The 57,671-nt window shown below is 44.3% G+C and carries 58 protein-coding genes, 1 other RNA gene and 1 pseudogene (2 of these 60 only partly in view); 8 read left to right on the forward strand and 52 right to left on the reverse strand.

The genetic code is table 11. From position 1 onward, the window contains the following. The 7 genes from CHL1_RS12535 to CHL1_RS12565 form a co-directional block, all read right to left on the reverse strand. A protein-coding gene (locus CHL1_RS12535) for a pyridoxal phosphate-dependent aminotransferase (RefSeq protein ID WP_250933217.1) crosses the window boundary here: on the reverse strand, positions 1 to 658 show its 5' portion. The gene continues 611 nt to the left of window position 1, outside the view; 658 of the gene's 1,269 nt are visible here — the first part of the coding sequence; it begins with the start codon at positions 656 to 658; the stop codon falls past the left edge of the window. Between the two features lie 11 nt (positions 659 to 669). Continuing rightward, complete coding sequence (locus CHL1_RS12540; RefSeq protein WP_250933218.1) at positions 670 to 1,233, reverse strand: Fe-S-containing hydro-lyase; 564 nt, start codon at positions 1,231 to 1,233, stop codon at positions 670 to 672. 1 nt (position 1,234) lies between these two features. Continuing rightward, positions 1,235 to 2,077, reverse strand: a complete 843-nt coding sequence (locus CHL1_RS12545) for a fumarate hydratase (protein WP_228882855.1) — start codon at positions 2,075 to 2,077, stop codon at positions 1,235 to 1,237. A 27-nt stretch (positions 2,078 to 2,104) separates the two neighbouring features. Next, positions 2,105 to 3,205, reverse strand: a complete 1,101-nt coding sequence (locus tag CHL1_RS12550; RefSeq protein WP_250933220.1) for a lysylphosphatidylglycerol synthase transmembrane domain-containing protein — start codon at positions 3,203 to 3,205, stop codon at positions 2,105 to 2,107. A 102-nt stretch (positions 3,206 to 3,307) separates the two neighbouring features. Beyond that, on the reverse strand, positions 3,308 to 3,772 hold the full coding sequence (gene trmL, locus CHL1_RS12555; protein ID WP_250933222.1) for a tRNA (uridine(34)/cytosine(34)/5-carboxymethylaminomethyluridine(34)-2'-O)-methyltransferase TrmL: 465 nt from the start codon (positions 3,770 to 3,772) through the stop codon (positions 3,308 to 3,310). Between the two features lie 155 nt (positions 3,773 to 3,927). After that, complete coding sequence (locus CHL1_RS12560; protein WP_250933224.1) at positions 3,928 to 5,223, reverse strand: sensor histidine kinase; 1,296 nt, start codon at positions 5,221 to 5,223, stop codon at positions 3,928 to 3,930. Between the two features lie 18 nt (positions 5,224 to 5,241). Next, positions 5,242 to 5,910 carry a response regulator transcription factor gene (locus CHL1_RS12565; protein WP_014355748.1) on the reverse strand — a complete coding sequence of 223 codons (669 nt, stop codon included), beginning with the start codon at positions 5,908 to 5,910 and terminating at the stop codon, positions 5,242 to 5,244. 225 nt (positions 5,911 to 6,135) lie between these two features. On the opposite strand from CHL1_RS12565, the gene CHL1_RS12570 reads away from it, so the two are divergent. Together CHL1_RS12570 and CHL1_RS12575 are read left to right on the forward strand one after the other, a co-directional pair. Next, positions 6,136 to 6,813, forward strand: coding sequence for a response regulator transcription factor (locus CHL1_RS12570; protein ID WP_250933226.1), 678 nt, complete (start codon positions 6,136 to 6,138; stop codon positions 6,811 to 6,813). After that, positions 6,800 to 8,278 (forward strand): sensor histidine kinase, encoded by a 1,479-nt coding sequence (locus tag CHL1_RS12575; RefSeq protein WP_250933227.1) that lies wholly within the window; start codon positions 6,800 to 6,802, stop codon positions 8,276 to 8,278. The genes CHL1_RS12570 and CHL1_RS12575 overlap by 14 nt, the downstream gene beginning before the upstream one ends. Positions 8,279 to 8,407: 129 nt before the next feature. Here the strand turns inward: CHL1_RS12575 and CHL1_RS12585 are convergent. From CHL1_RS12585 to argC, 4 genes and pseudogenes are all read right to left on the reverse strand, one after another. Next, positions 8,408 to 9,747: pseudogene (locus CHL1_RS12585) on the reverse strand (acetylornithine/succinylornithine family transaminase). Positions 9,748 to 9,757: 10 nt separating this feature from the next. After that, on the reverse strand, positions 9,758 to 10,627 hold the full coding sequence (gene argB / locus CHL1_RS12590; protein ID WP_070370525.1) for an acetylglutamate kinase: 870 nt from the start codon (positions 10,625 to 10,627) through the stop codon (positions 9,758 to 9,760). Between the two features lie 17 nt (positions 10,628 to 10,644). Continuing rightward, positions 10,645 to 11,868 carry a bifunctional glutamate N-acetyltransferase/amino-acid acetyltransferase ArgJ gene (gene argJ / locus CHL1_RS12595; protein ID WP_250933231.1) on the reverse strand — a complete coding sequence of 408 codons (1,224 nt, stop codon included), beginning with the start codon at positions 11,866 to 11,868 and terminating at the stop codon, positions 10,645 to 10,647. A gap of 145 nt (positions 11,869 to 12,013) precedes the next feature. After that, positions 12,014 to 13,054 (reverse strand): N-acetyl-gamma-glutamyl-phosphate reductase, encoded by a 1,041-nt coding sequence (gene argC, locus CHL1_RS12600; protein ID WP_250933233.1) that lies wholly within the window; start codon positions 13,052 to 13,054, stop codon positions 12,014 to 12,016. Between the two features lie 380 nt (positions 13,055 to 13,434). Between argC and CHL1_RS12605 the strand changes: the two genes are divergently transcribed. The 4 genes from CHL1_RS12605 to CHL1_RS12620 all read left to right on the forward strand — a co-directional run bounded on the left by CHL1_RS12605 (position 13,435) and on the right by CHL1_RS12620 (position 18,659). After that, complete coding sequence (locus tag CHL1_RS12605) at positions 13,435 to 14,637, forward strand: argininosuccinate synthase (RefSeq protein ID WP_250933235.1); 1,203 nt, start codon at positions 13,435 to 13,437, stop codon at positions 14,635 to 14,637. 22 nt (positions 14,638 to 14,659) lie between these two features. Further along, entirely contained in the window at positions 14,660 to 16,039 is a 1,380-nt protein-coding gene (gene argH / locus CHL1_RS12610) for an argininosuccinate lyase (RefSeq protein ID WP_250933237.1), read from the forward strand. Positions 16,040 to 16,189: 150 nt separating this feature from the next. After that, entirely contained in the window at positions 16,190 to 16,852 is a 663-nt protein-coding gene (locus tag CHL1_RS12615; RefSeq protein WP_250933239.1) for a TetR/AcrR family transcriptional regulator, read from the forward strand. Between the two features lie 628 nt (positions 16,853 to 17,480). Beyond that, positions 17,481 to 18,659 (forward strand): MFS transporter, encoded by a 1,179-nt coding sequence (locus CHL1_RS12620; protein ID WP_250933241.1) that lies wholly within the window; start codon positions 17,481 to 17,483, stop codon positions 18,657 to 18,659. A 71-nt stretch (positions 18,660 to 18,730) separates the two neighbouring features. On the opposite strand, the gene CHL1_RS12625 is transcribed toward CHL1_RS12620, so the two are convergent. Together CHL1_RS12625 and CHL1_RS12630 are read right to left on the reverse strand one after the other, a co-directional pair. After that, a complete protein-coding gene (locus CHL1_RS12625) occupies positions 18,731 to 18,922 on the reverse strand; it encodes a hypothetical protein (protein ID WP_250933243.1) in 192 nt (63 codons plus the stop codon). Then, the gene (locus CHL1_RS12630) at positions 18,913 to 19,578 is read right to left on the reverse strand and encodes a DMT family transporter (protein ID WP_250933245.1); all 666 of its coding nucleotides are present in this window, start codon (positions 19,576 to 19,578) and stop codon (positions 18,913 to 18,915) included. The genes CHL1_RS12625 and CHL1_RS12630 overlap by 10 nt, the downstream gene beginning before the upstream one ends. A gap of 122 nt (positions 19,579 to 19,700) precedes the next feature. Here CHL1_RS12630 and CHL1_RS12635 point away from each other — a divergent pair, with 122 nt between their 5' ends. Continuing rightward, entirely contained in the window at positions 19,701 to 21,227 is a 1,527-nt protein-coding gene (locus CHL1_RS12635; RefSeq protein ID WP_250933246.1) for a YifB family Mg chelatase-like AAA ATPase, read from the forward strand. 89 nt (positions 21,228 to 21,316) lie between these two features. Here the strand turns inward: CHL1_RS12635 and lgt are convergent, their stop codons facing one another. The 36 genes from lgt to CHL1_RS12810 all read right to left on the reverse strand — a co-directional run bounded on the left by lgt (position 21,317) and on the right by CHL1_RS12810 (position 54,540). Beyond that, on the reverse strand, positions 21,317 to 22,102 hold the full coding sequence (gene lgt, locus CHL1_RS12640) for a prolipoprotein diacylglyceryl transferase (protein WP_070370516.1): 786 nt from the start codon (positions 22,100 to 22,102) through the stop codon (positions 21,317 to 21,319). Positions 22,103 to 22,104: 2 nt separating this feature from the next. Further along, positions 22,105 to 22,674, reverse strand: coding sequence for a phosphate propanoyltransferase (pduL, locus tag CHL1_RS12645; RefSeq protein WP_070370515.1), 570 nt, complete (start codon positions 22,672 to 22,674; stop codon positions 22,105 to 22,107). Positions 22,675 to 22,738: 64 nt separating this feature from the next. Continuing rightward, a complete protein-coding gene (locus CHL1_RS12650; protein ID WP_250933248.1) occupies positions 22,739 to 24,112 on the reverse strand; it encodes a DNA repair protein RecN in 1,374 nt (457 codons plus the stop codon). Then, the gene (locus CHL1_RS12655) at positions 24,112 to 24,477 is read right to left on the reverse strand and encodes an AAA family ATPase (RefSeq protein WP_250933250.1); all 366 of its coding nucleotides are present in this window, start codon (positions 24,475 to 24,477) and stop codon (positions 24,112 to 24,114) included. The genes CHL1_RS12650 and CHL1_RS12655 overlap by 1 nt, the downstream gene beginning before the upstream one ends. Positions 24,478 to 24,487: 10 nt before the next feature. Beyond that, positions 24,488 to 24,937, reverse strand: coding sequence for an arginine repressor (locus tag CHL1_RS12660; protein WP_070370513.1), 450 nt, complete (start codon positions 24,935 to 24,937; stop codon positions 24,488 to 24,490). 77 nt (positions 24,938 to 25,014) lie between these two features. After that, complete coding sequence (locus CHL1_RS12665; RefSeq protein ID WP_084633528.1) at positions 25,015 to 25,887, reverse strand: NAD(+)/NADH kinase; 873 nt, start codon at positions 25,885 to 25,887, stop codon at positions 25,015 to 25,017. 6 nt (positions 25,888 to 25,893) lie between these two features. Further along, positions 25,894 to 26,727: a TlyA family RNA methyltransferase gene (locus tag CHL1_RS12670; protein ID WP_250933251.1), complete on the reverse strand. Its 834-nt coding sequence runs from the start codon at positions 26,725 to 26,727 to the stop codon at positions 25,894 to 25,896. A gap of 90 nt (positions 26,728 to 26,817) precedes the next feature. After that, on the reverse strand, positions 26,818 to 27,714 hold the full coding sequence (locus CHL1_RS12675) for a polyprenyl synthetase family protein (protein ID WP_070370511.1): 897 nt from the start codon (positions 27,712 to 27,714) through the stop codon (positions 26,818 to 26,820). Next, on the reverse strand, positions 27,711 to 27,929 hold the full coding sequence (gene xseB, locus CHL1_RS12680; protein WP_070370510.1) for an exodeoxyribonuclease VII small subunit: 219 nt from the start codon (positions 27,927 to 27,929) through the stop codon (positions 27,711 to 27,713). The genes CHL1_RS12675 and xseB overlap by 4 nt, the downstream gene beginning before the upstream one ends. After that, positions 27,929 to 29,137, reverse strand: coding sequence for an exodeoxyribonuclease VII large subunit (gene xseA / locus CHL1_RS12685; RefSeq protein WP_070370509.1), 1,209 nt, complete (start codon positions 29,135 to 29,137; stop codon positions 27,929 to 27,931). Before xseA ends, xseB begins: the two co-directional genes overlap by 1 nt. After that, a complete protein-coding gene (locus CHL1_RS12690) occupies positions 29,137 to 30,108 on the reverse strand; it encodes a Kae1-like domain-containing protein (RefSeq protein ID WP_070370508.1) in 972 nt (323 codons plus the stop codon). Before CHL1_RS12690 ends, xseA begins: the two co-directional genes overlap by 1 nt. After that, on the reverse strand, positions 30,095 to 30,511 hold the full coding sequence (nusB, locus tag CHL1_RS12695) for a transcription antitermination factor NusB (protein WP_148638732.1): 417 nt from the start codon (positions 30,509 to 30,511) through the stop codon (positions 30,095 to 30,097). Before nusB ends, CHL1_RS12690 begins: the two co-directional genes overlap by 14 nt. A 121-nt stretch (positions 30,512 to 30,632) precedes the next feature. Next, positions 30,633 to 30,902: an Asp23/Gls24 family envelope stress response protein gene (locus CHL1_RS12700; RefSeq protein ID WP_250933253.1), complete on the reverse strand. Its 270-nt coding sequence runs from the start codon at positions 30,900 to 30,902 to the stop codon at positions 30,633 to 30,635. A gap of 18 nt (positions 30,903 to 30,920) precedes the next feature. Beyond that, complete coding sequence (locus CHL1_RS12705) at positions 30,921 to 31,352, reverse strand: CD1247 N-terminal domain-containing protein (protein WP_070370506.1); 432 nt, start codon at positions 31,350 to 31,352, stop codon at positions 30,921 to 30,923. Position 31,353: 1 nt separating this feature from the next. Continuing rightward, on the reverse strand, positions 31,354 to 31,911 hold the full coding sequence (gene efp / locus CHL1_RS12710; protein WP_148638733.1) for an elongation factor P: 558 nt from the start codon (positions 31,909 to 31,911) through the stop codon (positions 31,354 to 31,356). 108 nt (positions 31,912 to 32,019) lie between these two features. After that, the gene (gene prmC / locus CHL1_RS12715) at positions 32,020 to 32,874 is read right to left on the reverse strand and encodes a peptide chain release factor N(5)-glutamine methyltransferase (RefSeq protein ID WP_070370504.1); all 855 of its coding nucleotides are present in this window, start codon (positions 32,872 to 32,874) and stop codon (positions 32,020 to 32,022) included. Positions 32,875 to 32,953: 79 nt separating this feature from the next. Continuing rightward, positions 32,954 to 33,169 carry a 50S ribosomal protein L31 gene (rpmE, locus tag CHL1_RS12720; RefSeq protein ID WP_070370503.1) on the reverse strand — a complete coding sequence of 72 codons (216 nt, stop codon included), beginning with the start codon at positions 33,167 to 33,169 and terminating at the stop codon, positions 32,954 to 32,956. 83 nt (positions 33,170 to 33,252) lie between these two features. Beyond that, a complete protein-coding gene (rho, locus tag CHL1_RS12725; protein ID WP_250933255.1) occupies positions 33,253 to 34,674 on the reverse strand; it encodes a transcription termination factor Rho in 1,422 nt (473 codons plus the stop codon). 237 nt (positions 34,675 to 34,911) lie between these two features. After that, positions 34,912 to 35,001 carry a Rho termination factor N-terminal domain-containing protein gene (locus CHL1_RS18440; RefSeq protein WP_338078231.1) on the reverse strand — a complete coding sequence of 30 codons (90 nt, stop codon included), beginning with the start codon at positions 34,999 to 35,001 and terminating at the stop codon, positions 34,912 to 34,914. A 361-nt stretch (positions 35,002 to 35,362) separates the two neighbouring features. Then, on the reverse strand, positions 35,363 to 36,712 hold the full coding sequence (gene scfB, locus CHL1_RS12730; protein WP_070370595.1) for a thioether cross-link-forming SCIFF peptide maturase: 1,350 nt from the start codon (positions 36,710 to 36,712) through the stop codon (positions 35,363 to 35,365). A 63-nt stretch (positions 36,713 to 36,775) separates the two neighbouring features. Beyond that, the gene (gene scfA, locus CHL1_RS12735; protein ID WP_083837856.1) at positions 36,776 to 36,922 is read right to left on the reverse strand and encodes a six-cysteine ranthipeptide SCIFF; all 147 of its coding nucleotides are present in this window, start codon (positions 36,920 to 36,922) and stop codon (positions 36,776 to 36,778) included. A gap of 88 nt (positions 36,923 to 37,010) precedes the next feature. Next, positions 37,011 to 37,391 carry a preprotein translocase subunit YajC gene (gene yajC, locus CHL1_RS12740; RefSeq protein WP_228882821.1) on the reverse strand — a complete coding sequence of 127 codons (381 nt, stop codon included), beginning with the start codon at positions 37,389 to 37,391 and terminating at the stop codon, positions 37,011 to 37,013. Positions 37,392 to 37,409: 18 nt separating this feature from the next. After that, entirely contained in the window at positions 37,410 to 38,531 is a 1,122-nt protein-coding gene (gene tgt, locus CHL1_RS12745; RefSeq protein ID WP_070370501.1) for a tRNA guanosine(34) transglycosylase Tgt, read from the reverse strand. A 289-nt stretch (positions 38,532 to 38,820) separates the two neighbouring features. Further along, positions 38,821 to 39,846, reverse strand: coding sequence for a tRNA preQ1(34) S-adenosylmethionine ribosyltransferase-isomerase QueA (gene queA, locus CHL1_RS12750; protein ID WP_070370500.1), 1,026 nt, complete (start codon positions 39,844 to 39,846; stop codon positions 38,821 to 38,823). Then, a complete protein-coding gene (ruvB, locus tag CHL1_RS12755) occupies positions 39,839 to 40,903 on the reverse strand; it encodes a Holliday junction branch migration DNA helicase RuvB (protein ID WP_070370499.1) in 1,065 nt (354 codons plus the stop codon). The genes queA and ruvB overlap by 8 nt, the downstream gene beginning before the upstream one ends. Before the next feature lie 3 nt (positions 40,904 to 40,906). Continuing rightward, positions 40,907 to 41,509, reverse strand: coding sequence for a Holliday junction branch migration protein RuvA (gene ruvA, locus CHL1_RS12760; protein ID WP_070370498.1), 603 nt, complete (start codon positions 41,507 to 41,509; stop codon positions 40,907 to 40,909). Positions 41,510 to 41,592: 83 nt separating this feature from the next. After that, a non-coding RNA gene (gene ssrS / locus CHL1_RS12765) (6S RNA) lies at positions 41,593 to 41,774 on the reverse strand. Between the two features lie 91 nt (positions 41,775 to 41,865). After that, positions 41,866 to 43,227 carry a DNA repair protein RadA gene (gene radA, locus CHL1_RS12770; protein ID WP_250933257.1) on the reverse strand — a complete coding sequence of 454 codons (1,362 nt, stop codon included), beginning with the start codon at positions 43,225 to 43,227 and terminating at the stop codon, positions 41,866 to 41,868. 16 nt (positions 43,228 to 43,243) lie between these two features. Then, entirely contained in the window at positions 43,244 to 43,732 is a 489-nt protein-coding gene (locus CHL1_RS12775) for a VanZ family protein (protein ID WP_070370496.1), read from the reverse strand. A 334-nt stretch (positions 43,733 to 44,066) separates the two neighbouring features. After that, a complete protein-coding gene (locus tag CHL1_RS12780) occupies positions 44,067 to 44,702 on the reverse strand; it encodes a YigZ family protein (protein ID WP_250933259.1) in 636 nt (211 codons plus the stop codon). A gap of 2 nt (positions 44,703 to 44,704) precedes the next feature. Further along, on the reverse strand, positions 44,705 to 46,519 hold the full coding sequence (gene hflX / locus CHL1_RS12785) for a GTPase HflX (RefSeq protein WP_148638739.1): 1,815 nt from the start codon (positions 46,517 to 46,519) through the stop codon (positions 44,705 to 44,707). An 83-nt stretch (positions 46,520 to 46,602) separates the two neighbouring features. After that, entirely contained in the window at positions 46,603 to 47,763 is a 1,161-nt protein-coding gene (gene thiI, locus CHL1_RS12790) for a tRNA uracil 4-sulfurtransferase ThiI (protein WP_070370068.1), read from the reverse strand. Between the two features lie 17 nt (positions 47,764 to 47,780). After that, complete coding sequence (locus tag CHL1_RS12795; RefSeq protein ID WP_228882794.1) at positions 47,781 to 48,947, reverse strand: cysteine desulfurase family protein; 1,167 nt, start codon at positions 48,945 to 48,947, stop codon at positions 47,781 to 47,783. 45 nt (positions 48,948 to 48,992) lie between these two features. Further along, a complete protein-coding gene (gene dcd, locus CHL1_RS12800) occupies positions 48,993 to 49,526 on the reverse strand; it encodes a dCTP deaminase (RefSeq protein ID WP_070370070.1) in 534 nt (177 codons plus the stop codon). Between the two features lie 138 nt (positions 49,527 to 49,664). Next, positions 49,665 to 52,034 (reverse strand): endonuclease MutS2, encoded by a 2,370-nt coding sequence (locus CHL1_RS12805; protein WP_250933261.1) that lies wholly within the window; start codon positions 52,032 to 52,034, stop codon positions 49,665 to 49,667. Positions 52,035 to 52,050: 16 nt separating this feature from the next. Next, the gene (locus CHL1_RS12810) at positions 52,051 to 54,540 is read right to left on the reverse strand and encodes a U32 family peptidase (RefSeq protein WP_250933263.1); all 2,490 of its coding nucleotides are present in this window, start codon (positions 54,538 to 54,540) and stop codon (positions 52,051 to 52,053) included. A 234-nt stretch (positions 54,541 to 54,774) separates the two neighbouring features. Here CHL1_RS12810 and CHL1_RS12815 point away from each other — a divergent pair, with 234 nt between their 5' ends. Continuing rightward, complete coding sequence (locus tag CHL1_RS12815) at positions 54,775 to 56,049, forward strand: glycosyltransferase (protein WP_250933265.1); 1,275 nt, start codon at positions 54,775 to 54,777, stop codon at positions 56,047 to 56,049. Between the two features lie 86 nt (positions 56,050 to 56,135). On the opposite strand, the gene CHL1_RS12820 is transcribed toward CHL1_RS12815, so the two are convergent. The 3 genes from CHL1_RS12820 to metK all read right to left on the reverse strand — a co-directional run. Continuing rightward, complete coding sequence (locus tag CHL1_RS12820) at positions 56,136 to 56,750, reverse strand: DUF308 domain-containing protein (protein ID WP_250933267.1); 615 nt, start codon at positions 56,748 to 56,750, stop codon at positions 56,136 to 56,138. A gap of 41 nt (positions 56,751 to 56,791) precedes the next feature. Next, entirely contained in the window at positions 56,792 to 57,226 is a 435-nt protein-coding gene (locus tag CHL1_RS12825; protein WP_148638751.1) for a C-GCAxxG-C-C family protein, read from the reverse strand. Positions 57,227 to 57,355: 129 nt separating this feature from the next. Further along, positions 57,356 to 57,671: the 3' end of a methionine adenosyltransferase gene (gene metK / locus CHL1_RS12830; protein WP_228882777.1), read on the reverse strand. The gene runs 863 nt beyond the window's last position; the window shows 316 of its 1,179 coding nt (coding positions 864-1,179); the start codon falls outside the window, past its right edge; it ends in the stop codon at positions 57,356 to 57,358.

Here is a 57,671-nt window from a genome sequence, read left to right on the forward strand (position 1 = left end):
TTTTAGACTCCGGCTGAGCGGTGGCGGTTTCGGTGACAAAGGTCTTGATCGCTTTCCATTCCTCCAGGGAAATGGTATAGCCAGTGGGATTATGGGCTGGGGTATTAAGAACCGTTAATACCCGCTGCTGTTTTTCCAGCAGCTCCAGGATGCTTTTTTTCCAGCCTTCTAAATTGAATCCACCCGCTTCATTATAAAGTGGGAAGGTTGTGACTTTGCGATGATTTTCATCGGCAATGGTCGCATAAGCGACCCAATACCAGTCTGTCAGTAAGATTGTATCTCCCAGTTCGGTATAATTACAGAACGAATGGCGGACTGCTCCGGTTCCCCCCGGGGTTGCCACCGCCCGAATATAACCTTCTGGTTTACAGTTTTTAAAACAGGCTTCCGTGATCTTTTCTAAAAAATCCGGTTGCCCGGCTAACCCAGAATAATCGGCAATCAGGTGATTCGGCAGGCCTTTTAAGGTGTCATACACTGATTTGAATGTTACCAATTCGCCATCATCGTCCATCAGTGCTCCGATGGTTGAATTAATAACGGCTTCCGGTCCCAATTCTTTGGTACGGTTTGCCGCTTCTCCGGCGATTCGAAAGATCGGATCAGTACCACCTGCTCTTAATGATGTTTCAATAACCATTTGTGCTTTTTTCATGTTTCCTCCCACTAAATCCATAGCTTATTTGCGAATTTTTTTCTTTCAGTTTCGTATAAATTGGTTCCTTTGATGTCAATCACGACAATCGCCGGAAAATCTTTAACTTCAATTTTTCGAATTGCTTCCGTTCCCAGATCCTCATAGGCAATGATTTCGACTGATTTGATGCAATCCTGCAATAAGGCCCCGGCACCGCCGACACAGGCAAAATAAACGGCATCATTACTTACCATACTATTGATGACCCGTTCACTTCGATTTCCTTTGCCGATCATACCAGCCAATCCACGATCCAGCAGTTCCGGGGTATACGTATCCATCCGACCACTGGTGGTTGGTCCGGCTGAGCCAATGATCTCTCCGGGTTTCGCAGGACAGGGCCCAACATAATATATAATTTCATCAGTAAAATCCATCGGCAAAGGCAAACCTTTTTCCAGCGCTTCAGTCATCCGCTTGTGAGCTGCATCCCGGGCTGTATATATGATCCCGGAAATCCGCACATGGTCACCGGCTTTTAGTTTTTTTCGATCCTTTTTAGTTAAAGGTGTTCTGATCTCTACAACAGCCATTTTATAATTCCCTTTCCACATGTCGATTAACGTAACAGGTGATATTAACCGCCACCGGCAGACCGGCGATATGGGTCGGAAAGACTTCCACGTTAACCCCAAGTACCGTGTTGATTCCCCCAAGTCCCATTGGGCCAATTCCCAAAGCGTTGCTGGCTTCAAGCAGATATTCTTCCAGCGCTTCGATATGTTCCAGCGGATTGTGTTCACCCAAGGGTCGGCTCAAGGCTTCTTTGGCCATGATCGCCGCTTTTTCCATGGTACCGCCAACGCCCACCCCAACCACAATTGGTGCACAGGCATTAGGACTGCCAGTCTCCACGGTCTGGAGCACAAATTCTTTAACCCCGGCCATCCCATCTGCCGGTTTAAGCATCTTCAGAGCACTGGTGTTTTCGCTGCCAAAGCCCTTGGGTAAAATCTTTATTTTTAAGCCATCACCAGGTACGACCTGATAATGGATCACCGCCGGGGTATTATTGCCGGTATTTGTTCGGATAAACGGGTCGGCAACCACGGATTTTCGCAGATAGCCTTCTTCATAACCTTTGGCGACGCCAGCCTGGAGGGCTTCTTCAAGACTGCCACCCTCGATGATCAGATCCTGACCGAACGTGACAAACATTACCACCATGCCAGTGTCCTGGCAAATGGGGATATTTTTATTTTTTGCAACTTCAAAATTACTGAGCATGGTTTCCAGAATCTCTCTGCCATTTTCAGATTCTTCTGATTGCCTAGCCCGACGCAGCCCCTCTATCATATCATCTGATAAAAATGTATTGGCTTCAATACACATTTCAGCTACATGATCGATAATCTGCAAAACTCCAATTTTTCTCACTGAAATCTCCTTGTTGTTTAATATTTTCTATAGATTATCAACTTGATCATCACACTCTTCTTCAATTTGCTTTGCCTTCTCTTTGCCAACTCTGATGGAATGAATCGAAAGATAGATCCCACCAAAGAGAATAACGAAATAAAAAGTAATCAGACGCCAGAGAATCATCGCGACTGCAGTATTGCCGGGTCCGTAAATGGGCCCAAACAATAATAAAAAACCTGCTTCTGCCCCGCCAGCGGCTCCTGGGGTCGGCACAAAGGCCACTGCCACATAAAGAATCGCTTGCAGGGAAATAATCGTCAGCGCATTGGTTTCATTCAAACCCAATGACCGATACACCCAATAGTTGACTGAATAGAATACCAAGATCTGCACGATTGAAACAACAAATAGTTTTAAGGTCTGCAGTTTATGGTTTTTTAAGGCATCAATGGCGATCTGGTATTCCTTAATAAAGTGATTGACTTTTTCAAAATATTTTTCGGCATTTTTTATGATGTGAAGCGTCAGTAAAAGACGCACACAGCCAAGCATAATCGCTTTGGCAGCATTGGCATTAAAGGCCAAAATAAAGATCAGTACCACTCCGGCGATGTTTACGATTAAGCCTATGGCAATCAGCCATTTGGCGGCATCCAGACTCTGGTGCAAGGCTGTAATGCTAAAAATGGTGGCGATAATGGCCAGAAAGGTAACCGTTACCTGATACAGTGCATATTTTTGCACCAGCACCGCTGTTCCGGAACCGATTCCATAATTTTTTTTCGACATTTCATAGAGCTGCAGGGGTTGACCCCCGGTGGCACTGGGGGTGATCAGATTATAATACTGACCAACCATGGTCACTGTCCAGGCAAAATGAAAGCTCTCATCGGGATTATCCCGCCGCATCAATTTTAGCAGCATATATGCTTCCAAGATCCAATAGATGAAAACACAACCAATCCCCAAAATGAGACAATAAACATTGGCTTGTTTAATTGTTCTTAAAAAGGTTTCGGGATCAACTTGTGTTAAGATTACAATTGCTGTTGCACTGATTAGAAAAACAAAGAACAAATAGTTCGAGTATTTTTTCCAAAACTTTGATTTCCAGAATTTTTCTTTACTTCCTGTTTGATCCATTGTGTACCATCCTGATCTCGATTAAATTAATTATAACATACTGTTATGGTAAAGTAATGTAATTTTCAGCTATTTTCATGAAATTTTCATGAAAATAGCATCCTAAATCAAACCCGCAAAATCATGCTGCCGCAGCGCTTCATATAAAACGATATTGACAGCATTTGACAGGTTCAATGATCGGGCCTTTTCATGATTTCTCATCGGGATACGAAAGCGATTATCGGGATGGGCTTCATGGATTTGGCTGGGAATCCCGGCGGTTTCCTTTCCGAACATCAAAAAAGCATTTTGATCATACTCAATTTGATGGTAAAACTTAGTGGCTTTAGTGGTCAGAATATACAGTTTGGCATCAGGATTCTTTTCCTGAAACTGATCAAAGGAGTCATAGACGCTGACATTGACAAGCTCCCAATAATCCAGGCCGGCCCGCTTTAAATGTTTTTCGTCCAATGAAAAACCCAGGGGTTTGATCAGATGCAGATTCGTCTCTGTCAATGCACACGTTCTGGCAATATTTCCGGTATTTTGGGGGATTTCTGGTTGATAAAGTAAAATATTCATGTTCTTCCTTTTCATTTTAAGTTATTGATACCTCTTATTATAATCGAAAAAAGCCCAATTTCTTTCTTTTTTTTAAGTTCATCCTGGAAGACCGGGATGATCCTAATGCCAACAAAGAAATTGAACTTTTGTTACTGGTCATTTTTATTCATTATTTATTGCAGGGTATCCCCTTTAATCGTGTTTTTCTTTGAATCCGGCTTTTGATTACTTTTTGGCAAAACAATTGAAAAGGTACTGCCTTTGTTGGGGATGGAGTCAATTTTTATTTTGCCATTATGCTTTTTGACAATATAATCAGCGATATTCAAGCCCAGCCCAACACCGCCGGTTTCCCGGTTTCGGGCATCGTCAACCCGATAAAAACGGCTGAAGACTTTAGCCTTCTCTTCGTCCGTAAGCCCAATTCCAGTATCCTTAACCTCAATCACCAGGTGGCGCTTTCCCTGAACCAGACATAATTGAACCTTTCCACCGACTGGTGTGTATTTAATGGCATTATCCACTAAAATCCGGACCGCCTGTTTGAGTCGTTCTTCATCGCCCCGGTATTGGATCCCAGGCGAAATATTCTCACTGAGTTCAATTTCCTTTTCGTTGGCCAGTTCGGTCATCAGCTCAACCATTTGCTGACACATCGAGGATATGTCAAATACTTCCTTGTCGATGGCCAGGCGCTGATTTTCAGCCTGGGCCAAGAGCAATAACTCCGAAATGAGTTTGGCCATCGTTTCCCCTTCACTGGCAATATTGTTCAACCACTTCATGTTATCCTTGATCTGTTCATCCTCTTTGAGCTTCAGCACCTCAACATTGGTTTGAATAACCGTCAGCGGGGTTCGCAGTTCATGAGACGCATTGGCAATAAATTTCTTCTGATCCTCAAAGGTGTCTTTAATCGGCTGCAGGGATTTGCCAGCTAAAAAATAGCTGATGGGAATCAACACCGCAATCGATCCTAAGCCAATTAAAAACAAAAATGAAATGACATAGGCTATAATCGATCGCTCCGTCGAAATTTGCTGAAAGACCTGGAGCACATAGTCGTTGGAATTATTGGAATAGGGTAAGGTATAAACCCGATACTCAACATTGTCTGAGATTAGCAGATTGAACTGCGGAGTGTCCTTTTTTTCAATCGCCAGCTCGTAGCCCATCATAATCAGATTGCGGTCTTCGACCTTCATCGATTTTACAACATGGCTGCTGTCCCACATAATAAATTGATAACCGAATTTATCATGAACCGAATCCCCGGAATTGATCGGTTGAGCGGTAGTTTGGCCGTTGTTTGAAATGATTTCCTTGGCCACCGTAGTCAAATACATTTCTCCGGAAAGCGTAAGACTCCAGTTTACTAAAAAACCCAGCAGAAAGATAAACATGAACATGAAGATAACCAGAATCAAGGTATTAAACATGGTGATCTTGCGTTTGATTTCTTTAAACATGGGCCTTAACTCTCCAACCTATTTTTTCCCAAGCGTGTATCCTACCCCTCGGATGGTATCAATTTTAACCTGGGTATCGACAATTTTTTTTCGCAGGTTATGAACATAAATTTCAATATTATTTTCATTGACTTCTTTATCGAAGCCCCACACCCGATCCAGGATTTGTTCCCGGGTAAACACCTGATTAGGGCGTTTTAACAGCATTTCCAGAATCTTCGCTTCCTTAACTGACAGCTTGAATTCTTTGCTTTCAGTTTGCAGAATATTCTTTTTGGTATTAAAACTGACATCTTCAAAAACAATCGTCTCGCCCTTGATCCCATGATCGGGACGACGACCCAGGGCCCGAATCCGGGCAAACAGCTCTTTAGCAGAAAATGGTTTGATCAGATAATCATCAGCGCCCAAATCCAGGCCTTTGACTTTGTCATCAATGGTCCCTTTGGCTGTCAGCATCAAAACCGGGGTGTTAATGCCCTGGTCGCGGATCTGCTGCAAAATTTCAATACCGCTTTTGATCGGCAACATAATATCTAAAACAATGACATCATAAATAGGGTTTAGAGCAAATAACAGACCTTCCTCCCCATCGTTGGCAATGTCACAATCGATGTTTTGTATTTTACATAATTCCTGGAGTGCATCGGTTATTTTTTTTTCGTCTTCTACAAATAATATACGCATAAAGCGACTCCTTCCACCTTTTGAATTTTGATTATAAGCTAACAGATTAATTATAGAGCCAAAATCTTAAAGCTATATAAAACAAAGAATCTATGATATTATTCTAGAATAATCGATACCAACCGTACCGACCTGGTATTTATCAATGATAACCCTGTCTAACTCCAGGGTCATTGTCGGTACTACTTTTATCTTTTTATTTATCGATTGGTTATGGAGGTTCCCATGAAAGAGATACTGATTATTGAAGATGATAAGAAAATATCCCGGATCATTGAACTGCAGCTTAAGCATGCCGGTTTTGAGACGGTTAAGGCGTTTACTGGCCGGGAAGGGATCGAAGCCTATCATCAACATCCCGGCTTTGATCTGGTTTTACTTGACATTATGCTACCGGAGGTCTCTGGTTATGATGTCCTTAAATATATCAAGAGCCAAAATCATCACCTGCCAATTATTTTGTTGACCGCCAAAGACGATACCAATGATGTGGTAACCGGTTTTGACCTTGGCGCCGATGATTATGTGACAAAACCCTTTAATTTTGACGAGCTGTTGGCCCGAATTAAAGCCAATATTCGAAAAAATGCTCCTGAATCCGCACCAAATAGCCATTTGATTTTTAAAGATATTGAGATCGATCTGGATGCTTTCAGCGTTAAGCGCCAATCCCAGGAAATCAGTTTATCCCGAACCGAATTTGACCTGTTTTATTATCTCGTCCTGAACCACGATCTGGTTCAGTCCCGGGAACAGATCCTCACCAAGGTCTGGGGCTTTGATTATGACGGTGGTGATAATATTGTTGATGTTTATATTAAATATCTGCGGGACAAAATCGACCGGGATTTTGATGAAAAACTGATCCATACCGTTCGGGGGCGGGGCTATGTGGTTCGATAAGCTAAATATTCCCGGTCGTAAAAAGCCGTTAAAAATATATCATCGCATTGTGTTCTTTTTTATTCTGGCTTTGACGGCTGTATTAACGCTTTCGTTTTTGATGGTTTTCTTTTTCTCCCAGCAACTTATTTTAAACGAAAGCAAAGCGACGATGATCCGCTTTAATAATTACGTCATCAATACCCTGGACGAGAACATGCCCGCCCTACTCAGCTTACCAGCTGACCAACGACTGGAATTCATTTCAGAAAAACTTTATCCCTATGTCAAGGATAATTCGCTCATTGCCTATCAACTCAAGGATAACCAAGGCAATATCTATCAATCATCCGAAATCCTGACTGATCTGCTGGTTGCTGAAAACCTCGATAAGTATAATTTTCATTTATTCGAGTTCAGCTTTAATGACGACAACGATCAAACCATTACCGTAAACTCGTTGCGCTACAACCAGATCGAATACTATTATCTGGGGTCCTACTATGTGCTGGAAGACGGCGATATTATCTATCTCCAGATTATCAAAAACCTCAATGATAGTTATGTATTCATGACTACCCTGTTTATTCTGATGATCGCCATCAGCATTCTCGGACTGATTGCCATAATTCTAATCGGCATTTATGGTACCAAGCAAACCCTGAAACCGCTGATTGAAATCTCCGAAACCGCTAAAAATATCACCGAAAACAATTTAAATGTGCGGATCGAAGAAACCGGCAACAAGGATGAGCTGGATCAGCTGATCATGTCTTTAAACCAGATGATCAAAAAACTGGAATCCGCTTTTAATAACCAGAAGCGTTTTGTTTCGGATGCCTCCCATGAACTGCGGATTCCTCTAACGGTGATTCAGGGCTATATTGATATTTTATCCGATTGGGGCAAAAATGATCCGCAACTCCGGGATGAATCAATTGAAGCGATTCGGGATGAAATTCAGGGGATGAATAAGATGGTCGAAGATTTATTATTGATTACGCGAATTGAAAACAATTATTTTGATGAAGATTTTATTATTCTGGATATTTCGACGCTTTTGGAAAAGATTTTTTATCAGTGTCAGATGATTGATCCCGATCACCAATACATCATGGAATCCTGTGACCACGCCTTTGTCCGGGGTAATGAAGGCCTGCTGATCCAGGCGATTCGCGGTCTGCTGGATAATAGCCGCAAGTACACTCCGACTGGTGGAACCATCACCCTGAGCTGTCGCGTCCATAGTAAAACCACTAATGAAATCATTGTCAGCGATACCGGTTGTGGAATCCCCGCCGCTGAGCTTGACAAAATCAAGGAACGTTTTTACCGCATCAGCAGTGACCGTTCCCGGGCCACTGGCGGTTCGGGCCTGGGATTATCGATCATTGACAGCATTGTCAGTATTCATCGGGGAAAACTGATCATAAACAGCGAAATCAATCAGGGCACTACGGCAACTATTATACTAAAAAAACAATAAAATAACGGGGCGGCCACCCCCGTTGAGTTTGTCGGTAAACGGCCATACCGACCAATTATTAATCGGTTGTTCGCTACGCCATGCGAAATCCGTTGCGCTTCTTTCGCATTGGTCGCAGGCAGTTGCTAGCTACAAGTAAGCATTTTCTTGGCGACTGCCTGCGCGAAGAATCGGACAGGCAATACCGTATCCGCTCCGATGGGTGGGGTCTGACCCCCAGGTCACAACATGAAGTAACGATTGTCTGTATCCGATTATCGTTTTTGACAGTCTAAACGGGACGACTTGTCCCATTTTTTTATAGACATTCAGAAAAAATCTGCACGGCCCGATCAATTTCTTTTTTGTGACCACCAGCGGTGGTACAAAACGAATGGCATTGCTACCAGCGGTAATCAAAAGTAAGCCTTTTTCCATCGCTTTGGCAACGATGGCCCCCAAATCGGCATCAATCTGAACCCCCACAATTAGTCCCATACCACGCACCTCTTTAATAGACGGATGCTCTTTTTTTAAGGCTTCCAGTTGGGCTTTAAGATAATCCCCTTTTTCCGTGACCGCTTCAAAAATCCCGGTGCGGTCATGGTTTCAATCACATATTTGGCGGTGGCCGTCACAAAAGGATTGCCACCAAAGGTGGATGCATGGGTTCCCGGGGTAAAGACTTCGGCCACATGGTCTTTGGCAATGATGCCACCAATGGGAACCCCGCCCCCTAAGCCTTTTGCCATCGTCACCACATCCGGTACAACACCATATTGCTGGTAAGCAAACAATTTCCCTGAACGACCAATCCCCGTTTGCACCTCGTCAAAAATCAGCACGATGTTTTGTTCATCACAGATCTTTCGAACCTCTTTTAAATAGTCCGGATCGGCGGGATAGATTCCCCCTTCGCCCTGAATCGGTTCTAAAATAATCCCACAGGTTTTGGGGCTGATCTGCGCCTTCAATGCCTCAATGTCGTTATAAGGCACATGATAAATTTCCGGCATCAGCGGTTCCAGATTTTCCTGGTATTTTTTTTGGCCTGTAGCAGTAATCGCCGCATAAGTTCGGCCATGGAAAGATTGATTCATGGCAATGATTTCCACTGCTTCCACGTCTTTTTTAAGCTTGCCATACACCCGGCACAGTTTTAAGGCTGCTTCACAGGCTTCTGCCCCGCTGTTACAAAAGAATACCTTATCCAGGCCACTGGCCTTGGTCAGCATTTCGGCCAGTTCAATGCCCGGTTTGGACCAGTAAAGATTGGAAATATGAACCAGTTTTTCCATTTGTGCCTGCATTGCTGCCAGCAGACCCGGATGGGAATGACCCAGGGCATCAACAGCAATCCCAGCCACAAAATCCAAATATTCTTTGCCATTATGATCAGTCAGAACACAGCCCTGACCCTTATCAAAGACCAGAGGAAAACGCTTATAGGTTTCCATGATCACATTACTTCCTCGTGTTATTAAATCCATATTGTCCTCCTTATATAATGGAACGACGAATCATCGTTCCGACCCCGGCAGCCGTGAACAATTCCAGTAGCATTGAATGTTCCACCTTGCCGTCTAAAATATGAACCGAATTGACTCCCTGATTCAGGGCATCGACACTGTTTTCCACCTTGGGAATCATCCCGCCGGAAATAATCCCCTCTTCAATCAGTTTGGGCACATTTTCAGCGAAAAGGCGCCGGATAATCGAATCCGGATTGTCCGGATCCATGTAGACCCCGTCGGTATCGGTTAGATAAATCAGCTTTTCAGCTTTAACTGCTTTGGCAATGGCATACGCTACATGATCAGCATTGATGTTGTAGCTCTGGCCGGTTTTATCCGTGCCAATCGGCGCAATCACTGGCAGATAATCGTCCTTTAACAGGGTATTCAAGAGCCGGTTATCGACCCGGATAATGTCCCCGACAAAACCGATGTCCAGATTATTAACAAACTTCTTCTTTACCTTGATCATCCCGCCGTCCTTGCCGGAAAGCCCGACGGCATTCATCTCACGGTTCTGAAGCAGCTGAACAATCTCCTTGTTGATTTTTCCGGATAAGACCATTTCGGCAATTTCGACCACCTTTTCATTGGTAATCCGCAACCCTTCGACAAATTCGGTCTGGATTTCCAAGTCACTCAGCATTCCGGAAATATCTTTGCCGCCGCCATGAACAATGATCAAACGGATGCCCACCAGTCGCATCAGTGAAATATCATCCATCACCGACTGCTTTCTGGCTTCATCATACATAAAACTGCCGCCATATTTAATGACCATGGTTTTCTTTTTGAACTGTTGGATATAGGGCAAAGCTTCGATCAGAATCTTGGCCTTTTCAATATATTTTTCCATTATTTACTCTTTTCTATTTAACTTCGGTAATCGCCATTGATTTTGACATAATCGTAGGACAAATCACATCCCCAGGCCACAGCTTTTTCATCGCCTTCTTCCATTTCAACCACAATATAAATATCTGTTTCGGACAGCACTTTCTTCGCTTCATCTTCATCAAAGGCAATCGGGGCACCATCGTTTAAGAGGGTAATCATCCCAGCCTGACTGGAAAAAACCAGGGAAACCTTCAAGGGATCAAATTCAGCCCCGGAATAGCCCAAGGCACAAAGCACCCGACCCCAATTGGCATCTTCCCCAAATAAAGCTGTTTTGACCAAACTGGAGGTGATAACCGATTTAGCCAGCTTTCGGGCATCCTCTTTGGTTTTTGTCCCACGAACTTCCACTTCCACAAACTTGGAAGCGCCTTCGCCATCGCGAATGATTTTTTTTGCCAGGGTTTTATGTACATATATAAAAGCTTCTCTAAAGATCTCATAATCCGGGGTATTTTCCTGCAAGGGCAGATTTCCAGCCATCCCGTTGGCAATCACCGCTACCATGTCATTGGTACTGGTGTCGCCATCCACAGAGATCATATTGTAAGTATCAACAGTGGTTTCTTTTAGCAACTGATCAAGCAGGGCCGGTTCAATATTTGCATCGGTGGTCACAAAAGAAAGCATCGTCGCCATATTGGGATGAATCATCCCCGAGCCCTTGGCCATGCCACCAATTTTTACTGACTTCCCACCAATTTCCACCTCGACGGCGATGGTCTTTTTTATCGTATCGGTGGTCAGAATCGTATTGGCAGCAATCTCGCCGTCTGCTGGGCTGTTTCCCAATTTTGGCCCCAGGGTCTCAATCCCAGCCAGGATTTTCTCAACCGGTAAAATCACTCCAATCACCCCAGTTGAGGCAATCAACACATCCTCCGGCTGCACCCCTAAAACCGTCGCCGCCTTGTTGGCCGTGGCGACTACAGCTTCCTCGCCTTTTTGTCCAGTGCAGGCATTGGCGTTGCCACTGTTGATCACCACCGCCTGCTTGTAGGGATTATTCATGACTTTGTTACACCAGAGAATCGGGGCTGCTTTGACAACATTGGTGGTTGTCATGATGCTGGTTGCCCCGGGTACCTCTGAAAAAATCATCGCCAGATCATTTTTTTCGTTCTTTTTAATGCCGCAATTGATTCCCCCGGTTTTAAAACCCAGGGGGGTTGTCACTCCGCCTGTCTTTATTAGTTTCATGTCTTTGCTCCTCGTATTTTAATGAATCATCTCTGATCCGTCAGGTTTTCACCAAACTGTCATACCGACCAACTGCTAATCTGTTGTCGGTGCGGACTCTATATTCTTATATCACACCATTATTAACTGATTTGTCACTGCTTATTTAAATGGGAAAATCGGCAATAAAGTCGATGCCGGTTTTTTCGGCCAGTCCAAAACAGATATTCATATTTTGTACCGCCTGCCCGGCGGCCCCTTTAACCAGATTATCAATGGCTCCCACGACAATAACGTGATTGGTTCGGGGATCAATGGTCAACCCGATATCACAAAAATTGGTTCCTTTCACCCAGCGGGTTTCCGGCATCCGGTTTTCCAGAATTCTGACAAAATATTCGTCGTTGTAGAATTCACAGTAAATCGCCTTGATCGCTTCCAGACTCAGGTCAGCGGTTAATTTAGCATAGGATAAGGCCAGAATTCCCCGGTTCATCGGAACCAGATGGGGGGTGAACAGAATATTAAAATCCTGACCATTTAAGAGCCGCAATTCCTGTTCAATTTCCGGAGTATGTCGATGGGAACCGATTTTATAAGCCTTGATGGTTTCATTGCATTCGGAATACATCAAATCAGTGACGGTTCCCCGGCCAGCTCCGGTTACCCCCGATTTAGCATCAACGATAATACTGCCCATATCAATAAGATTATTTTTGATTAATGGCGCCAGGCTTAAAATGCTGCAGGTGGTGTAACAGCCGGGATTTGAAATAAGCTGGGCTGTTTTAATCTCCTCCCGATGCAATTCACATAATCCGTAAACTGCATCATTCAGTAATGAATGGTTAAAATGCTCGGTTTGGTACCAATCCTCATATACATCGATATCTTTAATCCGGAAATCAGCCCCCAGATCGATGACCTTTGTTTTTGTGAGTACCTCTGCCGTAACGGTTTTGGATGCAATTCCATGGGGTAAGGCTAAAAATACCACATCCGACTTCTCTGCCAATTCTTTGATGTCGGTTGCTTCACAAACGAGATCGGTAATACCTTGAAAGTTTCCATAGATATCACTGAATTTTTGTCCGGAAAAGCTTCTGGTTCCGATTGTCACCACTTCTACTTCAGGATGCCGCATTAAAATACGGATCAGTTCCTGTCCGGCATAACCAGTTCCTCCGATAACAGATGCTTTAATCATTTTATTCTACTTCCTTTCTTAAATGTCTTTGCTTAAGAATAGTAAGAGTTTAGGCAAACCGGGTCACACAATCCCACAAAAAATCGAGATGCGGTTTATCTACAATCTTAGTATTCTATTTTTATACTATCCAAGTAAACTCTTTAAATATTTATTTTACCAAAATAAGTGAAGTCTGTCTGTTAGTTTCTTAAATATATCATCTATTATTTCTGTATTATACTCGCTTCTCTATGCATAATCAAGCGTTTTTATGTATATTTATAAATATATGTGATTTCTTTTCTTTTTATACTTGCTTTTCTCTTAAAATGATTGTATAATCATTCATGTAATTAAGTTGATTATACCAATGAGATAATTATCAGGAGGATATAAAATTGAAGAAAAAAGTAATTCTTGCCTATTCCGGGGGATTGGATACCACAACCATTATCCCATGGCTTAAAAATACCTATGACTATGATGTTATTGCTGTGTGTGTCGATGTGGGACAGGGTACTGAACTTGACGGTCTCGAGGAAAGAGCTCTGGCTTCAGGAGCCAGCAAATTATATATTGAAGACGTAACCGATGAATTCGTCGAAGATTATGTGTGGCCCGCGCTTCAAGCTGATGCCATTTATGAAAAAAAATACTTGTTGGGCACCTCCCTGGCCCGTCCTTTGATTGCCAAGGTGCTGGTAAAATATGCTGAACTGGAAGGCGCTGAAGCCATCTGTCACGGTGCCACCGGCAAGGGAAATGACCAGGTTCGTTTTGAATTGACCATTGGTGCTTTAGCACCACAGTTAAAAATCATTGCCCCCTGGCGAATTTGGGATATCAAGTCCCGGGAAGATGCCATGGACTATTGTGTCATGCATGATATCAAGGTCCCTATGTCGATCAGCAACAGCTATAGCCGGGATAAAAATATTCTGCACATGAGCCACGAAGGTCTGGAACTGGAAGATCCATCCCTGGAACCACAATACAAGAAATTACTGCAAATGACTACCCCATTGGAAGAAGCACCTGATGAGGCTGAAATTGTCAGTCTTGACTTTGAACAGGGCATTCCCGTCCGATTAAACGGCACCGAAATGACGGGCCGGGAACTGCTTGAACAACTCAATATTATTGGCGGCCGTCACAGCATCGGTGTCGTTGATCTCATTGAAAACCGGGTGGTGGGGATGAAATCCCGGGGAATTTATGAAACTCCCGGTGGCTCAATCCTTTACAAAGCTCATGAAGAATTGGAACACATGTGTCTTGATCGTCAAACCTTTGGTTTCAAACAACAGGCAGCCGTTAAATTTGCCGAACTGGCCTACAACGGCGAATGGTTTACCCCGCTTCGGGAAGCCTTAACAGCCTTCGTCGATGAAACCCAAAAAACAGTTTCTGGAAATGTTCGTTTAAAATTATATAAGGGTAATATTATTCTGATTGGCGTGACCTCACCATACTCACTCTACAATGCCGAAATTGCCAGCTTTACCACTGGTGATCTTTATGATCATAAGGACGCTGAAGGATTTATCCATTTATTTGGCTTACCGCTTAAGGTTCGTGCTTTAATGCGACTCAGCCGCTGAAGAAAAAGGGGAATAGAATATAATGAAAAAAATGTGGGGAGGTCGGTTTTCTAAAAAAACCGACCTTTTAACTGATGATTTCAACTCGTCCATATCCTTTGATCAACGCCTGTACAAACAGGACATCACTGGAAGTATTGCCCATGCCCGAATGCTTGGAAAACAAAATATTATTGATCCCAACGAAGCTGAACTGATCATCAAAACGTTAGAAACGATTCTTATCGATATCGAAGCCGGAAACGTTGAGTTTTCGGTATCAATGGAAGATATTCATATGAATGTCGAAGCCATTTTGACTGAACGAATTGGTGACGTCGGCAAAAAACTCCATACCGGCCGAAGCCGCAACGATCAGGTGGCGACCGATATGCGCCTCTATGTCAAGGAGATTGCCGATGACTGCAAGTCTCTAATTCGCAACCTGATTCTGACCCTGCTCGATCTGGCTGATGACCATACCAACACTATCATGCCCGGCTATACGCATCTGCAACGGGCCCAACCCATTACTTTTGCCCATCATCTGATGGCTTATGTGGAAATGTTTAAGCGGGATATGATCCGAATGACCCAGGTCAAAGCGATGGCAGATACCTTGCCGCTGGGTTCCGGTGCTTTGGCAACCACTACCTATCCACTGGATCGGTCCGCCGTTGCCACAGAATTGGATTTTGCCTTAGTTTCCCTGAACAGTCTGGATGGTGTATCGGATCGGGATTTCTGTCTAGATTTTCTGGAAGCAGCGTCAGTTTTGATGATGCACCTCAGCCGTTTTTCGGAAGAAATTATCCTTTGGTGTAGTAGCGAGTTTAATTTTATCACCCTCGATGATGCCTTCAGTACTGGCAGTAGTATCATGCCTCAGAAAAAAAATCCGGACATTGCCGAACTGGTGCGGGGTAAAACAGGCCGGGTATATGGCAACCTAATGGGCCTGCTAACCACCATGAAGGGGATTCCCCTCGCCTATAATAAGGACATGCAGGAGGATAAGGAACCGGTATTCGATACTTATGATACCCTTAAAATCTGCCTGATCACTTTTGCCAAAATGATCAAAACCCTGACCGTTAATAAGGAAACGATGAAAAAGGCAGCCGCCGGCGGATTTTCCAACGCCACCGATGCTGCTGATTGGCTCGTTAAACACGGGGTTGCCTTTCGTGATGCACATGAAATCATTGGCAAATTAGTTTTTTTTGCGCTGGAACAGCAAAAAAGCCTCGATGAACTAACCCTGGAAGAATACCAGAGTGTCTCACCGGTTTTTGATGAATCCATTTTTTCTGCCATCGATTTAAGTGTATGTGTCAACCAACGAAATATTATTGGCGGACCAGCCGAAGAGCAGGTTCGCAAAGCCATCGCATTGAACCACCAATGGTTAGTTCAGAATTAAACGCTAAATGCCCTGTCTTAACCACGCAATTAAATCAAGAAAGTTTTTTTAGCTTCCTTTGTCTTGTTTTTCACAAAGAAATATGGTATGCTTTAGCTATATCTTACGCATTTTTACACAGAATTAAAATATAGAAATAGAGAGTATAAAATGGGAAAATACAAGGTTGGTAAAGAAACCAAGGAAAAGATTTATGAGGCATCTAAAGCCTTATTTTATGAATATGGCTATACCAGCACCACCTGCCTGAAGATTGCCAAGGAATCCGGGGCGAATGTTGGTCTGATCAATTATTATTATGGTTCAAAAGGCGGCCTTGGAATTGAATTATATAACGAACTCATGTCGACTATCAAAGCGAAGGTTACCGAAAATCTTTACAAATTAGGGCTCGAAACAACCCTTTTACTTCAAACCGCCGTTGAGTGGCGGGTATTGAACAACAATATGCGATTCAATAAAAATTTCAGTCGATTTTACTACGATTTACTGGGAGAAAATGTTCTTTACAAGGAACAAAGTGTGGTCACCGATTTTTACCGCAATCTGGCTGAAAGCTGCGACCTTCACTACAGCGACTTTGAGATTGCCTTTATTGCGTTCGCCAGCGCCGGTGCTACACAAGGTATTAATCTTGCTTATGATGCCGGGCTTATTGATTGTTCTTCTCAAGATTTCATTAACTCCAGTATTCATCTATTGCTGAACAATATGGGTCTTGATCCCAATCTTATCAAACAGATAATTAGCGAATCCTACGAAATCGAAAAAATGTTTACCGTGCGAATCGAAAAAAATTTTAACATTGTCTGATCGTATCATTTTTTCTGGCTTCTCCGGTATCCTTACAGCGTCATGCTTAACATGGCGCTGTTTTTTTATACTCTTTCTCCCGCTTTTTTTAACTTCAATTAATATTTGAACTACATAACGTCAACACACTATTTTAACGCTCCACTCATCACTGTAAAATTTTTATAATTCATGTTTTAAACGTTTATAAATGTGTAAAATTCTATATATTTTCGTAATTATTCACTTTTAATGTAAATAATGCTGGACATTCCCGATTTTGCATGCTATTATCATCATACGCTTAAACGTAACTAATATTGTACTTGTATAACTTATTGATCACTGAACCACTATCTTAGCTATATCGAACTATTTTTCGGTTCAGTGATTGAAAATAGTGCTTTTGGGGGTGATTCGCACACCAATTTAAGAAGGAGGATTTAAAAAACGCATGTTATAACCCCCTTGCTATTATCCGTTGTGAACCAAGCCAAACAGCAAACGTTTAAATGACATTTGAATCCTAACTAATCATGTTATTTTTCGCGGCTGACTGGCTACATACCCATCTCGAAAATCGGGGCTGGGTAAACTTTAAACATCCTGGTCTGATTCCAGGGAGATATCTTTTAGAAGAGGTGAAATTATGAAAAATAATACGTTCCTAAAAATTGCAGTATTATCGGTTTTCTTTGTCCAAATGGGGGTTGGTACCATCACACCGGCTATCGCCAGTATCGCTGCGGCCTTCCCGGATGTTCCATTTACATCCCTGTTGCTTGTTTCTACTCTGGCGGTATTAATGTCCGTTCCGGCCACCCTGATCTCTGGTCGTCTTGCTGGTGGTGTTGTCAAATACAAAACGCTGTTAATCATTGGTATGATTCTCTTTATCGGTGGTGGTATAGCCCCCTATTTTATGACCGCCTCCAGCTTTACAGCGATTCTGATCGTTCGTGCCATCTTCGGTATTGGACTCGGGATTGTTACGCCTTTGGGAGCCGCACTGATTATCGCTTTCTTTGATGGTGAGGTACGGGCTCAAATGATGGGCCTTAGCGGTGTCGTTGGTAACGTAGGAGGAATCCTTTTCCAATTACTCGGTGGTTTTGCGGCGACAATTTCCTGGGAATATGCGTTTTTAGTTCACGGATTAGGGATTATAACCTTAGTGATTATTCTGTTCCTGCCTGAGCCAGCAAAAGCTCCCGTTCAAGCAGTTGGCGAAGCAAAGCCCAAATTACCCGGGGCCGTGTTTGCTTTTGCCGGTTTAATTTTCTTCTTGATGGTTCTGATTTACCCGATGCTGGTTAACATGTCTTCAATTATCGCTGCCGGTGGTATGGGAACTGCTGGAGATGCTGCCCTCGTCTTGACGATGTTCACAGTTGGCGGAATGCTGGGAGGTTTAATTTTTGCGAAAGTCTTCGGTATTTTCAAAAGTAATACCATGCCATTAGGCGTTGCTTTAATAGCTGTCGCCATGGTCAGTATTGGTCTGGGAAATTCCATTGCCTTTATGTACATTGGTACAACTGTTGCCGGTGTTGGTTTAGGTTTTATCATGCCAAGCATCTTCATGAATTTGGGCGCAGCCGTCCATCCCAGCCAGATGCCCACCGCCTCGGGAATTGTCATGGCATCCATGAATGTCGGTGGATTCTGTTCGGCTTATTTCTTCGCTCTTTTAGCTGGAGTTATGGGCGTTGACATGATGGTTAATATTAAATTTCCTTTCTATGTTTCAATGATCACTGTTGCTGCCATTGCGATCGTTCTTCTCTTTATTAAACCGAAGCAGCAAAGTGCACCTCAACCAGAATAATCAATCTGAATTTAAACTAAAAAAACCACAACGCATTGTGCTGTTGTGGTTTTTTTGATCGTTAGTTTTTGCTACTCATTAATCTCGTTAAGCTGCGTTTTTGAGGGAACCATCGTCAGGCCAATTCCCATCAGAATGATCGCAAAACCGGTCAATGAAAGAAATGACGGGGTTTCTCCCACAAAAAAGAACACGAAAATCGGATTGAGTATGGGTTCGGCCAATGATAGAATCGAGGCTTTCAATGGTGAAATCAGGCGCACCCCCCTGATAAAAAGAGATAAGCAATACCAATCTGAAAAACACCCAGAAAAATCAAGCCCAACCAACCATAAACTGAGATGCCGGTGAAGTCCAGCTGACTGGACATGGTTAACAGAATGATCAAACTCAACCATAGGTTGTTTAACCCCACAATTGAAGCATCCGATATGGGATAGTCTTTGTCCAGTAAATACTGAACTGCCGCATAGGCAATCCCATTGGTTAAAGCCAGCAGATCACCCCAGGGGTTTCCACCATCAGCCGCACTTAGTATTAGAATGATCCCCAGTAAGATAAACAGTCGTGGAATCAAATCACGCTTTGTTATTTTTTTCCCTTTGACCACGTAAAACAAGTAAAGCCATAGTGGTGCCGTACATTGAAGAATAATGGCATTAGCTGCCGTTGTAATCTTTGTTGTTAGTACAAACATCATGCATAAATAACAGTAGGAGACCACCAAACCAACATAATATTTCGAAAATTTGATTTTCTTCCATTGAATCATGGGCAAAAAAATAAGACCCGCTATGATTGCCCGTCCAAATGTAATCGTAAAAGCATTCGCATTGATCAGCTTGATAAACAACCCACCGGTGCTGAATAACATCATGGCAATGAGCACATATAAGGTTCCCTTTGTCGTTTTTTCCATGGGCACCTCCTTTTCATTTTTCAACTTGTTTTATCATAATACCATAACCATCTAATTATTTCTCTATATTTTTACGTTTATTTCCGGTATAATGTCCATAATAAGTTGGAGGTAAACTTTGTATGTTATCACAGATAAAAAGTAGCGGATTACTGGGTGTTAATGGCGTTATTGTCACAGTCGAAATTGATATTTCCCGGGGTCTGCCCGCATATTCACTGGTCGGTCTACCGGATGCAGGCATCAAAGAATCCAAGGATCGGGTTTTTTCGGCCATCAAAAACAATGGTTTCAAATATCCGATGGAACGAATCACCGTTAACCTCGCTCCAGCCGATCTGAAAAAAGAAGGTCCAGCCTTTGATCTGGCCATTGCTCTGGGCATCCTGACTGCTTCAGAGCAACTGACTTGGGATCATCCCGAGAGCTTTTTGGTTATCGGAGAATTATCCCTCAGCGGCGAAATTAGAAGCGTTAATGGGGTGCTACCGATGGTATTGGCGGCTAAAGAAGCTGGCATTGCCAACATTCTGGTGCCATTTGATAACCGTCATGAAGCAGCGGTGGTTCAGAATGTGAACGTTTATCCCGTAAAAGATTTTCACGAAGCAGTTTCCTTTTTAAAACAGGAACTCGTCATCGACCCCTTTATGATCAATCGCAAGACGCTCCTGAATGTGGAAAACAGCTGTCATAGCATCGATTTTTCTGACATCCGGGGTCAGGATCTGGCCAAACGGGGGTTAGAAATTGCCGCCGCCGGGGCTCACAACTGTCTGATGAGCGGACCTCCAGGGTCGGGAAAAACCATGTTGGCTAAAGGTTTTCCTTCCATCCTGCCGGATCTCACCTTGGACGAAGCGCTTGAGATCACCAAGATTCACAGCATTTCCGGACTCCTGAAAAATAATGCCATCATCAGTCAACGTCCTTTTCGCTCTCCCCACCATACCATTTCTAAAGTTTCACTGGTTGGTGGTGGCCGAATCCCCAAGCCTGGTGAGGTTTCACTGGCCCACCTGGGGGTGCTTTTTCTCGATGAGCTGCCGGAATTCCAAAAATCGGCTCTGGAGGTGTTGCGTCAGCCGATTGAAGATCAGGAGGTGACGATTTCCCGGGTCAACGCCTCGCTGACTTTTCCGGCCAGCTTTACCCTGATCACTTCAATGAACCCCTGTCCCTGCGGTTATCTCACAGACCCAGCCCATGAATGTATTTGCACGCCCCAGCAGATTAAAAACTATCAAGGCAAAATATCCGGACCATTGCTGGATCGACTGGATATTTTTGTGGAGATTCCCAGCACCACCTACGATGAGCTTCAGACCAAACCCAAGGGTGAAAGTTCTTCTGTTATCAAAAAACGGGTCGATGCTGCCCGTGAACGACAAAATCAACGCTATCAGAATTTGGATATTTTTTATAATGCCCAGCTTACGCCAAAACTTATGGAGATTTACTGTAAACTTGGCCCAGCTGAAGAAAACCTGATGAAAAATGTCTATACCAAGATGAAACTCAGTGCCCGTGGCTACCATCGGATTTTAAAGTTAGCCCGTACCATTGCCGACTTAGATGGATCCAAAACCATTCAAGTCAACCATTTATCCGAAGCGATTCAGTATCGGGGGATGAACCGATTGTCCTGATGTCGGCAATCGATGTTGCGTCTCGCTGTGCAAAAAAGACAAAAGACTATCCGTTTATCGCTGATAGTCTTTTTATCTTAGTACTAAAATTATTTTTTTCTAATCATCGAATTCACAAAGCGATCTTCATTTTTGCGCAAATACCAAAGCCCGCCGATGCCTATTGCCACCAATGCCAAACTGATCAGTTGAGCAGTTCTCAGCCCCATAAACATCAAGCTGTCGGTTCTCAGGCCTTCAATGAAAAAACGCCCGATGGAATACAGGCCAAGATAGACAAAAAGTAATTCGCCGTCGACCTTTTTAATTTTGTCTTCATAGAAAAAGATAAAACCAAAAACCAGCAGATTCCAGACCGATTCATACAGAAAAGTCGGGTGCACCCTGATGATTCCCAGAGCAGCATCATTGACCGTAATGGCCCAGGGCAAATCGGTTTGCGAACCATAGGCTTCCTGATTGAAATAATTCCCCCAGCGCCCAATCGCCTGACCTAAGGGCAGCGCCGGTATCAAAACATCGGCCAGCGCAAAAAAACTGATCTTTTTAACCCGACACAAGATAATAGCCACAATGATGCCAGCAATAATGCCGCCATGAATAGCCAACCCACCATGCCAGGTCGCAATGATTTCTTCCGGATGGGCCAGATAATAGTCATAACTGAAGATGACATAATAAAGCCGGGCTCCGATGATCACCGCTGGGGTCATATACAAAAAGAAATCCATAATGATCTCAGGATCAAGCCCATATTTGGGTGCCCGTTTTATCCCGATGAACAATCCGATCAGTAATGCCGAGGCAATTAAAACCCCATACCACCTGACATCAAAGCCAAATGCAGTAAATGCGATTGGGTTTGGTGCAATCATAATTAAAGAATTGTTGCCAATTGACCGTTTTTAGCTCCGGCAGCATTTCCTTCTTCAACATCAAGATGCATGTCTAATTTAAATTCTGGGTGAACCCGTACCAGGACATTGTCAAAAATCAAACCTCGAGGTCCATCTAATTTTACCGAAACAATATCTTTGTCTTTCAAGCCAAATGCTGCGCCTTCTTCTGGACTCATATGAATGTGTCGGGCTGCAACGATGGCACCTTTAGCAATTTCGACTTCGCCAGCTGGTCCGACAATTTTAACGCCAGGCGTATCTGCAATATCGCCGGAATTACGAAGTGGTGCTTGAATACCTAAACAGAAACCATCGCCAACAGAAACTTCCAATTGGGTTTCTGGTCGAACGGGTCCCAAAATACGAATTCCTTTTAAAGTTCCTTTTGGTCCAACCACATCTACTTTTTCTTCGGCGGCATATTGACCTGGTTGTGATAAATCTTTCATTGGTGTTAATTGGTAGCCTTTACCAAATAATACCTCTAAATCTGCCTGTGATACATGAATGTGTTTGTTAGACAACCCGATGGGTACTTTTCTTTCCAATTTATATCTCCTTAAATAAATATATTTTTAACAATCTTTATTCTATCTAATAACCAATCAAATGTTAAGATAATATTTTGTCTTCTTTACTTTTTTTCGATTTTTTTATTTTTTGGCTTAATTCCAGCATTTCCTGGGCATGTTCCCAGGTTTTTCGGGTTACTTCTGCGCCGCCCAGCATTCGGGAAAGCTCCTCTTTTTTACCCTTTTCATCCAAGGGTAAAAATCGTACCTCTACCCCCTCATTCTGCGCAAGCTTTTGCACCATAAAATGCTGGTCGGACATCGCCGCAATCTGGGGCAGATGGGTAATGCAAATAATCTGTCGGCCTCTGGGTGGCGTAACACTGAGGGCCTGAATTTTTTCGGCTACCACCTGGGCAGTTCGACCACTGATCCCGGTATCAATTTCGTCAAACACCATCGTTTCAATGGCATCCAGATTTCCGAAAATACTTTTTAAACTCAGCATAATTCGGGATATTTCCCCTCCTGATGCCACTTTCCCGAGCGGTTTGGGTGCCTGGCCCGGGTTGACTGAGATTAAAAACTCCACCAGATCCTGACCATGGACACTGACCCGCTCCGGATCATGTTCCACTGAAATCTCAACCTGAGTCTTTTCCATAGCTAACTCCGCCAACTCATTCTCAAGAGCCTTTTTCAGCGCACTGGCTGTTTTTAAACGCAATTGATAGAGATTATTACTGATCTTATTATAATTATCTTGAAGACCGCTTAATTCCTGATAATATTTCTGCAGATTTTCATCCCGATTCAACAGGTTTTTTAAACGAATGCTGCTCTCTCTGGCGTAGCAAAGAATTTCGGTAATATCATGACCATACTTCCGCTTCAACTTGGCAATGATGCTTAGTCGGGTTTCAATCTCATCCAAATCACCCAAGCTGTACTCCATATCTTCGAGATATGAACGGATTTCAAACGAAAGATTTTCTGTTTCACTTAAAATGCCATTAACCGTCTCCAGACGTTCCTCAAAACTTGTGTCTATTTTGGCAATTTCAGTCATACTTGCCGCCAGTAGACTAAGGGCATCAAGAATCGGGGGCTGCTCGGCGTTTTCTCCTCTTAGCAATTCATAGGCTCTGCTGGTGTGTGTAAAAAGACGTTCCCGGTTTTCCAGAATCCGTTTTTCCCCTTCCAGTTCTTCATCTTCACCAACAACAAGAGCCGCCGCTTCAATTTCATTGATTTCAAACTGCAAGGCTTCTTTTTCTCGCTCCAACTCACGTTCATTTGTTTCCAATTCTGCAATCAACTCGTGAATCCGTTTAATCTCGCCTGCCGCAGCAGCTATCTGATCCCGATATTTTCGGCTTTTTCGTCGCGCCGAAGGCATCCAGTAGCTGGCGATGATTCTCCCTTTTGAACAAGGATTGATGTTCATGCTGGCCGTGGATATCAATGAGCTCATCACCGATTGCTTTTAATTGGGTGACGGTGATAATCAGACCATTGGCGGCAAATATTACGACCCCGATCATCGATTTCACGGATTAAAATCAACTGACCATCCTCCATGGGGATACCATATGCTTCGCATTTTTGAATCAGAGCTGGCTGGTCACTGACATCAAAAAGTCCCTGTACCGTCATCTTGCCCTTGCCCTGACGGATGTTGGTCTTATTACCGCGGTTACCCAGAACCAATGTCAAAGCGTCAATGACAATGGATTTTCCGGCTCCGGTTTCTCCGGTGATCACATTGAGACCTGGATGAAAATCCACCACCAGATGATCAATCAGCGCATAGTCGTTAACAACAAGATTTCTCAGCATCAGTCCCTCCCTATTTCATCAACTTTTTAAATTTACCGACAATTTCTCCAACCATATCCCGATTGCGAACCAACACAAAAATGGTATCATCTCCGGCAATGGTTCCAACAATCTCACTCCAATCCATTGAGTCAATGGCCAGAGCCGCTGCCTGGGCCATGGCTGGCAGGGTTCTCAGGACAATGGTGTTTTCCACATAGTCAATCGTAAGCACCGACTCCTTAAAAACTGCCGTAACCCGTTCATTATAAATAGTACCAATGTCCTTTAATGGGGCATAGTGCTGAATACCATCGTGACTGCTCACTTTGATCAGCTTCAATTCTTTAATATCTCGGGAGATGGTGGCCTGGGTTACCGGAAACCCGGCATCTTTCAATGCCTGGGCCAACTCTTCCTGAGTTTCGATGAGATTATTTTCAATGATTTCAATAATTTTTAATTGTCTCGATACTTTCATGTCTTTCCCTTCTTTCTCCAAAGCTTTGTCAAGATCGCCACCTGTTGTCGTGTTAGTTATTTTTGCCTTTTGATTTTTTAATACTCACTGGAAAGCTTGATTCGTAGCCGGTCATAACTGCTCATCTGGTTGAGCCGAATCAACCGGGTGCAATAGGTGGCCTTTTTGACCTTAACCGCATCTTGTGGTGAAATCGAAACGGTGGTCTGTCCATCAAAGGTAACCATAATGTCTTTTTCACGATCTCCGAATTCCAGTTTGATGACCTCATCCTCCGGCAAAATATAAGATCGGTCATGAAGTCGATGGGGACAGATCGGGTTAAGAATCATCACTCTCGCCTGGGGTGACACCACTGGCCCTCCAGCAGCCAAAGAATAACCGGTGGATCCGGTGGGAGTGGCGATAATCAACCCATCAGCCCGAAATTTGTCAATGGTTGAGCCGTTAGCCCGGGCTTCAATATCCATCATTCGAAAGCCCCGACTCTTAACTAGAACATCGTTTAATGCCATATAAAAGCAGGCGCTTTCATTTTCTTTTTTGATGCTGCAACTTAACATCATCCGTTCTTCGATGTAATAATCTCCAGAAGTTAAATTCTTAAGCGCCTCTTCATAATTACCCGCCTCGCCTTCGGTAAGAAAACCCAATTTACCCAGATTAATGCCAAAAATTGGTATCGAATAAAAACAAACTTTCCGTGCTACAAATAAAAGCGTGCCATCCCCGCCCAGCACCAGAATACAATCCGGCTTTCGGTAAAAAAGGTTTTTAGGATAATAAATAACACATTCATGGGGATATTTTATCTGGCCTTCCAGTAGGGCTATTTTAAAGCCGTGCTGGATTAGATAACCGATGCATTTTTCTGCCAAAGCAGGGCTGTCCGGCTTATCCATGTTGAGATAAATACCGATTTCCTTAAAGTTTTTAAATTCAGCTTCCAATCGTACTCACATCCTATTCGTCCTGGGGTTCTTTCTTTTTTTGCAACTTTCATGGGCGATGGTTACCACTTGATGAATCAGTGATGCCCAGTTTCCCTCAATCTCGGGTTCGGTATTTTCAACAAAAACTAAAAACTCAATATTGCCTTTAGGCCCCTGTATCGGAGAAAAGTCCAGACCTTTGATCAAAAATCCCTGCTTTTCGATGGCAGTCATCACTTCAAGCAAAATCGATTCATGCACCTTTTTATCCCGGATAACACCGTTTTTACCAATTCTTTCCCGTCCTGCTTCGAATTGCGGCTTAATCAACCAGATCCCCCGAGCTCCAGGTTTCATAAACAATTTGATCGCCGGAATCAATTTGGTTATTGAAATAAATGAGACATCCATCACGGTACCATCGACCAGTTCTGAAATATTCTCGGTTGTCAAATAGCGAAAATTGGTTCGTTCCATGGAAACAACCCGGGAATCGGTGCGCAACTTCCAGTCCAGCTGTCCATAACCGACATCGACTGCGTACACCTTTGTAGCACCATTTTGTAGCAAGCAATCGGTAAAACCTCCGGTGGATGAGCCAATATCGATAAAGGCTTTTCCTGCCACCTCCAGATCAAAGACTGCCAGTCCCTTTTCCAGTTTTAAACCGCCCCGACTGACATAAGGCAGATCGCTACCCTTGACCTGAATCATCGCCTCAGTGTCCACCAGATCGCCAGCCTTGTCCCTGACCTGGTCATTGACCTGAACTAACCCGGCCATAATGGCTTTTTTAGCCCGCTCCCGGGTATCAAAATAATTCAGGCTCACCAATAATTTATCTAAACGTTCTTTCAATTTTTCCTCTTTTCATGGGTCTTTTTCCTTTTTCCAATTATCTTTTAACCAACTTAAACATCTTTTGGAGTGATTCTAAAAACTTGGATTTCATTTTCGGCGATGGCAGATATAGCTGGCTAATTCCTGAAGAAAAACAGTCCGTTCGCCAATTGGTCTAAGCAGTTCGATGGCTTCCGCTTCCAACTCGTCAACCCTGATTTTTGAAGCCTCCAACCCGTAGAGTGACACAAAGGTGGATTTATGATTTTTCTCGTCACTACCGATGGGTTTGCCCAGATCGGCCTCATTACCTTCAATATCCAGAATGTCATCAACAATCTGAAAAGCCAACCCAATTCGGTGACTATAGCTGATCAGTCGTCCCTGGGTGGCTGGTTCAGCTTCGGCGATAATACAGCCACTTTGGACACAGGCTTCCAGCAAGGCCGCCGTCTTGTGCAAATGGATATAGTCCATTTCATCGAGCCCGATAACCTTGTCTTCACTGAGGATATCGGCCACCTGACCGCCAATCATTCCCAGAATACCGGAAGCCCCCATGATACATTTCATGGCACAAAGATAATTTGTCAACGCTCTTCCCGTAAGTCCCTGGGTGCCCTGTAGCATGATTTCAACTGCATAATTCAACAGCCCGTCTCCAGCCAGAATGGCCATGGCATCGCCATACACCTTATGATTAGTCGGCTTGCCCCGTCTCAGATCATCATTGTCCATGGCTGGCAAATCATCATGGATCAACGAATAGGTATGGATCATCTCAATCCCCATGGCCAGCGGCTTGATTACCTCTACATCCCCTTCAAGAGCCTGGCAGGTTTCCATCATTAACATCGGACGCAGTCTTTTTCCTCCGGCAAACAGGCTATATTTCATGGCTTCGATAATTACTTCTGGTGTATCCAGATTCTGTTGAAAAACTTTTCCAAGCTCCTCATTGATTCTTGCTACCCGATCCCTTAGCTGAATTTTGAACCCACTCATACCTCCAAACTCCCCTCGAATTCTTTTTCTTCGCCATCAATCATGATGGTTATTTTTCCTTCCAGGGTGTCCAAATCTGCGTTACACTCATTAATGAGCTTCATTCCTTCTTCAAAAAGCTTCATGGATGCTTCGATTTCCAGCTCATCACCTTCCAATAATTCGGCAATGGCCTCCAAACGATTCATTTTTGTTTTCAGTTTTTTAACTGCCATTATCTAGTCTCCTTCGTGGATTGAATCCTTGCTTTGGCCTGACCGTCCACAAAGTGGAGCGTCACCGGCTGATCAACCTGTAAACCGGCGACCGAAACAACGGACTTGTCATAGTTATCCGTCACCCGAACATAGCCTTTTTTAAGTACATTTACCGGACTCATGGCTTCAATCCGGGTTTTAATATTGATCAATTGCTGTCGCTCACTTTTAAGTTGCCCCATTAACGCCCGAACCAACCGTTCGTTAATGATATCCAAAAAAAGACGTCTCTCTTCGATGCGTTCCTGCGGTCGATAACGCAATAGCTCTTTTCTGATCTGCAACAACAGTCGGCGGTTTCTGTCGATAGTCGCTGCCATGCTCTGACTCAGCCTTTTTTTTTGAGCAACCAGGTTCTGAATCATACTCAGAGTTTCTTCCGCTACCAATTCTGCTGCTCCAGAAGGGGTCGGTGCTCGTAAATCAGCCACAAAATCGGCAATCGTATAGTCAATTTCATGCCCCACCGCCGAAACAATCGGTAACTCCGATTCAAAAATAGCTTTGGCCAGACGTTCATCATTAAATGCCCAGAGGTCTTCGATGGAACCGCCACCCCGGCCGATAATAATCACGTCCACAGACCGGGCCGTATTGAAGGCTTGAATCCCTTTAATTATCGTTCCGGCCGCTTCGTCACCCTGAACCAGACTGGGATAAATGACAATATCCATCAGCGGATTTCGGCGTTTAATAATTGAAATTATATCTTTGATGGCCGCCCCTGTCGGTGACGTCACCAGACCTACCCGGCTGATTATTTCTGGCAGCTTTTTTTTATGATCCCGATCAAAATAACCTTTGGATGCCAGTTCATCTTTTAATACCAGGTATGCCTGGAACAAGTCCCCCAATCCCTGGGGTTCCATGGAACGTACCGTAATCTGGTATTGACCACTGGGCAGATACACGCCCAGACTCCCCCGAAGCGTGACCTTCAGACCTTCTTTGGGCAGAAATTTAAGACCCGTAACGACATTTTTAAACATCACGCAATCAATTTTACTACCTGCATCCTTTAGTGAAAAATACAAATGTCCCGAAGCCGCCCGCTTGACATTGGAAAGTTCACCCTGGATTATCAGATTTTTTAGCAGACTATTGGACTCCAAAAGCGTTTTAACATATTGATTAACCTCAGACACGCTGAGAATTTTTGCCTTCATCACTGACTGTACCTCGCATGTTTATAATAATCCATACCCATCAGAGCATTGCCAGCGGCGTTATCCCGGGAATATTCCCCAGGCGAAAAATAAAGCTTCAGTCCGGTCGCTTGCAGTTCGTTAATCACTATTTTTTTGATAATCTGATTGGACATCACACCACCAGAAAAAAGCACCGACTGAAACGGATATTTTTTTGCCAAACCGCCAATGGCTTTAGAGAGCGTTTTGGCAATGGCTTTAAGCACCAGATAAGCGACTACCGGCGGTTCCACACCAGTCTCCAAAAGGCGGCGGGCCTGATTTTCCTGTCCGGAAAAGTGAAAATCCAGATCCTTCATGGTTGAAGAAATAAAAACATTACTGTTAAAGGATGCCGGATTCACCTGGTTTGCCAGTACTTCCAGCGCCTTACCTGCCGGAAAATCACATCCCATCAGAACCCCAACCCGATCAACCAATTGCCCGGCATTGAGATCCCGGGTCGTTGCAATAATGTCGCACTTATAACCAATCGTCTTTTTTTCAACCAGCAATATTTCCGATGTGCCACCAGAAAAATGAACCGCACAAAAGATCGCTTCCAAATCTGGGGATCCGCTCCCATAAATGGCCGCCCGAATATGATTCTCCTGATGGCTCACCGCCAGCCGTTCTATCCCCAATACCCCGGCCAGCGAACACGCAAGTGATTCTCCCGAACGGAAAACTGGCATATAGGAATCAGACAGTGGTCGGGGACGCTCAGAATAACAGATAATCTCGATTTCCCGGCCCCGGGGCAACTCCTGAAGGAGTATCGGCAAATGGTGGACATGCTGAAAAAGGGCATCCGATTGACGAAGCCCTCTTTCTCCTGACTTCACTTCCAATAGGATGCCCTTGTTATAAATCATGTTTTCATTTTCGTCTACCAAGGCAACCGAAGTTGTATAATTACTGGTATCGATACCAAGGCTAAGGGCACTCATTGAGTTCATCCTTAACGATTTTATTCAAGATACCATTAACGTAATTTTTTCCATCCTCATCTCCAAATTTTTTTGTGAGCTCTATTGCCTCGTTAATGACAACTTCAAATGGTACTTTTTCGTCCATATATTTCAGCTCACAAATGGCCAGACGCAGAATTGATTTTTCCACCTTTGGAATGCGATCAATTTTCCAGGTGCTTTTGAGATAGTCATCGAGAATATCATCGATTTCTGGAAGATGAGCTTCGGTCGTATCGATCAGAGTCTTTCCATAAGTCAGATCGAGCTCATTATCCTCTAAAAAATATGCAATACTTTCAGTGAAATCTCCTGGTTCCGGATGAAAATCTAATTGAAATACCCCTTTTAACGCATATTCCCGTTCTTTTTTTCGACTCATGCGCTTCTCCTTCTGATTCTAATATTCTAAAAAAGGGGCTTTCGCCCCTAGATGCCTGAACCTTCTATTCGGACATTAATTGCAGCTACCTGAAAACCGGCCATGGATTCCACGGCAACCTTTACTTTTTTTGAATTGCTTTAGAAACCTTGATAATGTCGACACCTGGTTCGGTAATCACGTAAACCCAAATCAGCAAACCCTCCGGATCCCTGGCTATTTTGACCCCTTTAATTGTTGAGGCAAGATAGAGTTTATCCATGATTTCATCGGTGATTCTTAATGAAATACGTGCTACACCATTAACGCCAGTAGCCGCCAAGCTGACAATCGAAGCGATCATTTCGTCATTGATATTCGGTGCCTGATTGTTTTTCATTTCTAGTTTCATCTTAGTTACCTATGTTCTTTAGATTTCCTGATGACAGTCGCAACCATCCTCGCCACAGCATGAAATTTCTTCATTCAGGATAAATGGGGCGCCACAGTCCGGGCACGCTACGGTGTTATTTTCAAACGACTCAAATTCGGTAATATAAACATTGCCACACTCGGGACAAATGATCTCATAATATTCCTCTTCGTCAAATTCGTAATCATCATCGTCACCGAAGTCTTCATCGAGAATGAATTCTTCCAGCTCGGAAAGATCATCATCAACCATTTCCACATATTCTTCTAATTCTTCCTGAGCTTCGGTAATGCCATCCAGGGCATCAACAATATCTTCGAGAATATCCAATACCTGAACCAGAACCTTGCCTTCGTTAGAAGCCTGATCTAACTCCAGACCGTCAACCAGTCCTTTGGTATAAGCGACTTTTTCATTAATATATTTCATTTTATACCCTTTCCATATAATCACCCGTCCGGGTGTCAATACGAATCTTATCACCTTGTTCCACGAAAAGCGGTACGGTGATAATTGCTCCAGTCTCAACCGTTGCTGGTTTATTGGCGCCAGTTGCGGTGTCGCCCTTAAAGCCAGGATCGGTTTTGACAACTTCCAATTCGACAAAATTGGGGGCTGCTACCGAAAATGCCACGCCTTTTAACGACTTTACTGTCGCAATATCGTTTTCTTTCAAATATTTTAGGGCTTCCTCAACTTGATTAAAGTTTAATGGGATCTGCTCATAGGATTCCAGATCCATGAAATAATAGAGACCACCATCTTCATATAAATATTCCATCTCACGGGTTTCAACCTGTGCTTTCGGATAGCGTTCGGTCGGGCTGAATGATTTTTCAACCACTGCTCCTGTAATAACATTTCGAATCTTTGTTCGAACAAAGGCGGCGCCTTTACCTGGTTTAACGTGTTGGAATTCGATGATCGTAAATGTATGACCATCCATTTCAAACGTTACACCTTTTTTAAAATCTCCTGCTGATACCATGTTAACCTCCGATATGCATATGTTAATTTTTTCTTTTTCAATTTAATACTATCATTCTATCACAATTTCTATGAACCGTCATCCCAATTTATTATTATCGCTTCGTTATCAAACAGATATTTTTCCGGTCAGACACCGGATCTGACCACTGAGATCCATTATGGTTTGAATCTCCCGATATCCATTATTTTTTAATAAATCAGTTACATCATCAGCCTGGTGATCCCCTATTTCCAGGGCTAAAAGACCATCTTTTTCTAAAAACAAATGGGCCCCGCTAATGATCCGCCGATAAAAATCCAAACCGGATTCACCGCCATCCAGTGCCATATAGGGTTCATAGTCAAGGATGCCCCGATCCAGACGGTCCATCTCTGCCCGACTGATGTAAGGCGGATTCGAAACAATTACCTGGAAGGTTTCTCCTTGCGGGATTGCCGCAAATAGGTCTCCATGATACAAGGTCAGATCCCCATTTGCCAATTGATTGGCATTTGTCTGAGCCACTGCCAGTGCTGCCTCCGAAATATCACTAAGACTGACGTCGGCCTGCTTAAAATATTTCTTGATCGAAATGCCAATCGCCCCACTGCCCGTGCACAGATCCAGAATTTTAGCACCCTTGGGGTAGTTTAGCTGTAAATATTTAAGCAGATACTCCACCATCGGCTCGGTGTCGGGTCTGGGGATTAAAACATCCCGGTTGACAAAAAATTCCATCCCCATAAATTCCTTCTTTTCCTGAATATAGGCGACTGGTTCTGATTGACACCGTCTTTTTATCGCACTACGATAATGTGCTTCTCGTTTTAAATCCACCGCTTCTTGTGAATGGGTATAAAAATAAACCCGATCCGTGTCCAGAATTCTGCTAAGCAGAATTTCTGCCTCAAAACCGGGATGTTCGATTCCAGCCTGAGCCAGCGCCTGCCGTCCAAAATCCAAAATCTCTTTGATGGTCATTTTTCTACCTCAACTTAAAACAAAAAAACCGTGCATAACTGAACAAGAAAAAAGCCGGTTACAAGAACCGACTTCTTTTTTATTCTGCTGACTCGTTTTTAATGCCGTATTTTTTATTAAATCGATCAACACGTCCGCCAGCATCAACTAGTTTTTGTTTTCCAGTGAAAAATGGGTGACAAACTGAACAGATTTCCACTTTTAATTCTGGTTTGATAGAACCTGTTTCAAATGTATTTCCACACGCACACTTAACTATTGATTTGCCGTAATTTGGATGAATGCCTTCTTTCATCGAATCCACCTCGTTTCTTATTTATTTAATTGCTTATTGTTATTTTATCAACCGTGATATTATATCAGACTTTTCTTAAAAGATCAAATATTTTGTGCCTTATATTTATCAATAATTTTTTTCATAAATGCTTCATTGTCTTTGGTGCGTTCCAGAATCGAAATAATCTTATCGGTGAGATCATAAACCGTAGTGCCCTTGTAAAGCTTGCGAATATCGAAGCTGACTTTCAGTTCTTCGGCGGATAACAGTTTTTCCTCCCGACGGGTACCAGACCGGTTCAGGTTGATGGCCGGGTAGATCCTTCGCTCCGCCAGTTCCCGCTCCAAATGCAATTCCATATTACCAGTCCCCTTGAATTCTTCAAAGATGATATCATCCATCCGGCTACCGGTATCCACCAGAGCGGTGGCCAGAATCGTCAGACTGCCACCTTCTTCCACATTCCGGGCCGAACCCAAAAACTTTTTGGGAAAGAATAAGGCTTCCGGATCGAGCCCCCCCGACAAGGTTCTCCCGGATGGCGACACCACCAGATTGTTTCCCCGGGTTAACCGGGTTAAACTGTCAACCAGGATCACCACGTCTTTGCCCTGTTCAACCAGGCGCTTGCCCCGTTCCAGTACGATTTCCGCCACCTTGATGTGATTTTCAGGGGGCTGATCAAAGGTCGAATAGACAATATCGGCATCGATCGATCGTTTCATATCGGTGACTTCTTCCGGCCGTTCATCGACCAACAGAATAATCAGTTCGATTTCGGGGTGATTGGTGGTGATGCCATTGGCAATTTCCTTTAAAAGAATCGTCTTTCCTGCCTTCGGCGGGGCCACAATCAGTCCTCGCTGACCTTTACCCATCGGAGAAAAGAGATCAATCATCCGGGTTGACACAACATCCTGGGTGGTTTCCAGAGTGATCCGCTGCTCTGGGAAAATTGGTGTCAATCGTTCAAATCGAGGCCGATTGGCAATTTTTTCGGGAATAGCGCCGTTGACCGTTTCGACATAAAGCAATGCGTCAAACTTTTCATTCTCACTGGACATCTTAATCTTACCGACAACTTTATCACCTGTCCGAAGATTAAATCGTCGGATCTGATTGGCCGGAACATATATATCATGGTCGCCAGATAGATAATGGTTGGTTCGCAGAAATCCAAAACCATCGGGGTTAACATCCAGGATTCCTTCCTGGGAATTTTTAAAGCGATCCCGATCCTTTTTGTCATCAACATAAAGCATACTGTTGATCTTCTGGATAATATCTGCCGTTTTGGTGCCGTTGACCTTTTCCAGAAACAGCATCGCTGAATATTTTTCGCCAGTTTTGGGCGGCCGTACCTTGCCGCTTAAGACATCCCCGGTTTCCAGTTTGAATTTCTGGATTTGCGAACCGGAAATATAGACGAATTCCTCATTGGATTTCATCTCTTTGTTTTTAACAAAACCAAAACCTTCCGGTAGAATTTCCAGATTCCCTTCCACTACCACCACATTATCCATGGAATCTTTAATCTTATAATAGGGTGATCGGGTGCCGTTTGACCCATTCGTGATCCGCGAATGGGTTTGGGCCAGCTGTTTTTCTGGATTATTTTTTTCAGCTGCTTTTTTTCCGATATTTCGTTAGTGTCTGTCAATACTTCTTTTTCCTTTATCTCATGCTGATGATGTTGATGCGCCAATTGCTCTGCCGAGGACTCCAATTTTTCTTCAATGGCCTCGATCAGTTCAATTTTTTTAAAGGCGGCTGGTTTTTTCGATACCCAGACTTTCCGCCTGTTTACGCAATTCAACAACCGTTAAATCGTCCAGTGATTTCTTTTCCAATATGTGCCTCCATGGGTTGTAGATGGTTTTAGAATGAATGTTATGATTTTTCTCGATTTTGCTGTGCTGATATGATGCTTCAAGTCGCAGAATAATCTGAAGGTTTGTTTAATGTAGATACCTTAATCTACCACAAATATCCATTCTTGTCAAAAAAATCCAGGTGACACATTACTATTTGGTGTTTTCTAACTGGCCTAGTACCGACAATTGTTACATCATGTTGTGACCTAGGGGTCAGACCCTACGCATCGGAGCGGACACGGCATCGCCTGTCCGATTCCGCAGCGAACAACAGATTAACAAGGGTCTGACCCCTTGGTCATTGATCGGTACGGTAGTCCAAGCAAACCTTAACCGCTTATTCCTGTTCGCCTTCAATAATTGAAATCATAATGGCATTTTCCACCCGCCGCCGCTCAATTTCGCAGCTGACGAAATGAGGTTTCATAATCGTACCGTTAAAGTTATAGGCATTGGCATGACAGCCCCCACCGCAAAAATATTTGGCCCAGCAGCTTTGACAGTCTTCTTTTTCTAGCAGGTTGCCAGCATCGAAGATTTTTTTGATCTCGCCATTGGTGATGCCATTACTCACATCCCCCATCTTAAATGCTTCATTGCCGACAAACTGATGACAGGGATAAATGTCCCCCTCCGGCGTTACGGCCACATAATCCTTACCGGCCCCACATCCGGACAGCCGTTTGTAAACGCAGGGGCCATGATCGAGATCCACATTAAAATGGAAAAAGTTATAGTGCAGTCCTGCTTCATGACGCGTGAGGTAAGACAAGGCCAGCGCATCATATTCTGCCATGATAGTGGGGAGATCGGACTCGGTCAGGGCGTAATCGTGAGTTGCCTCGGCCACCACCGGTTCCACCGAAATGCTTTTAAAACCCTTTGCCGCCAAAAACTCAACATCCTTGGCAAAATCAAGATTATGATGTGTATAGGTGCCCCGGACATAATGATCTTTATCACCCCGCATTTTAGCCATCGCTTTGATGTTGTCGATAATCACATCAAAAGAGCCCTGATCATTGACCGTTTGCCGCATCTGATCATTGACTTCTTTACGACCATCCAGACTAAGCACGATATTATCCATCGTTTCGTTTAGATATTCCCGGGTTTCGGCATTTAACAGCACCCCATTTGTGGTCATTGTGAATTTGAACTGCTTATCGTTTTTAGCGGCCATCTCTTTGCCATATACCACTAATTGCTTAACCACATCCAGATTCATCAGCGGTTCACCACCGAAGAAATCAACTTCCAGGTTTTTTCGGTTTTTGGACTGAGCGATGATAAAATCGATGGCTTTTTTGCCAACTTCCAGCGGCATCAGCAGTTTTTCACCATCAAAGTCACCTTGCGCAGCAAAGCAATAAGCGCATTTCAGATTACAGTCATGGGCGACATGCAGGCATAGCGCCTTGATCAAATCTTCATTGGCATAGTTCTCCCGTTGATAGTTCATTTCCCGGAACAATAGCCCGGCCGCTTTGACACCATCCAATTCATCCAGACATTCATTGAGTTCGGTCACTGAATATTTTTCTTGAAAGCTGGCAATGATTTCGGCTCTGGTTTTACCTTCATAGTGATCCAGCACTTCAAAGGTCAGTTCGTCAACCGTCAGTACTGTGCTGGTATCCACGTCCAAAACAATATTGAGACCATTCTTTTTATATTTATGTATCATTTTTTCTCCCATCATGAAAAAAGGGACTATCTCTTACGAGACAGCCCCTTTCAGGCTTGTTTATTATTTTTCAGTCGTTTGTTTGCATTTTTGATTTCCTACGGTGCAGGATGTTTTACAGGCAGATTGACAGGAAGTTTGACATTCCCCGCATCCTCTGTTCTTCACGTCAGTGAGTTTACCTTCTTTAATGATTTTAATGTGCTTCAAATTGTTCACTCCCTTCAAAAATAATTTTTCCCGACAATTACCGACAGACCCGCTAAAATCCGGGTCGCCGAGTGCAGGTCCGTTCTCTTTATTTTTTGTCTTCGTCGATTTCTTCAAATTCAGCATCGACAACGATTTCTTCATTATCCAGATCTTCTAGCTCTTCAAAATTGTCATCTTCTGTTGCAACAACAGCGTCCCCAACATTGACAATTCGGGCAATGGCCGATTTGGTAATCAACGCCTTATGATAATCTGGCAATAACTCGATGGTAACATTTTCTTCACCAATCGCATAGACGATTCCATAAAATCCGCCAATTGTAATAATCTCGTCCCCTGGTTTCATACTGGATCGCATTTCTTTAATCTCTTTTTGCTGTTTTTGCTGTGGTCGTAAAACAAAGAAATAAAAAAACACCAGTACTAAAATCAGCGGGAGAATTAATGTAAAATCAATTCCAAACATTCACATTCTCCTTCATCTTTATTCAGTTATACCGAATTTCTCAAAGAAAGCTTCCTTATAGGCTAATAAATTGTCATCCATTATGGCCTGTCGAATTTTCTTCATCGTTACAAGTGTAAAGTATAAATTATGATATGTCAATAACCTGGCCCCTAAAATTTCATTGGTTTTAATGAGATGACGGATGTAGGCCCGGGTGTAGTTTCGGCAAACGAAACAATCACATTCAGGATCAACCGGTGTAAAATCTTCCTTATAAGTAGCATTCCGAACCACCACCTTACCATGACTGGTAAAAGCGGTGCCGTTTCTGGCAATCCGACTCTGGAGCACACAATCAAACATGTCAATGCCCCGAATCGTGCCTTCAAACAGCGCATCCAGGGAACCAACCCCCATTAAATAGCGGGGTTTATCTTTGGGTAAAAGCGGGGTGGTGGCATCCAGCATCTTATACATCACATCTTTGGGTTCCCCCACACTGAGTCCGCCAATGGAATAACCCGGAAAGCCGATGTCAGTGAGCTGTTCTACACTTTGCGCCCGCAGATCAGCAAACATCCCCCCCTGAACAATCCCAAACAAAGCCTGATCCTCGGGGCGTTTGTGGGCCTCTTTACAACGCCGCGCCCAGCGGGTGGTCATTTCCATGGATTTCTTGGTATACTCATAATCGGCACCAGCCGGGGCACACTCGTCAAAACACATGATGATATCGGCCCCGATGGAATTTTGCATATCAATGGCCTTTTCCGGGGTCATAAAATGTCGGGAGCCATCCAGGTGTGAAATAAATTCAACGCCATCTTCGGTGATCTTTCTTAAGTCATTTAAAGAAAATACCTGAAAGCCGCCGCTGTCAGTGAGCACCGGCCGGTTCCAGTTCATAAACTTATGGATCCCGCCAGCCTTATCCATAATCTCCTGGCCAGGTCTCAAATAAAGATGGTAGGTATTGCCCAGAATTATATTGGCATCCATCTCCACTAAATCTTCGGATGATAGGGACTTCACCGTCGCCTGGGTTCCCACTGGCATAAAAATCGGGGTATTGATAACCCCCCGCTTGGTATGGATCTTTCCCAGTCTGGCTCCGGTGTCCTTACACTCCTTAATCAATTCATAACGAAATTCGCTCATTCTTTTCTCCTATTTTTTACTCAATATAGGTAATTGCGAAATGAAAAACCATCGAACAATGATAGCTTTGTGTGCGGTTTCCACAACAATAAGAAATTGCGATGCGAATTTCTTATTGTTCGCGGGCAGTCGCCAACTACAAGCAAGCTTGTGATTGGCTCGTTGCCTTCGCGAAAACAATTTTGTAACGTGTAGGCGAACAGTACAGCGAACTGTCCGCCGTACAGTGTAAAAATTGTTTCGTGCGAAACTGGGCGCAAAGCTCACGGCAGTTTTGCAATTACCTATTTTACTCAATAAACAAGGCGTCCCCAAAACTGAAAAAACGATATTTCCAGTCAATGGCCGTTTGGTAGGCTTTCATAATCGCTTCCCGGTTATAAAAGGCTGAGACCAGCATCAGCAGGGTCGATTCTGGCAGATGAAAATTCGTGATCAAAGCATCCACCACCTCCCATTCATAGCCCGGGTAAATAAAAATATCCGTTACCCCGGTGTAAGGAGTAACCACCCCATCATGTAGCTTGGCATTACTTTCCAGGGTCCGCACCGAGGTGGTCCCCACAGCGATAACCCGGCCACCCCGTTCTCTGGTTCGTTTAACAGCCCTGGCTGTTTCTTCCGGCACCTCATAATATTCTTCATGCATATGATGTTCTTCAATCACATCACATTTAACTGGACGAAAGGTGCCAATGCCCACATGGAGGGTCACCTCGGCAATTTCCACCCCCATGGCTTCAATTTTCGAAAGCAGATCCGGGGTGAAATGAAGCCCAGCGGTAGGAGCTGCCGACGAGCCTTCCCGCTTGGCATAAACGGTCTGATAGCGGTTATTGTCTGTCAAGGTTTCATGAATATAGGGCGGCACCGGCATTAGGCCGATCTCGTCAATGATTTCCTCAAACACACCGGAATATTCAAAACTGATTATTCGGAGTCCCCCCTGGGTGGTTCCCGTGATTTCACCCTTTAGCTCGGGACCAAAAACAATCCGGGCCCCAACCCGGGCCCGTTTTCCTGGCTTGACCATGATTTCCCAGTCTTTCTGGGACAGATGCCGCAGCAACAGGATCTCCACCTTTCCACCGGTATCTTCCCTGGTCCCGAATAACCGTCCCGGTAATACCTTGGTGTTATTCATCACCAGCAAATCTCCAGGTCGTAAATAATTAGTAATCTCAAAAAATTTATGATCTTCAATGGTATTCTTCTCCCGGTTAATCACCATCAGCCGGGAGTTGTCCCTTTTTTCCAGGGGACACTGGGCAATCAGTTCATCCGGGAGATCATAATAAAAGTCCGTTTTATTCATCAATACCTTCCTCATTGTCATAGAAATTTATTTTTAGCTGCTGCGGACTTTGTGCCTCATTCACATAGTCCTCCAGTCCCAAATGGGCATAACCACGGCTGGTGATCATCCGACCACGAGGTGTTTTTGAAAGAAAACCCAGTTGAATCAGATAGGGTTCATACACCTCTTCGATGGTGTTTTTTTCTTCACCGATGGCAGCAGCAAGGGTGTCAATCCCGACCGGTCCACCGTCAAATTTTTCCACGATGGTTTTTAACATAATCCGGTCGATCTCATCCAGCCCGACATCATCCACTTCAAAAAGATCCAGGGCTTCCCGGGTGGTCTTGAGGTCGATAATACCCCGGCCTTCGATTTCACAATAATCCCGAACCCGTTTTAACAAGCGGTTGGCAATACGCGGTGTTCCCCGGGAGCGGATGGCCAGTTCGATCGCCCCTTCGTCATCCATTTCGATGCCGATAATGCCGGAAGAACGGCGGATAATGGTGGCCAGCTCCTCCGGATTATACAATTCCAGTCGCTGAATCACTCCAAAACGATCCCGTAATGGTGAGGTTAACAGGCCTACCCGGGTGGTGGCACCAATCAGAGTAAAGGGTGGCAGCTCCAGCCGGATCGAACGGGCACCCGGGCCTTTGCCGATGATGATATCCAGAGCATAGTCTTCCATGGCTGGATAAAGCACCTCTTCGACCGAGCGCTGCAGCCGGTGGATTTCATCAATAAAGAGGATATCGCCCTCTTTTAAACTGGTCAGAATGGCTGCCAGATCGCCAGCCTTTTCAATGGCTGGGCCAGAGGTGGTTTTGATTCCGACCCCCATTTCCCGGGCGATGATATTGGCCAGGGTGGTTTTTCCCAGCCCCGGTGGTCCATAAAGAAGCACATGATCCAGGCTTTCTTTCCGCTTCTGAGCAGCTTTGATAAAAATACCCATCTGTTTTTTTACTTTTTCCTGCCCGATATACTCATCCAGACCCTGGGGTCGCAAATTTTTTTCTATTTCAACATCCAATTCCGTAAAATCAGAGGTGATGATTCGTTCTTTCATGTGTTATCGTCCCTTCAATGGATTAGCCGAGCGAAGCGCCCCGGTGATCAGCGCTTCAATGCTACTCTCGGGGGTAAATGCCCGGGCTACCATTTCGGAAGCTTCTGAAATACTATAACCCAATCCCACCAGTCCGTTAATCGCCTGGGTAACCGTATCATCTTTAGCCTGTAAGGAAACAGACTTCAGATCTCCGACTGAAACATCCTTATAGCGATCCTTCAGCTCCAGGATAATCCGACTGGCCGTTTTTATGCCAATTCCCGGGGCCTTTGCAATGCTTTTAGGATCATCGTTGACAATATGGCCAATCAGCTCGTTGCGGCTAAACTGCGACAAAAGTCCCATAGCTGCTTTGGGTCCGATCCCGGAAATCCCGATCATGGTTCTAAAAATCTCCCGTTCATCGGTGGTGGCAAACCCATACAGCGAAACTTCGTCTTCTTTGATCACCTGATGAAGGTGCAGCTTGACCTCCGAATGCAGACTCGGCAGCTCATTTAATGTATTGGTCGACACCTTTACCTTATATCCCATGCGGTTTTGATCAATGACCACATAATCCATGGCTTGTTCTTCCAAGCTCCCGATCATATATTCGTACATAAGCCCTCCTTCAAAATTCAAACATGCTTTACCCATTGTACCAAAACAAAAAAATATTACAACACAAAAAAAGCACCCTTAGGTGCTATCCCAACGTGTCGTACTCCATTTTTGACGCCCTAGCGAAAGCTAGGTGGGTGTCTTGTCTCTAGTTTCTGTTTTCCACTGATATAATGAGGCCTAACATCTGCCAGCGAACAATCAGACTCCCTGAGTATTGATGTAGGTTCAAAAATAAAGTAAAAAACGAACACTTTGGGATAACTTAATTATACACGGTTTTCTACGGAAATCAAAGGATAAATTTTTGCCGCAAACCAGCAGTCAAATTCACTTATTTCAACCCACCGGATGGTCTACAGTAAAATGTCCAGGGCCGAACGAATACTATCTACCGGGAGAATCGTCATTCCGGCAATTTTCAAGCCTTTCTGGTTGCCTTTGGGGATAATGCAACGCTTAAAGCCCAGTTTTTTTCCTTCGATCAGGCGTTTTTCGATGTGCTGGATGTTACGGACTTCACCCGTTAATCCCACCTCGCCCAGAATCATCAAATCGCCGGGGATCTGAAAATCCCGGAGGCTGGAGTAAAGTACAGCAATTACTCCCAGATCGAGTGCGGGTTCATCCACCTTGATGCCACCCACCACATTGATGTACGCATCCACCGACTGCATCTGAATTCCCAGCCGCTTCTCCATAATTGCCAGCAATAATACCATCCGGTTATAATCCATGCCAGTGGCCATTCGTCGGGGATTTCCAAAGCCAGTGGGCGAAACCAGCCCCTGCAGCTCAATCAGCAACGGCCGGGACCCCTCAATACAGGGCACCACCACCGATCCACAGGTATTTTCGGGACGGCTGTCGAGCATCATCTCCGATGGATTGGCTACCGACTGCAAGCCATTTTCAGTCATTTCAAAAATCCCGATTTCATTGGTGGAGCCAAAACGATTTTTGACACCCCTTAGAATCCGATAAGCGTGATATTTTTCGCCCTCAAAATAAAGCACCGTATCAACCATATGCTCCAGCACCCGGGGACCGGCAATGGCCCCATCTTTGGTGACATGCCCCACCAACACCATTGCGATATTATCTTTTTTGGCCAATTGCATCAGTGCGCCGGTGTTTTCACGGATCTGGCTGACACTGCCTGGAGCTGAGCTGATGTCCGGGCTGTACATGGTCTGAATCGAATCGATAATGACAATATCTGGCCGCTCTTCTAGAATAATCGTCAGCAGATAGGGAATATTAATCTCCGATAAGAAAGAAATCTTTTCAGATTTTACCTTCATTCGCTCTGCCCGCATTTTTAATTGCTGTTCCGACTCTTCGCCGGAAATATATAAAATCTTATAGCCCTGATTTCCCAGGGCTTCAGTGGTCTGCAGAAGCAACGTCGATTTCCCGATCCCCGGGTCACCGCCCAGCAAGATCATCCCCCCAGGGACAATCCCGCCACCCAGAACCCGATCAAACTCTTCATTGCAGGTCGGGTAGCGGGTGTCCCCAGTATAGGTAATCTCCGCTAGGGACTTCGGTTTAGAATAAACGCCCCGTTCCCGAATCGTTTCCTTACTTCCCTGCTTAGAAAAATCCAACTCTTCCACCATGCTATTCCACTGCCCACACTCCGGGCATTTACCCATCCATTTGGGCGATTCATAACCACAGCTCTGACAGACAAAAATACTTTTTTTCTTTGCCATCTTTTCCCCTTATTCACTACTCAATCCATTTATAAACCAGATAACCGATCAAACCGCCAATCAGATTTAAAATAATATCATCGACATCCGCCCGACGACTGGCTAAAAACAAGTATTGGATCAGCTCGATAGCACAGGTGGTTCCCAGTATCACCACAAAGACATGGAAGAAGCCGACCTTGTTTTTTCGTGCTAACGGATATAGGAACCCCAGCGGTAAAAACAAAATGATGTTTCCGGCCAGGTTTTTGAACGAATCGGTAAAGGTGTATAAAAGAATTTCTGTTGGATTCGTTGGTTTGGTTGCCAAAAACTCCCAATCAATAAAGCCATTAACCATAATGTCATAAAAAAAGTTATCAATCGTAGTCAGCGGTATCAAGTTTACGGTAGTCTCATAGGTAATATTAGAAGCATCGGGTAATAGCGTCAATATAACTAGAAATCCCAAATAAGCCAGCAACAGCAGCTTAAAGAGAAATGCGACACGGTTGTTTTTACTCATATCCTGGTCCTTCCTGGTTGATTGCTCGTGTAAGCCTTGCTATTATAACGAATAAACCTTTAGAGTGCCACAGAAATTTTCCTGACCGGAAATTTTTGCAAAAAAAAGAAAAAATATCGAAAGTAACCCCTCGATATTTTTATTCTTTGTTTTAAATTAAAATACATTATTGTATCCATGCTAATTCAAAACTCAGCATTAATTTTATACTATGGCAATTATATCCAACTTTTTGGCATTTGTAAAGGGTTTCGCTCGTTAGTTATTTATCTAACGATGCATCTTTTTCAAAACCATTTACTTTATAACAACAACGGTTTTAGAATCATTGTTGTTATAAAGTAAAAACAACATCCACAAAAGCTGGTTCACTGCGAATAATCTGGGCAGTGCCATTGGTTTTATCCTCGATCCAGGCTAAAAATCCGTTTGTTTCCGCCACCGGGATCTGAAAAAACAGGGTGACATTTTCGCCAAAATCTTCATTTACCGGAATCACCTCCCGTTCCATTAGACCGTTGCTCAGTCCCCCATAACTTGCGTAACTGACCACCACTTGCAATTGATCCGAAAACTGCTTCTTGATCACAGTACAATGATTCAAAACATTACTGGCGCCGCCGCCATAGGCCCGGATCAAACCGCCGGTACCCAGCTTCACGCCGCCAAAATAGCGAATGACCACCACCAGTACATCTTTGAGCTCCCGATGATCAATGACCTCCAGAATCGGTTTACCGGCGGTACCGGAAGGTTCGCCATCATCACTGGCTTTTTGGCGCCGGGGATTGGTGTTAAGCACATAGGCCCAGCAGACATGGGTGGCTTTATAATGCTTTTTTCGGATTTCGGCGAGAATTGCTTCAGCTTCTGCTTCGGTTTCAATATGAAAAACCATATTGATAAAGCGGGACTTCTTGATTTCAATCTCCGTTTCATCAGGAATTAATACCGTTTTATAATCTTCCACAATTATACCTCTGTCACCTGATACTTTTCAAACAGATGAGTTGGAAAGTCATCTGTCATTTCGATGGTCACCAGATTGCCGTCAGCCTGATAGTCGATCGCCAAAACCACTTTCATCTCATGCAGAAGTGCCAGTGATTTATTGTCATCATAGGGAATCAGCAGCTGCATTTCCCGTTTTTCTCCTACCAGCACCCGATTGATGATGTCAAAGAGGCTCTCGATTGCCATCCCTTCTTTTGCGGAAATATACAAAGCCAGTTCCTCAACCGCCACCTGATTCTTTTGCAACAAAGCATCCTGTTCTTCCGGGGTCAGCTTATCGATTTTATTATAAATCATGATGACTTTTTTATTGCCGGAACCAATATCCGAAAGCACCTGATTGACCACCTCGATCTGGGCTTCATAGTTATGATTGGACACATCCACCACATGCAGCAATAGATCAGCGGTTTCGACTTCCATCAAGGTGGTTTTAAACGCTTTGATCAGATCATGGGGTAGTTTGTCAATAAAACCAACGGTGTCTGAGACCAGATACTCACCATGTTCCGGATCGACCTTTCGCAGGGTCGAATCAAGGGTAATGAAAAGGCCATCCTTGGTCACCACTTCACTTTGAGTCAGCCGATTAAAGAGGGTACTCTTACCAGAGTTGGTATAACCAATTAAGCTGACCGTTTTGATTTTATTTTTACTGCGCTGGACGGCGTTGAGCTGATTGCTCTTATTGATCCGTTCAATCCGGGCTTCCAGCTCTTCTAACTGTTTGCGGATATGGCGGCGATCAGTTTCCAGTTTCTTTTCACCAGGGCCTCGGGTGCCAATGCCGCCTCCAGTCCGGGACATTACAATCCCCAGACCTTTTAGATGACTCATCCGGTATTTCTGCTGGGCCAGTTCCACCTGAAGCTTGCCTTCTTTGGTTTTAGCGTGGCGGGCAAAAATATCCAGAATAATAGTGGTACGATCAACCGTTTTGGTACCGGTGGCGGCTTCAATGTTGGCTATTTGCCGGGAATTGAGTTCATCATTGGCAACAATCAGGTTAATGTCATGATTCTGAATCACCTTGATCAGTTCCTGGAGCTTCCCCTTACCGACATAAAAGGTTGGATCGATCTGACTTTTTGACTGACAAACCTCTTCCTCCACAATACCACCGGCCGTCTTGACCAGTTGCCGTAATTCTTCCATCGAGTCCACCAGTTCAATGCCCTTATTTCCGGGTAGATCCAATCCGATCAGCAATGCCCGTTCCTCTTCATCCTCGGCATCGAAGCGATTATTGGGGTCATCTTTAATAAACCGGTCAGCCAACAGGATATAGTGTTCCAGCGGAAACTTGTTTAGTTCTTTCAGGGTTTTAAATAGGCCCTGACCATACTCCATGGTTCCTGCTTCCACCACTGGTACTCCAATGCTAAAGCTGGTCGGTATTTTTTCGTCGACACCGATGGCAATAATACACTGGAGGCTCTGTTTTTTAGCCGCCGAAAAATCCTCAGCCGACAGCCGCGGATTTCCACCGGGATGGGTGTGAATGACCCGGTATTTATTGAGGGCCTTAACATGATAGAGCATCTCCGCATTGCCGATATTGACAGTGGATGCATCACCAATATTTACCCATTGAACCCGATTTTTGTCATTGGTGCAGATCAACACCTCCCGTTTTGTAATCAGGGTCAGTCGTTTTAAAATTTCCAGTACGTATTCATCCAGCAGGACCTGATTTTCCATTTGATAACCAATCAAGTCATTCAGTTCATTGATATAGCTTTGGCGAATGCCACTTTTATTATTATCTGCCATTATTTTTTTCCTTTGATTTATTAGAGTGTCTTATTATAGCACAAAAACCAGGCAAAATAGTTGCCTGGTCAGGTTTATAAAGACTAGAGTTTGACCACTTCGGATTCGGCCACGGCGGTTTCCATCATCGCACCCATCATTTCCGCAATTTTTTCTTCGGAGCGGAGCATCTCCGAAACCTTGGGTTTGGTTTCCGGATGTTTGGGCACAAAAATGGTACAACAATCTTCGTAGGGCAAAATCGAAGTTTCAAAGGTGCCGATGGTTTCGGCAATTTTGACAATTTCGGTTTTATCAAAACCAATCAGTGGTCGAAAAACCGGTAGCTCGGCTACCGCATTGGTAGCTCCCAGTCCTTCCATTGTCTGGCTGGCCACCTGCCCCAGACTTTCTCCGGTAATCAGCGCCTTGGCACCTTCGTTGTGAGCAATCATCTCAGCAATCCGCATCATGTAACGACGCATGATGATGGTGGTTTGCCGTTCCGGGCACATCTCCACAATTTTGGTCTGGATCTCAGTAAAAGGCACTACAAAAAGTTTGATCTTGCCACAATACTGGCTCATGATTTTAGCCAGATCAATAACCTTTTCCTTGGTCCGATCACTGGTGAAAGGGAAGCTGTGGAAATAGACCCCGATGACTTCCACCCCCCGCTTGGCCATCAGATAGCCAGCCACCGGACTGTCAATCCCGCCGGACAAAAGCAGTGCTGCTTTACCGCTGCAACCCACTGGCAAGCCGCCGTTACAGGGGATAAACTGGTGATACATATAGGTTTGTTCGCGAACCTCCACCCACAGATTCAGGTCTGGGTTATGAAGATCCACCGTAATCCCTTCAATGTTGTCCAGAACTACTTCGCCCAGACGGCAACACAGATCCGGTGATTTAATCGGGAAGGTTTTATCCCCCCGCTTAGCGGTAATCTTAAAGGTTTTTATTCCTTCGGTGGACCGCACCTGTTCAATGGCATTTTCTTCAATTGTCTTAATTTCACTGTCAATAACAATGGCCGGACTGATGGACACAATCCCAAATACTTTTTGCACCCGTTCCATCGCCCGATCCAGATCTTCATCACTCACATTGACAATCAGACGTCCCTGAATTTTTTTAACTTTCGCCGATGGTACACTTCTCAGGGTATTTCGAATATTTTTTGCCAATAATTCGATAAAATAATTTCGGTTCAACCCTTTCAGGGCAATCTCCCCATAGCGAACCAGAATAACATGTTCCATTAATTTTTTTGCTCCTGTCATCTATTTTTGTTTGGCTTAATCAACAGCCGCAAGCTACTGACTGCCTGGGCAATGGCGGCCACTGCTGTTTTAACATCATCGTTGGTAATGTCTTTTGAAAAGCTAATGCGAATGGTTCCTTCTTTGTATTCTTCGGCCAGCCCGATGGCTTTAAGGACATACTGTTTCTCCTTTTTATGCGACGAACAGGCTGAGCCGGTGGAAACAAATATTCCCTTGGATTCAAGGCTGTGCAGCAGTACTTCGCCCCGAACCCGGTTAAATGAAACATTAAGTACATAGGGACTGCCGTTAGGATCACCGTTGATTTTGATGTCATCAATTTTTGTCTCTAATTCATTGATAAAGTCGTTACGCACGTTTCGGATCGCTTCAAACTCATCCATAAATGAGTCGCTTCGTAAACGAACGGCTTCACCAAAGCCAACAATCCCCGGAACATTTTCCGTACCTGAACGAAGGTTATTTTCTTGGCCACCGCCCCGCAGCAGGGGTTTAATGTCGGTACCCTTTTTGAGATAAACGGCGCCCACGCCTTTCGGCCCGAAAATCTTGTGTCCGGACAGGGTCAGGGCATCGAGCATGCTGGCCTGCACATCGATGGGAATTTTCATAAAGCCCTGAACAAAGTCAGCATGAAAAACACACTTGGCATTAACCGCCTTAACGATTTTGCCAATCGCTTTGAGATCCTGAATGGTTCCCAGCTCATTGTTTACCCCCATAATACTGACCAGAATGGTATCCTCGTTCATAGCCGCTTGCAGCTCCGTCAAATCAATATGTCCTTGAGCGTCAACCCCCAGAACCACCACCTCAATCTGATGATTCTGATAGAAGGTAAACACATCCAGTACCGAGGGATGCTCGATGGCTGAGGTGATAATCCGCATCCGCTCCCGTTTTTTATTCTCCACCACCCCTTGGATAATCATATTATTGCCTTCTGTCCCACCGGATGTAAAATAGATCTCCTGGGTTTGACAGTTCAGGTTTTTTGCGATTAATCCCCGGACTTCCTTAATCGCCTGTTCACTGCGAATCCCCAGGCGATGAAGGGATGAGGGATTCCCGTAATTGTTAACTAGGGTATCCATCATCTTTTGCGCCACCTGGGGATGAACCCTGGTGGTTGCCGCATTATCTAAATATATTTCGTTCATTGTTTCGATCCTTTTCCCATACGGCCCAATTTCTTACGATTTGAATTAGCATTCCTCATCCAAAAAAATCCGGCTTCCCACTGCTGAACGCTGGCCCTGATATTTCCCCTGATAAGGATTCAATGCCATATCATCCATTTGAGCAAAAACCAGCTGACAAATCCGTCGGCCTTTTTCCAGTTTAATTGGTAAGCGATTGGCGTTATAAAGCTCCAGGGTAATCTCGCCTTCAAAACCCGGGTCTACCCAGCCTGCATTCTGAATAAATAAACCCATTCGACCGATCGAACTACGCCCTTCAACAAAGGCAGTCAGATTGCAGGGCAGCTTGATGTATTCCATGGTGGTTGCCAAAAGAAAGGAATTGGACGGGATAATGATTTCATCCGCTTCCATGGAAATATACTTAATTTCATCCGTCAAGGACATGGCCTCAAAATTATTTTCATCCAGCTTTAAAAAACTGGTTCCCAAACGAATGTCCACCGAGGCTGGCTGTACCTGCCCCTGTTCCAATGGATCAATGACCAGCTCCCCACTTTCCAGATATTTATAAATGGTTTTATCCGATAAAATCATATTTCCTCCAAAATTCAATAGGTCTGCAAAATTTTCCCATTAATTGTATTATTAATCGATGTTTCTGTCAATTTTTTGCAAAACGAGTCCTCTGCGTCTCGGCCATTAACGCTCAGACCGGCCCATTTCGCCTCATGCCTAGAGATTGACAATGGTTACTCCAGAGCCTCCTTCGTTCATGGCCCCCAGGCGAAAATCTTCAATCAGCGGGTTTGTTTTCAGGTATTCATGAATAATCTCCCGAAGCCTACCGGTACCCTTGCCGTGCACAATTACCAGCTGCTTGTTTCCTGAAAGCATTGCATCCCCAATCATCTTATCCACCAGAAACAGAGATTCTTCACCATTTTTGCCGCGGAGATCAAGTTTGGTCTCCATCACATGACGCTCGACCTTTTTAAAGGTCACCTTTTTTTCTTCCGGCTTGGCCAGGGCCGTTGACATGCTCAAATCCCCTACATCAACCTTTAGCTTGATCATCTCTGACTGAACCATGGCTTTGTTCTCGTTGGGCAGCAGATTTAACACCTCTCCCTCCCGACGCAGGCTGTTGATATAAACCTTCATCCCAACACTCAGGTCATCCATTTCCAAAGCTGCCCCCTGATAATCTTTGGGTCGGCTGCCAAACTGATAGAGATTTTTCTCTTTTTCTTTGATCCGTTTGCGAATCGCTTCCAATTCTTTATTGTCCTTGATGGATGTGGTCGTCGTTTCCTGAATGGTTCGGATTTCCCGGTAAATATCTTCAGTTTCGGCCCGGGTTTTCTTAACAATTTCCATTGCTTCTTCTTGGGCTTTTTGCAGCAGCGCTTTTTGTTCATTCTCAAATTTCTGCTTTTCCCGATCCATTTGGCGTTTCAGCGCTTCGGTTTCCTGCTTCAGGCGAATAATGGCGTCATGCTCAGCTTCGGTACGACGCCGCTTTTCATCAATTTTAATCAGGGTTTCTTCAAAGCGGATGGCTTCATTCTTAATCAGGTCGCGGGCATTTTCAATAATGTCCTCACCCAGCCCCAGGCGAATGGCGATTTCAAAAGCGTTGGATTTTCCCGGCACGCCAATTAACAGGCGATAGGTGGGCCGCAGGGTTTTGACATCAAATTCAACGCTGGCATTAACCACCCCCGGAGTGACCAGGGCATATTCCTTCAGCTCGCTGTAATGGGTGGTGGAGACACTGGTAACCCGACGCAGATGAAGTGCATTTAGAATCGAAATGGCCAGGGCGGCCCCTTCGGTCGGATCGGTACCGGCCCCCAGTTCATCAAATAGTACCAGTGAGTTATGATCAGCCTTATTCATAATTGTCACGATATTGGTCATATGCGATGAAAAGGTGCTCAGGCTTTGCTCAATGCTTTGTTCATCCCCGATATCGGCAAAGATATCACCAAAAATCCGGGTTTTACTGCCTTCCCGAACCGGGATAAACAATCCGGACTGCACCATCAAATTCAATAGTCCGATGGTTTTTAATGAGACTGTTTTTCCCCCGGTATTGGGCCCAGTGATCACCATGGTATCAATGCCTGCGGAAAAATATATATCCGAGGCGACAACCTGGTCTTCCGGAATCAAGGGATGCTTGGCCCTAAGCAGCTCAATGGAACCAGTTTCTGAGACACTGGTACGAACTCCATTGATGGTTAGACCATACTTGCCCTTGCCAAACTGAAAATCCAGATCCACCAGCACCTCATAATTGCAGATAATTTCATCCCGCAAATCAGCTACCTTCTGGGTCAGATCTTTGAGAATCCGGGTGATTTCGTGTTCTTCTTCGGTAACCAGAATTTTAATATCATTGTTCAGTTCCACCACCGCCATCGGCTCAATAAACAGGGTTGCCCCACTGGCCGATTTGTCCAGTACAATCCCCGGCACCTGGCTGCGGTATTCCTGTTTAACCGGAATAACATAGCGGTTGTTCCGGATCGTCACAATTTTTTCCTGAAGGATTTTTTCATAGGCAGTAGAACTAATCATTTGATTCAGTTTTTCGGTGATCCGCTTGTATTTAAACTGCATCTCCCGGCGAATCCGGGACAGCTCCCGTGAGGCGTTGTCGGCCATTTCTTCCGGTCCCAGGATTTTGCGGCTGATTTCTTTTTCCAACTCTTCACAGGGTTCCAGTGAGGTAAACAGATCCTTGAGCAAAACAAGGGTATCCATCTGGGTGTCCCCCTGATAATAATTATCCATATCCCGGGCAATCCGCAGGAGCGTGGCGATCGACAACAGTTCTTTCATTGACAGCATCGAACCAATGGCCGCCCGCTTGACATAATCACTGGTGTTCGGTACATCTGCCAGCGGTGGTCGACCATTGCGGAGGATCATCCCCAGACTTTCATTGGTTAAATCAAGGGCTCGATTAACTGCTGCCAGACTTTCTTGCGGCAACAGATTCTTTGCCTGATCCTTCCCACCCTGAGTGACGCAATGTTCACCCAGGCTTTTTAATATTTTATGATATTCCAAGACCTTTAAGCTTCTTTGATCCATGTATTATTTCACTCCTCTATTTTACGCCTCGTCTAAAACTCCCCCGGGTGGTTCCTTCAGTTCCCAACCCTTCGGGAAGACCCCAATGCTTGTCATAAATTCCCTGTCGGTAATAACTGATGATGGTTCTTAACTTTTCGATATTTTCGTTATGGTAGTAGATTCGCCAGGTGTCAACGGACTTCAATTCAAGGATTTCTTCTCTCAAAAATAGCGTGTCGCCATTATAGATATGAATCAAGCCCTGATCATCCCGCTCCACCGGGAAACTGAAACCCCGCTCATCGAGCAGTTTACCGGACATCTCCCGATGACACAAACCAGTTGTTCCTTTTTTCTTTTCCAGACAATTTTTGCAGCCAAACAGGCATTTTTTACTGACCATCAGCTCCTGAACACCATAAACAGGTAACACCATATCAATCTCAGAATGCTCGGTAATTTCTTGTAACTCGGTTTCAATAAGTTCCGGCGATAACACGGCACCACCAACACCCCACTCTTTTAATGCCCGAGTTGCCAGGGTATTAAACATGTTAAACGACAAATCGGCCTCCACATAAGATGATGTTTTATTCAGCAGTTGCAACGCTTCATAATTACCAATTAAAAAGCCATCCTGATTCAACTCTTTTTTTAGTAATTGCCGCACTTTTTTAGTCATCTGGTCATCCATAATTTTAGGCGTCTTCAATAAAACTGTGATTCCCCGATCCTTCAAGAGGGCGGTCTTTTCTGCTACGCCCTCCCCCAATAAAGGCAACACAACCTGATCCAGTCCATCCAATTGCATTAAAAAGTCGATCATTGGCATTTTTTCAAATGATAGTGAAACCTGTTTCTTTTCACCATCTGATTGCCGTTTTTTTAATCGCTCCGGTTTGGCCAAAAGTTCTTTTTCCAACGGCACAATTGTAATGGTTGAATGTAACAAATCGGGACTGACCTCTTTTTTTTCAGTGTCAGCCAGCTTCTGTGTCAGTTTAATCAGCACTTCTTTACGCAAGGTGTTTAACTGACTACGGGATAGAAAAACCTGATCATCCAATTCCATGGAAATGATACCCAGTTCGAAGCCAGTGCCACCGATCCGGGAAATTTGCTCCCGCACCATCGCCTCATCAATGGGATTTTTTAGTGGTGCTTCGGGATAAAAATCAGCACGATAGGTGACTGCGCACCCCTGTGCAGAAGCGACTATTTCTGCCGGTTTATCGAGCTTCAGGAACAGTTTGAAATTGATTGTCGAGGCTGGCTGATCAAGCGAACGGGAGCCCCGTTTTGTAAGGCTGTCCATCAAGTTTTTATCGAAATTTTTGTATAGCAGTGTTCCCGGCGAAACCCCATAGCGACAGGGAATGACCACGGTTTCGCCACCAGAACCCTGTTCACACCGGCGACCCGACGGAGTGAAAATCGCATCGACTCTGGTTCCTGTTTTGCCGTCCTCGCCAAAGGATAACCCATCCCCAACATTGAGTTGCACATCCTCATAAAGACGAATCCCCAGCGGTTGATAGGTGCTTTTATGATTTGTATTTTTGGCAGTTTTAGCAAGACTGACAACCTGACCAATTAAAACACCCCGGTTCTTACCCACCTGAGCATTGAGAATATCTGCTTCATTAAAAAGATGGCCCCGGGTGAAATCCCGGTTAAACACCTGCATGACGGCCCGATTATCGATGGTTTGATCAACCTCATCTCCGGCAGCAGCATCGATGCCTTCCCGATAAGCCCGGGTGATTCCATAAACATATTCCGGTGTTTTCATCCGTCCTTCTATTTTTAAAGAAGCCACGCCAGAAGCGCTAACGACCGGAAGCGCATCCAAAATATTTAAGTCCTTGGGACTGATAAGATAGCCTTCCTTTACCAGACGAGCGTTCTCATCGAAGAGTTGGTAATGCTTCCGGCAGGGTTGGGCACAGAGCCCCCGGTTCCCACTACGGCCGCCAATCATACTGCTCATCAGGCACTGACCGGAATAGGCGTAGCACAAGGCTCCATGGGCGAATATTTTTAATTCAATCCGGGTTTTCTTTTTAATATCAGCCACCTGGGTTAGTGACATTTCCCGAGGCAACACCATCCGGGAAAAACCAAGTTTCTGAAAAAACAGCACCCCTTCCAACCCATAAACGGAAGCCTGGGTGCTGGTTTGCAGTTTGAATTCCGGAAAATAATGTCGGAGCAGATAAATCAACCCGATATCCTGAACAATCAAGCCATCCAGGTTAAGGGTTTTTAAAAAATTAAGCGTATTGACCACTTCTGCCATTTCACTGTTTTTGATCAAAATATTCAAGGTGACATAAACTTTCACCCCATGCTGATGACATCGGGTGACCGCTTCCTTAATCTCATCGTCCGTCATGTTTTCGGCATTACGACGGGCATTAAAGGATTTGCCACCAAAATAGACTGCATCTGCACCACCGTTGATGGCCGCTATCACAGCTGCCGTGGTTCCGGCCGGAGCCAGCAGTTCTGGTTTTTTATTCATTTTTACCTCATGTTCCTATTAATCGCTGTTTCACGTAACATCTATGCAATTGATTATTATAACATATCGAGATAAAATAAAGAAGATTTGATATTCTTTTAATTATTTACAGGAAAGAGACTAATCTTCTTGATAAATCAGGGTAAAAAAAGTATGATAAGAAAAATGTTGTATTCTGGTATGATTTAGACGTGAATTGATTTGCAAACTGAAAAGCAGAGAAAGGAACCATTCATGAAAATTGCGATCTTAACCTTGGGAACCCGCGGTGATGTCCAACCTTTTGTCGCCCTGGGACAAAAAGCCCTGGAAAAAGGGCATCAGGCCGTCATCTGTACCGGAAAAACATTCAAGCCATTTATTGAAGCAGCCGGAATCGAATTTAAAGAAGCTGCTAGTGATCTGATGGTGATGCTGGAGACCACTGAAGGACAGATGGTTTTTAAACATGCCCTGCGCCATCCATTCCGAACAAAAAAATATCTCGATGAAGTGGTCAACCCGAATTTTCGAAAGTCTTTGGATCAATTTTATGAAGCCGCCCAGGGGACAGATGTGATCCTCTATCACCCCAAAGCCTTCGGTGCTCCCGATATTGCTGAAGCTCTCGACATTCCCTGTATCAGCATTCCCCCGGTACCGATCACCTTGCCAATTGATGAATTCCCCAACCTGGCCATCTCTCCGACCAAAAATCTGGGAAAACATTTCAATCGCTGGACTTATTCAGTAATGGCTCAGGCCGAACGCTCAAGTATCAATGAAGTCAATGATTTCAGAGAAAAAAACCTGCATCTGCCCAAACGCAAAAGCGGACTCTATACCTTTTCTCTGAACGATCAAGCAATCCCGATCATTTATCCCATCAGTAAGGCCTTATTTCCGGAAGTAACCAGCTGGGAGGGCCGGGTTCTGACGCCGGGGTTTTTTTATCTTGATTCCGCAGCCGAGCAACTTGACTCCAGCCTCACATCGTTTTTAAGTGCCGGATCAGCTCCTATTATCGTCTCATTTAGCAGTATGCCTCTTAAAGCGCCTGAACAATTCAAAAACTGTCTTCAGGAAGCGCTTCTTGCCACCCATCAGCGGGGTATCCTATTAACTGGCAACAGTGGCATTCGCTTTGAAGATGACGCCGATCTGCTGACCATCGATGCAGCGCCCCATTCGCTGTTGTTTCCCCATGGAAAAGGAATCGTCCATCATGGTGGTGTGGGAACCATGGCCGCCGCCATCAAAAGCGGCAAACCGCAGCTGATTATACCCTTTTCGGTGGATCAACCCTTCTGGGCCAACCGCCTCTATCAACAGGGGTATGCCCTCAAACCGCTCAAGGAAACCCAGATCACGACACGATCGCTGATTCAACGCTTCATTGCGTTTGAAGAAGAGGCGGTTCAGTCAAAAGCCCAGGCCCTGAAGTCCCTCATCGATCAGGAAAACGGAACTGAAACGGCCCTTGCATTTATTGAGAAGCATTGTCGAAGCAACGTAAAGAGGAATCGATAAAACCACTCTGATTTGCTCCACAACTAAAAAAAGCAGCTCCGGTTGTTTACCCGAGCTGCTCAATAATTCGCTATTATTTCACCATTTCATTCAACATGATAATCCTCAAACCCTCTTTTGACCTTTTTTATTTGGGAAAAGGTTCGTTTCATGCCAATTGACTGTATCACTAAAAATAAACCAAGGATGCCAAACGCAATCCCAACGATTATCACAATCAGATTGGCCGGACCCATCGGATTAATAAAGGCGTAAATCCCAAAGGCAATAAATCCTACCCCAAGCACGATTTTTGCAATTCTGCCGGCAGTCCCAGAATTTGCAGAAATAATCAATAGAAAAATCCCGGTAATAATTGCCCAGATGCCGATTATGATAATAAAAAATGAGACAATCACATTGGGTACCAGTAAAAAAATAGCGCAGATAATCAAACTAAAGATACCTCTGCCCAGGCTAAAGCCGACCTCAGCGCCGTATTTTCTACGCAACACCAGGGCTGAGACAATATAGATAATTCCCATAATCCCACGATAGACACCAAAAACAAAGACCAACAGGGTAATGGCCTGATTGCTAAAAAAGATGGCAAAGATGCTCAATGCAATAAAACAAAGCCCATCCAGCAGCATCAGCCACCATCTGCCATATGACCGTTCCAACATATCAATACCCAGGGATCTCGCTTCACTTTGATTCATCTGACAACCTCCATCTTTCTCTTTTACGGCTATTTTTGTCTTTATTCTTTTTCCAATGCTGCAACGACCCGATCAAAAACCTGTCCTGCCCGGAGTTTAACCGGATTGCAGGCTTCCACCTCATCACGATGGTGTTTTTTGATATAATCACAATCCAGACTGCCAAATTCTTTCTCAAATTCTTCAACTAAAAGCTTAGCTGCTCGCGTCATTTTAGCCTGGTCTGATGGTCTTTCCTCAGTATATAAAGCGCCCAGAGCTGCCAGTGAACCAGAAAAGGCGCCACAGGTTCTTTCAGAATAAAATCCGGCCCCAAAACCCTGAAGCATCCGAAAACTCTCTTCCGGAATTTTTAACTCATATGTGTCATTGGCCGCCCGTAGCAAAACCTCGGCACAATTCATATGATACTGGGATTGTTCTGCAACCGGTTTGTCTTTTCCAAAGGCATTATAACTCTCAATCGATTTTTTCATTTTTTCCTCCGCTTTTGCTTTTTGGGTGATTCGGGGTACATTCTAATCTTAATGTGCCTTTTTGATATACCCCGAATTAATGACATAACACACGAATCAATAAAATTCTATTTTTGATCGGCGGTTTTCTTATCGATCGTTTTTCAGTTTTTCAACCATATCCAGTCGTTCCCAGGGCAGATCCAGATCTGGGCGACCAAAATGACCATAGGCGGCGGTTTGTTTATAGATTGGCGCTCGCAAACCTAGGTTTTTAATAATCGCTGCCGGTCTTAAATCAAAATGTTTTTGAATCAAGGCAATAATTCGGTCGTCTTCAATTTTTCCGGTACCGAAGGTATCAACATATATTGACACCGGTTTTGCCACCCCAATGGCATAAGCCAATTCCACTTCACATTTGTCGGCCAGACCAGCAGCGACAATATTTTTAGCCACGTGTCGG

The organism is Acetobacterium wieringae, from assembly GCF_023700225.1.
GTDB lineage: Bacteria > Bacillota > Clostridia > Eubacteriales > Eubacteriaceae > Acetobacterium > Acetobacterium wieringae.

What these genes read in the sequence shown, in the direction of transcription:
- CHL1_RS12540 (WP_250933218.1), bottom strand. Translation starts at nt 1,233, where the DNA reads ATGGCTGTTGTAGAGATCAGAACACCTTTAACTAAAAAGGATCGAAAA.
- CHL1_RS12550 (WP_250933220.1), bottom strand. Translation starts at nt 3,205, where the DNA reads ATGGATCAAACAGGAAGTAAAGAAAAATTCTGGAAATCAAAGTTTTGG.
- trmL (WP_250933222.1), bottom strand. Translation starts at nt 3,772, where the DNA reads ATGAATATTTTACTTTATCAACCAGAAATCCCCCAAAATACCGGAAAT.
- CHL1_RS12560 (WP_250933224.1), bottom strand. Translation starts at nt 5,223, where the DNA reads ATGTTTAAAGAAATCAAACGCAAGATCACCATGTTTAATACCTTGATT.
- CHL1_RS12565 (WP_014355748.1), bottom strand. Translation starts at nt 5,910, where the DNA reads ATGCGTATATTATTTGTAGAAGACGAAAAAAAAATAACCGATGCACTC.
- CHL1_RS12570 (WP_250933226.1), top strand. Translation starts at nt 6,136, where the DNA reads ATGAAAGAGATACTGATTATTGAAGATGATAAGAAAATATCCCGGATC.
- CHL1_RS12575 (WP_250933227.1), top strand. Translation starts at nt 6,800, where the DNA reads ATGTGGTTCGATAAGCTAAATATTCCCGGTCGTAAAAAGCCGTTAAAA.
- argB (WP_070370525.1), bottom strand. Translation starts at nt 10,627, where the DNA reads ATGGAAAAATATATTGAAAAGGCCAAGATTCTGATCGAAGCTTTGCCC.
- argJ (WP_250933231.1), bottom strand. Translation starts at nt 11,868, where the DNA reads ATGAAACTAATAAAGACAGGCGGAGTGACAACCCCCCTGGGTTTTAAA.
- argC (WP_250933233.1), bottom strand. Translation starts at nt 13,054, where the DNA reads ATGATTAAAGCATCTGTTATCGGAGGAACTGGTTATGCCGGACAGGAA.
- argH (WP_250933237.1), top strand. Translation starts at nt 14,660, where the DNA reads ATGAAAAAAATGTGGGGAGGTCGGTTTTCTAAAAAAACCGACCTTTTA.
- CHL1_RS12615 (WP_250933239.1), top strand. Translation starts at nt 16,190, where the DNA reads ATGGGAAAATACAAGGTTGGTAAAGAAACCAAGGAAAAGATTTATGAG.
- CHL1_RS12620 (WP_250933241.1), top strand. Translation starts at nt 17,481, where the DNA reads ATGAAAAATAATACGTTCCTAAAAATTGCAGTATTATCGGTTTTCTTT.
- CHL1_RS12630 (WP_250933245.1), bottom strand. Translation starts at nt 19,578, where the DNA reads ATGGAAAAAACGACAAAGGGAACCTTATATGTGCTCATTGCCATGATG.
- CHL1_RS12635 (WP_250933246.1), top strand. Translation starts at nt 19,701, where the DNA reads ATGTTATCACAGATAAAAAGTAGCGGATTACTGGGTGTTAATGGCGTT.
- lgt (WP_070370516.1), bottom strand. Translation starts at nt 22,102, where the DNA reads ATGATTGCACCAAACCCAATCGCATTTACTGCATTTGGCTTTGATGTC.
- CHL1_RS12650 (WP_250933248.1), bottom strand. Translation starts at nt 24,112, where the DNA reads ATGAGCTCATTGATATCCACGGCCAGCATGAACATCAATCCTTGTTCA.
- CHL1_RS12655 (WP_250933250.1), bottom strand. Translation starts at nt 24,477, where the DNA reads ATGCTGAGAAATCTTGTTGTTAACGACTATGCGCTGATTGATCATCTG.
- CHL1_RS12660 (WP_070370513.1), bottom strand. Translation starts at nt 24,937, where the DNA reads ATGAAAGTATCGAGACAATTAAAAATTATTGAAATCATTGAAAATAAT.
- CHL1_RS12675 (WP_070370511.1), bottom strand. Translation starts at nt 27,714, where the DNA reads ATGAGTGGGTTCAAAATTCAGCTAAGGGATCGGGTAGCAAGAATCAAT.
- xseB (WP_070370510.1), bottom strand. Translation starts at nt 27,929, where the DNA reads ATGGCAGTTAAAAAACTGAAAACAAAAATGAATCGTTTGGAGGCCATT.
- xseA (WP_070370509.1), bottom strand. Translation starts at nt 29,137, where the DNA reads ATGAAGGCAAAAATTCTCAGCGTGTCTGAGGTTAATCAATATGTTAAA.
- CHL1_RS12690 (WP_070370508.1), bottom strand. Translation starts at nt 30,108, where the DNA reads ATGAGTGCCCTTAGCCTTGGTATCGATACCAGTAATTATACAACTTCG.
- nusB (WP_148638732.1), bottom strand. Translation starts at nt 30,511, where the DNA reads ATGAGTCGAAAAAAAGAACGGGAATATGCGTTAAAAGGGGTATTTCAA.
- CHL1_RS12700 (WP_250933253.1), bottom strand. Translation starts at nt 30,902, where the DNA reads ATGAAACTAGAAATGAAAAACAATCAGGCACCGAATATCAATGACGAA.
- CHL1_RS12705 (WP_070370506.1), bottom strand. Translation starts at nt 31,352, where the DNA reads ATGAAATATATTAATGAAAAAGTCGCTTATACCAAAGGACTGGTTGAC.
- efp (WP_148638733.1), bottom strand. Translation starts at nt 31,911, where the DNA reads ATGGTATCAGCAGGAGATTTTAAAAAAGGTGTAACGTTTGAAATGGAT.
- prmC (WP_070370504.1), bottom strand. Translation starts at nt 32,874, where the DNA reads ATGACCATCAAAGAGATTTTGGATTTTGGACGGCAGGCGCTGGCTCAG.
- rpmE (WP_070370503.1), bottom strand. Translation starts at nt 33,169, where the DNA reads ATGAAAGAAGGCATTCATCCAAATTACGGCAAATCAATAGTTAAGTGT.
- rho (WP_250933255.1), bottom strand. Translation starts at nt 34,674, where the DNA reads ATGGATAATGTGGTGGTAGTGGAAGGGAATCTGGAAATTCTACCGGAA.
- scfB (WP_070370595.1), bottom strand. Translation starts at nt 36,712, where the DNA reads ATGATACATAAATATAAAAAGAATGGTCTCAATATTGTTTTGGACGTG.
- yajC (WP_228882821.1), bottom strand. Translation starts at nt 37,391, where the DNA reads ATGTTTGGAATTGATTTTACATTAATTCTCCCGCTGATTTTAGTACTG.
- tgt (WP_070370501.1), bottom strand. Translation starts at nt 38,531, where the DNA reads ATGAGCGAATTTCGTTATGAATTGATTAAGGAGTGTAAGGACACCGGA.
- queA (WP_070370500.1), bottom strand. Translation starts at nt 39,846, where the DNA reads ATGAATAAAACGGACTTTTATTATGATCTCCCGGATGAACTGATTGCC.
- ruvB (WP_070370499.1), bottom strand. Translation starts at nt 40,903, where the DNA reads ATGAAAGAACGAATCATCACCTCTGATTTTACGGAATTGGATGTTGAA.
- ruvA (WP_070370498.1), bottom strand. Translation starts at nt 41,509, where the DNA reads ATGTACGAATATATGATCGGGAGCTTGGAAGAACAAGCCATGGATTAT.
- radA (WP_250933257.1), bottom strand. Translation starts at nt 43,227, where the DNA reads ATGGCAAAGAAAAAAAGTATTTTTGTCTGTCAGAGCTGTGGTTATGAA.
- CHL1_RS12775 (WP_070370496.1), bottom strand. Translation starts at nt 43,732, where the DNA reads ATGAGTAAAAACAACCGTGTCGCATTTCTCTTTAAGCTGCTGTTGCTG.
- hflX (WP_148638739.1), bottom strand. Translation starts at nt 46,519, where the DNA reads ATGGCAGATAATAATAAAAGTGGCATTCGCCAAAGCTATATCAATGAA.
- thiI (WP_070370068.1), bottom strand. Translation starts at nt 47,763, where the DNA reads ATGGAACATGTTATTCTGGTTCGCTATGGGGAGATTGCCCTGAAAGGG.
- CHL1_RS12795 (WP_228882794.1), bottom strand. Translation starts at nt 48,947, where the DNA reads ATGAACGAAATATATTTAGATAATGCGGCAACCACCAGGGTTCATCCC.
- dcd (WP_070370070.1), bottom strand. Translation starts at nt 49,526, where the DNA reads ATGATTTTATCGGATAAAACCATTTATAAATATCTGGAAAGTGGGGAG.
- CHL1_RS12805 (WP_250933261.1), bottom strand. Translation starts at nt 52,034, where the DNA reads ATGGATCAAAGAAGCTTAAAGGTCTTGGAATATCATAAAATATTAAAA.
- CHL1_RS12810 (WP_250933263.1), bottom strand. Translation starts at nt 54,540, where the DNA reads ATGAATAAAAAACCAGAACTGCTGGCTCCGGCCGGAACCACGGCAGCT.
- CHL1_RS12815 (WP_250933265.1), top strand. Translation starts at nt 54,775, where the DNA reads ATGAAAATTGCGATCTTAACCTTGGGAACCCGCGGTGATGTCCAACCT.
- CHL1_RS12820 (WP_250933267.1), bottom strand. Translation starts at nt 56,750, where the DNA reads ATGAATCAAAGTGAAGCGAGATCCCTGGGTATTGATATGTTGGAACGG.
- CHL1_RS12825 (WP_148638751.1), bottom strand. Translation starts at nt 57,226, where the DNA reads ATGAAAAAATCGATTGAGAGTTATAATGCCTTTGGAAAAGACAAACCG.